Source organism: Paraburkholderia translucens, assembly GCF_020881035.1.
Taxonomy (GTDB): Bacteria; Pseudomonadota; Gammaproteobacteria; order Burkholderiales; family Burkholderiaceae; genus Paraburkholderia; species Paraburkholderia translucens.
On record NZ_JAJITC010000013.1, the window covers coordinates 115,344 to 173,014 of the forward strand.

The following is a 57,671-nucleotide window of genomic DNA, read 5'->3' on the forward strand; positions in this document are numbered from 1 at the left end:
CATCAGTGCATTCGTGGCGGCGGTGGAGGCTGGCAGCTTCGCACAGGCGGCGGCCCGGCTGGGCCAGACACGCTCGGCCGTCGGCAAGGCGATCGGCCGGCTCGAAGCGCGGCTCGGGACGCGGCTGTTCGTGCGCACCGCGCGCCGCCTCGCGCTGACGGACGACGGCCAGGCGTTCTACGAGCGATGCGCACCGGCGCTGGAGGAGCTCGACTCCGCGCAGAACGTGCTGGAAGCAGGCCGCCGCGAAGCCTCCGGGCGCATACGCATCAGCGCGCCGGTCGTATTCGGCCGCCATCATGTGACGCCGCTGCTGCTCGACCTTATGGAGAAGCAACCACGCCTGCGGATCGAAGGTCATTTCACGGACCGCGTAGTCGACTTTGCTGATGAAGGCATCGATATCGCCATACGCAGCGGCGTGCTGCCCGACAGCGACACGCTCATCGCCCGCCCGCTCGGCATGCAGGCGATGGTCGTCTGCGCGTCGCCGGGATATCTGGGCGTGCACGGCGTGCCACGCAGCGCGGGGGATCTCGCCCGCCATCGCTGCATTGTGTACCTGCACGGCGACCGCCCGAGTCCGTGGATGCTGACGGAGCCGGATGGCCGCGTCATGCAGCCGCTGCTGCCGTATCGGCTGGGCTTCAGCGATATCGATAGCCTGATCGCGGCCGCGCTGCACGGCGCCGGACTCGTTCACGTGCCCGAATGGCTCGTGCGCGATGCATTAAGCACCGGCGCGCTGATCCGTGTACTGGATCGCGCGTCTTCCACTGGAACGCCGATGCACGTCGTCTGGCCCGGCACCCGCTTCCTGCCGTACAAGCTGCGAGTGACGATCGACGCGATGCTCGCCGCCATCCCGCCGCTGCTCGCGCCAGCGGTTCAACGTACGCCGGGAGTCGTGTAAGGCCGGTTTCCGGGACGTGCCCAATGACAAATTGATCTCACCCCCTCCGAATCATTGCCCAGCGAGACTTTGCCGGCCTGGACAGGCTCGCGATCGGCGAGGTGATGATCATTGAAACGCCCTTTTACCTCGCAATATTTTGCAGCCCTTGTCCACTCCACCTGCGTCAGAACGTCATTGGATTGAGCGGCGAGTTTGCCGCTCGAACCTGATGCCGCCGGCCTGAGTCCGGCTCATTCGAACGACAGGAGGACACGCCATGTGCCCGATTTGCGCTTCGGCCGCCGTCGCCGTGCTTGGAAAAGCGGCGACGTCCACCGGCGGCAGCCTCGCCGTGCTCGCAGTGAGGAAGTACCTCGCGCGCCGCGGCAAGAAAACCGATCACCCTTTACCGCAGACCAAAGGAGGTCGCCATGGACTACCAGGTGGTGTCACGGACTGAGTGGCTGGCTGCCCGCAAGCAGCTTCTCGCGAAAGAAAAGGAACTCACCCGGCAGCGCGACGACTTGAGCGCCGCGCGCCGGGATCTGCCGGTGGTCAAACTCGCCAAGGTCTACGCGTTCGACGGACCGAACGGCCGCGCGACGTTGCGCGATCTGTTCGGCAGCCACCGTCAGCTCATCGTCTATCACTTCATGTTCGATCCCGAGTGGGACGCGGGCTGTCCGAGCTGTTCGCATTGCGCCGACAATTTCGCCGGTGTCATCGTTCATCTGAATGCGCGCAATACGGCGTTCGCAGTCGTATCGCGTGCGCCGCTCGAGAAAATCGAGGCGTTCAGAAAGCGCATGGGGTGGACGTTTCCGTGGTATTCATCGGCGGACAGCGACTTCAACTACGACTTTCATGTGACTCTGGATGAAGCCGCCGGCAGCGTCGAGCACAACTTCGAGAACGCCGGCGCGCTCGTGAAGGCGGGCAAGCTTTGGGCGGCACAAGGGGAGTTGCCCGGCCTGAGCGTCTTTCTTCGCGACGGCGCCGACGTATTCCATACATACTCGGCATATCAGCGCGGCCTCGACCTGTTGCTCAACACGTACAACTATCTCGACCTGACACCGCTAGGAAGGCAGGACGACGACGGGCCGAATCCGCAAGCCTGGATTCGTCACCATGACCGCTATACCGCGTAGCAAGGCCAGCAATGATGGAATCGCGTCGCACCGTCGGACAGGCGGCGCGCCATCATGTCCGCTTGCTGCCGGATGCGAGTCGCACACACGGCGGAATCCCCAAGCTCGCAAACGCAGTACGCGCCGCTAGCTGCTCGCCGATGCAAGCTCCATTCGCTTGCGTTGCAGGAACCGGCGCACGGCCGGGTCGCGTTCCAGGCCGATCGCCAGATCGTACGCGTCGAGTGCTTGCGCCGTTGCCCCGGCACGCGCGAGCAGATTGGCGCGCGCGGCCCAGTATGGCTGGTAGTCGGCCAGCCGCGGATCGTCCGCGTACGGTGCTAGCGCGTCGAGCGCCGCCTGCGGGCCGTCACGTTCGGCCAACGCGAGCACGCGGTTCACCGCGACCACCGGCGACGCGGCAATGGCGAGCAAGCCGTCGTAGAGTTGCACGATCTCGTCCCAGTTCGGGCACCCCGTCCGGCAACGATGCACATGCGCCGACTGCAGCGCGGCCTCGAGCTGAAAACGCCCGATTGCGTTGAACGCGTTCGCGCGCCTCAGCAGCGCGTTGGCTGCGTCGAGCATCGGCGCGTTCCATGTTGCCGGGTCCTGAGCCGACAGCGGCACGTAGTCGCCGGCCGCGTCGCGTCGCGCATCGCGCCGCGCCTGCGCGAACAGCATCAGCGCGAGCAGACCCAGCGTCTCGGGTTCCTCGGGAAGCAGATCGACGAGCAGTTGCGCGAGATACAACGCCTCGTCAACGAGGTCGCGCCGCTCGGTGTCGCCACCGACCGGGTCCGTCCAACCTTCCGCATACACCGCATAGACTGCTTCAAGCACCGCGGCGAGCCGACCGGGCAGTTCCTCGCGCTCGGGCACGCTGAACGGAATGCCCGCTTCGCGGATCTTGGTCTTCGCGCGCACGAGGCGTTTGCTCATCGCGGCGGGCGACATGAGAAACGCCGACGCAATCGTCTTCGCTTCCAGTCCCAATACCACTTGGAGCATCAGCGGGGTGCGAATCGCCGCCTCGAGCGCGGGGTGCGTGCATGCGAACAGCAGCGCAAGCCGCCGGTCGGGTAACGCGCCTCCTTCATGCTCGTCGATCTCGTCGGCGAGGATCAGGAGCTGGTTCGCAACCTGGTCACCGGTCTGACGGTGGCGCGCGCCATCGATCGCCCGACGGCGGGCAACCGTCATCAGCCACGCTTCGGGATTCGCGGGGCAGCCGTGCTTCGGCCAGTCGTCGAGCGCCGCCGCGAATGCATCGGCGAGCGCGTCCTCGGCCGCGGCGACGTCGCGCGTGCGCATTGCCAGCAGCGCGACGAGCTTGCCGTAGCTGCGGCGGGCGACCGCCTCGGCCATCGAACGCGCGGCGCCGTCACCGGCGCCGCCGGGCGAACTCATGCTGATTTCGCTTCGTAGGGAGCGGTCCAGACCGGGCGCACTTCCATGATGCCGTGAGCCGCGCCAGGACAACGCGACGCCCACGTCATCGCCGCGTCCAGGTTAGGTACGTCGATCAGGTAGTAGCCGGCGAGCTGCTCCTTCGAATCGGAATACGGTCCGTCGAGCACCTGCGGCTTGCCGTCGACGAGCCGCACCGTGGTGGCCGTGTTCGAGTGCTGCAGCCGGTTGGCGCCCAACAGAGCCCCTGCTTTTTTCAACGATTCGGTGTACGCGTGATAGGCCGCAACGCCTTGCTGCCGCTCGCTGTCGGTCATCTTGTTCCAGCTGTTTTCTTCCGAGTAGATCATCAACAGGTATTCCATTTGAGCCTCCGTCATGGGGTTGAGGCGGATGAATTGAATCGGGCCGCCATCACAATGACGCGCGGGCCGCACGCTGACGGACAGGTGCCGTAAAAAAATGCGGCCGGCCGCCGAAACTGTCTTCACGCAGAGTCGACGGAATCCCGCACCGCGCCGGGCTGCTCCGTCTGCCGTGGCGTCTCGCCGAACTGCAGCGCGGCAAGCTGTGCATAGAGCGGCGACGCCTGAAGGAGATCGGCGTGACGGCCCTGCGCGACGATGCGGCCTTGTTCCAGTACGACGATGCGGTCAGCTTGTTGCACGGTAGCGAGGCGGTGCGCGATGACAAGCGTAGTGCGATTCTGCGCGGCATTGTCTAGCGCCCGTTGCACCAGTCGTTCGCTGGCGGCATCGAGCGCACTGGTGGCCTCGTCGAGCAGCAGGATGGATGGATTCTTCAGGATCGCGCGCGCGATTGCGATGCGCTGACGCTGTCCACCAGAAAGCCGCACCCCGCGCTCGCCGAGAAACGTGTCGTAGCCTTGCGGCAGTTCTTCGATAAACCCGGCTGCGGCCGCCATTTCGGCGGCCTGCTGGACCTGACCGAGCGTGGCCTCGGGTGCGCCGTAGCGGATGTTATCGAGCACGCTGCCGGAGAAGATCACCGACTCCTGCAGTACCACTCCGACTTCCCGGCGCAACTCCGCAAGCGGCACCTGCCGGGTCGGGACCCCGTTGATCAGAATGCCGCCGGCCTGCGGGTCGTAAAAGCGCAGCAGCAGTTGGAACAGGGTGGTCTTGCCGGCGCCGGACGGTCCGACCAATGCGAGATGCTCGCCCGGGCGGATATCGAGCGACAAACCCGAGAGCGCGGCGACGCCGGGGCGCGACGGATACGAAAAGCTGACGTTGTCGAAGCGGATGCCGTCCCCGTGCATCGGCAGCCGGATGGCGGCCTCGGGTTGCGCGACCGGCGAGCGCGCGGCAAGCAGTTGCAGCAGCCGCTCAGTGGCGCCGGCAGCCCGCTGCAGATCGCCCCACACCTCGGCGACCGCCCCCACTGCCCCGGCGGTCACCACTGCGTAGAGGATGAACTGGGACAATTGGCCGGCTGTCATGTGTCCGGCCAGCACTGCCTGCGCCCCTAGCCATAGCACGAACACGATAGCCGCGAACACCAGCACGATGACCGCGGCGGTCAGCCAGGCGCGCGCCCGAATGCGCATGAGTGCCGTCTCGAATGCGGTTTCCACCCTGCCGGCAAACCGCTGCGCCTCGCGGGTCTCCTGCGAAAACGACTGCACGGTCGGCATGGCATTGAGCACCTCCCCCGCCAAAGCGCTAGCGTTCGCCACCTTGTCCTGGCTCGCGCGTGAGAGTTTCCTCATGCGCCGCCCGAAAATAACGATGGGTGCAACCACCACGACCAGCGTGGCCATGATGTAGCCCGACAGCACAGGGCTCGTCACCGCCAGCATCGCCACGCCGCCAGTAAGCAGAAAGAAATTGCGCAAGCCCATCGACAGACTGGTGCCCACTACCGTCTGGATCAACGTGGTGTCGGTGGTCAGTCGCGAGAGCACCTCGCCGCTCTGCGTGGTTTCGAAGAATTGCGGACTCATTCCCAGCACGTGCTCGTAGACCGCCTTGCGCAAGTCCGCCGTCACGCGCTCGCCCAGCCACGACACCAGATAGAAGCGTAGCGCCGTGGCCCCTGCCAGCACCAACGAAACGGCCAATAGTGCGAGGAAATAGCGATCGATGTGCGCCCGGTTGCCGCCGGCGAAGCCCCGGTCGATCAGATACCTGAACGTGACCGGCAACGCCAGCGTCGCGCCCGCCGACGTCACCAGCGCCATGAAGGCAAGCGCCCAGCGCCCGGCATAACGGCGCAGGAACGGCGCCAGGTCAAACAGGGGACTGATACGCGCGGTAGACGGGGCGACATCTGGCATGCGGGCTCCTGAGCGGCCTGAGAATCCCCTCGATTGTGCCAGTCCCGCTGACTCGAAGTGAGTCCGTCCGCAAGACTGCGCACCGCTTGGCCATACACGCCTGCATGCTTGCTGTGACGGCGCATCTGTATCAAGATCAACTCGCATCATGAGGAATAGGCGGCTCCCATGACAGACGATCCCAATCGCAATCCCGATCCTGATTCCGATCCCGACAAGCTGAAAGGCCCCGGCGGCATGACGTTACGGCAGATCCACGAGCAGGTGCAGAAGAGTGCCGAGCGCGACCGCAAAGCGCGGACGGCGCACGACGCCTCCGCGCCGCCGCAGAGCCGGTGGCAACGGTGGGTGCGCTATGTATGGGGCCGCAGCGGGCGTCGCTAACCACGAACAGCGCCGCAGCGCGAGCCTTCCGACCACCAACAGGAGATGGTCCGATGCAAAACCTCGTCCCGATCGCATGCATGGCCTGTCTCGTCATGGCGACCACTGCATCGGCGCAAACCCCCGCCTCTCAGCCCTCTTCCGGTGCGATACCCGACAAGATGCCATTCGACATTCCCTACGGCACGGCAATCGGTCTGGACGCCGCGAAGAAGCTGCTTGCGATGGCAGAAGCAGAAGCGAAGCGGCGCGATTGGAAAATGAATATAGCCGTTGTCGATCCTAATGGCGACCTCCTCGCATTTGAACGAATGGACGGCGCGCAGTACGCCTCGATCGACGTATCGCAGAGGAAAGCCCGTACGGCAGCGCGATTTCGTCGCGAAACCCGGGTTTTCTACAACCAGTTCGAGACCGGACATGCTTACGTGGGCACGCTGGAACCGGGACTGGTCGCCTCGCCTGGAGGATTTCCGCTCGTGGAGGGAGGAAAGGTAGTCGGCGCGATCGGTTGCAGCGGCGGCACGGGTGACCAGGACGCCGTGGTGTGCAAGGTTGCCGCCGACACGATGAAATAGTGCCGAGGACCTTTCAAACCCGAGCACGGCAGATAGCGGCCCTGGAGACAACCACGATTCGTAGCGGCGAGCGAGGGCGGCCTCGTTGGTCGCGAAATTCAGATAAGTTATCGACATGGGTCTTGCCGGACCAAAAAGCCCCACGGCAGCGAGCACTCATCTCGTCTGGCATGGCTGTCTCTCCATTGAGATTGTGTCGATCAGTATTCGATGGGGTGCAGCGGGTGGAACGGCTGACCTGTGGGACGCACGCGCTTGTTTCGGCGATCGGGTGAAAGTCGGCGCGAATTGGCCTCCCGGATCATCCCGACCGCCGCTCATTCGTCAGGCGGAAGTTTCACCGCCCGCATCGCGGCATTCAGACTTCAGACCACCCTGATGACCACATCGATGTTCCCGCGCGTCGCCTTCGAGTACGGACAGGTCTCGTGCGCAGCGCGCGCCAGCGCTTCGGCGACTTCGCGCTCAACACCTGGCAGGCTGACGTTCAGCCGAGCCTGCAGAAAGTAAGCGCCATCGGCGGTGCGCAGATCGACCTCGGCGTCGACGGCCGTATCTGGGGGCAGCGCGACCTTCATCTTCGCGGCCGCCAATCCCATGGCGCCGATGAAACAGGCGGACCAGCCGGCCGCGAACATCTGCTCTGGATTCGTCCCGCTGCCAGTCGAGCCCGGTGACGAGAGCCTGACGTCGAGGCGTCCGTCAGAACTGCGCGATGCGCCGTCGCGTCCGCCCGTGGTGTGGGTCTTGCCCGTGTACAGGACTTTGTCGAGTCGAGTCATGAAGAACTCCTTGCCGTAGCAGCATCAGTGATACGAGTAGGTGGAAAAAGGACCGCGGGCCGCGCCTGCGATCGGGTTGTAGTGCGGGGCCGGACCGTAGCCGCTGCTCGCGAAGGCGGAGCCAGCAGCCGCACTGACTGCGATGAGGAAGGCGGGAATCAGATGCCTATTCATGATGGATGCCCGGATAAGTGTGTAAATGAGCAGATTCAGCTTCCGCGATAGAGCGTGCGGAGACTGGCGAGCTGGCCGTCCTGCTGCGCCTGCACCAACTCGTGCCGCACCTCGGCCCGCGTCTTCTGCGACGCGCCAATGCGGCTCGTACCGGATTGCTCCGTCTGCGTGGCTGCAACGGTTGTCGTGTTGTTGGCGGCCTGGGCCAAGCCCGAAATGGCGAATGCGGCAAAAGCCAAAGCGATGATCGAGGTTTTCATGCAGCTCTCCTTGAAACGATGAATGGTTGGGAAACGCGCGGAGCGCATCGGCTTCATAGCAGCTCGTTGCAATCCGTCGTTGATGAATTTGAGCGCGCCGACGTATCTGGCGTGTGTCGTGAACCGGCCGTTTTGCAAGCCTGTGTATCGGCGGTTTCGTAGATACATTGCGATACGAAAAGCCCGCGTACTCCGCGCTGTTTCTGCGCCAGCAACTACCTGATCGCTGCCTCGATCGGCACATGTTTGCGTTCGCCGAGGTCCGTCCAGGCCACCTGTCGCTGTGTGTCGATAAGGTAGAAGGCGGGGCCAATGCCAGGCGCTTCACGTCGGAAGCGTGCTCAAGTGTGGACTCCTGAATCCGGTTGCTGCCACGCATTCCTACAACAGCAACCGGCAGGATCTCATTGTTGTCAGCGCAGCGGTCTGAACGCTGCGCGGAGTTCCTCGGCGAAGAGCTGCGGTTGTTCCCATGCCGCAAAATGGCCGCCCTTGCTCACCTCATGGAAATAGGTGAGTGCGGTGACGTTCAGGTCGATCATCCGCGTCATGGCGTCGACGTCGCTGTCGAGCAACGGTGTGTGCGCGCCGACCCCCGCGTTGTTCACGAGCAGCGCGATGCTCGCGTCCTCCTTCAGCTTCGCTTCCACCGTGGTGAGTGAAGTCGGGTCATTGAGATCGGCGTCGATGATCTCGAGGGACCTGCCCGTGCCGTTCGTGACGCGTTCGGCGAGACTCACGAGCCGGTCGCGGCTGCGCGCGACGAGAATCAGATCGAAGCCGCGTTGGGCAAGTCGTTCGGCGTAGACCGCGCCAATGCCCGTGGATGCGCCCGTAATGAGCGCCGTACCCTGATGTGCTTGGGTCATGATGTGCTCCGGTTGGAGGTTCATCGGTGATTGCGTGAGGAAATTGTGGTCCGGATTGACGCCGACGCAAATGACGAATATGGTCATCATTAAGGACATCTCTTTACATCGAATGTTTGACCGATGAACATTGGGGGCCAACATGCACCGGATCGGATATTTGTTGAGCGATGGCTTCCAGGTGATGACGCTCGCGACACAGTCGGTTTTCGAATACGCGAACATCGTGGCGGGCGAAGCCTTCTACAGCGTCGAGACCTTTTCGGTGGCCGGCGGCGACGTGCGCTCCTCGCTCGGCGTGTCTGTCGGCACAAGGCCACTTGGCGGTCGCGCCGCGATCGACACGTGGATCGCGGCGGGCGTCAACACGCCGCTTACCTCGCCGCCGCCCGCCGAAGTGCTCGCGTTCCTGCGCAAGGCGGCGACGCGCGCGCGACGCATCGCCGGCATCTGCACAGGCGGTTTTGTACTGGCGGAAGCGGGGCTGCTCGCTAACCGGCGCGCGACCACACATTGGGCCTTTGCCCGCGAGCTGATGATCCGGTTTCCGGACATCCGGGTCGAGGAAGATCGCATCTACATCGTCGATGGGCCAATCTGGACATCGGCGGGCATGACCGCGGGCTTCGACCTCGCGCTCGGAATGGTCGAGAAGGACCTTGGCTCCGATGCGGCGCGCTCAGTCGCGCACAAGCTCGTGATGCATCAGCGGCGCTCGGGCGGCCAGTCGCAGCATTCGGAAATGCTCGATCTCGCGCCAAAGTCCGACCGCATCCAGAATGCGCTGAACTATGCGCGCAAGAACCTGGGCCGTGCGCTCACCGTCGAGGAGCTCGCGAGTACGGCGCATCTGAGCCCGCGGCAGTTCAGCCGGGTGTTCACGCTGGAGACGGGACAGTCGCCCGCGAAGGCGATCGAAGGGCTGCGGCTCGAAGCTGCGCGGCTGATGATCGAGAAGAGCCGGCACTCGCTGGAAGTGATCGCGAAAGAGACGGGGTTTCGCGATCGTCGGCATATGCGCGAAGTGTTCATGCGCGGGTTTGGTCTACCGCCGCAGGAGGTGCGGCGTGAGGCTCGCGCCGGTGATCGGATCGGTGTTTAGGTGGGTGTGAGAAAGCGCCGCTTACGTCCTCAGTGAATTTCGGCATGCGGGCTAACGTGATATGGATGTGCGCGCAGCGTCGTGGCACCGCTCGGGGGCATGGCCGACGGTCGCGTATCGCACCATTGTTGCAACCGCCCTGGTGCCTCAGATGCGTTGGGTGGTTCGAACCGTGGCGTCGTCTTCAACCGCGCGTGTCGACCCATTTGCGTGCCCAATGGGTCGAGTGCTGCAACGCCTGCTCTTCACTCCTGAAGTAATCGAGCGAATAGAACCAGTAGCGGCCTTCGTCTCGTTCGCTATCGATGCGTTCAAGCAGCAGATTGGACGAAAAGCTACCGTCGGGCAAACGATGCACCGAGGGTTGGACGGCGTAGCCGTTGTATTGTTGAATCTGTTTGTTTTGCATTTTAATTTTAATGATATTTGAGTGCGCGCGTGCCTTGCGAAAGGTGCACGGGTGCGCCCATTCAAAGCCATTCGAGCCGAATTCTGAAGCAGTCGAAAAGCGAAAAATGGCGTTGAAGCGTGGGGGAGAATGAGGCGCTACGAGGCATATGGCGCGAGGCAAGCTGCTCAATAAACAGATGCCAACGAAGAGCCATCGCGCCAACTGAGGGAGACAAAGCTCCGCGAGGGTGTCGCTACAACCCGGCATCCGTCACAGGAGGCCGGGCCCTTCAACTTTACAGCGGCGTGATGTTAGCCGCCTGCAGCCCCTTCGGGCCTTGCTTCGTTTCGAAGCTCACCTTCTGGTTTTCAGCCAGCGTCTTGAAGCCGTCGCCCCTGATTTCGGAGAAGTGAGCGAACAGGTCGTCACCGCCCTTGTCCGGGGTGATGAAGCCAAAGCCTTTGCTGTCGTTGAACCACTTAACGGTGCCGGTATCCATGAAGAATCCTTGAGGAAAAATACGAAGATTTGCTCTACTAGAGCGTGTGCGAAGCTTCAAGGAGGGAGAGGACAACGAATACCGCTGAGCAGCGAGCAATTGATGAACAGCAATCGAACTTCTTGAACTTCGAACGGCACAGTACCCGCCGGGTGGACCAGCGTCAACACTTATCTTGTAACTGTTTCCCCAAGCGGCCCGCGCTGCAGACGAAGCGACACGCCCCTGCCCGGCTGCGCCCCCTTGCCTGGCATGGCGCGCAGGTTAGACAGAGGTAGCAGGCAGGCACAAGTCCAGGGCGCCACCGCGCCTATCGCGATGGGATCGAACCGACGGAACTGCGCACCGCACCCCTTAAATTTGTATCAGATCAGCGGACTGACTGGCCGTTTCCAAGGCTGAGTCGACGCCGGAATGACTGGGCTGCGTTCCAGGTGAAGGGGTCTTTCTGGCCGCGTGCTGCCGGACGTGGTTTGCAAACGGGGGTGGACAACGCTAGCAGCCTTCGGGTGGACCCGACCCGTTTCGGACGCTTATCGTGAGGCCACGTCAACGGCAGCTTTCTAGCAGCGGTCATTTTCGCCTACGCGCTGCGCTTCCTATGAAGCGTTCGCAGTCGTTCGTTATGCAGCGTTTAGCGCACTATTCGCATCGCACAATCCTGAATGTGCCTGTCTTTTGTCCGATGTTCACTTGGCATCTGCGGACATCGTGAATTACGCTGGTTTTTGCCATGCGACTTTAAAGCGTGGCCGACTCACGAAGTCACCATTGCGCGGACTTTCGTGCGCCCCTTCTGCACGTGTCTGCCGACACCGAGCGAAAAATGACTGCTTGGTGAAGTGCTACGCCATTGATTACTTTGGCCCACGGCTGGGGTTTCTCGGCTCACCCGCAAAACACCCGGCCGCACTGACGGCCCCCTCGTTCCCTTATCGTTGGTTCCGCAAACTGCGGCAGCCAGGTATCACTGCCGCATTCTTTATTTCATTCATTTGAATTGGGTGCCCGGTCCAGCCAGACAACTAGTCCAGCGCGCTGTGATTTACGGACCTGATTCGGTGACAAGGAGATGAACATGAAGCTCAAGCATTTAAGCATTTTGTTTTCAACGGCTCTTGCACTTCTCTCGCTCAGCGGCGCCGCGCAGGCAGGCGGCTCCGACGGCCACGGCGGCCTTTGCTCGAACGCGACGCTAAAGGGACCATTTGGATTCATCGGTCACGGAGAGATTCTTGGATTGATAGGTGCCGACGGTAAGGTACATCCGTACGCCGCCACGTCGATCCTCGATGACGTCGCCCTGGTGACATTCGACGGTATGGGCCATTTTTCACGCACCGATTTCGGGGTTATCGGCGGGCTGCCGAAAGGCGGTTCGATAACGTTCAATCCGAACCAGACCGGCACCTACACCGTGAATTCCGATTGCACTGGCACCATGAAGATCGTCTATACCGCCGGCGGAGCCGTGCCGGCTGGCGTCGAGACTGATCTGAACATCGTCGTCGCTGCCGACGGGACGCTCGTACAATCCGTTGTCTACCGAGCGGTCACCGTGTCAGGCGCGACCCCGGACGGCGTAACGTGCCCACCGAATTGCGAGCAAGGCGTGCAAGAGAGCTTTGAGGGTAAAAAGGTCGTGGTCTACGGCTTCCGTTAGTCAAGTCCCCGATGGGCTCATGCCCGGCAAGGCGCTTGTCATGAGTGGCGCGGAGTCCGACTTTGGGCGCCGGGATTCGGTCCTCTAATTCTCGCGCCTCTGCCTGACGATTGGGTCGCATCACTGACCTATCACGATACGGGGGCCGCCAGCATCATGAGCGCCGGCGGCCTCCGACGCCACCGACATGATCGCGGGCGTCAGTCCGTTGGTCGGGGCGGAGCGGACGTTCGGACGTGCCCTGAAGCCCTGGTTTAACATCTCTGGCCTGCGGCGTTCAGCGCTACGCAAATGACCAGCGGCCATCGGCACAGCAGGTGCCCACTGTCGACTCTCTCCCGCCTCGCAATCGAAGTCATTTCGCACCATGCGCTCAGCGCAACTCGCAGCCTACGGTGAACTCGCAACGTCTGTCACAATAACAGTCGCAAGGCGCGGAATCTGACCGACGAATGGTACGGGTGAACGCAGGGCGACGGATGTGCTGTAAACGCGGGCGAGCGGGTTGCATCGTCCCAAGACTGTACGATTTCATGGTGCGGCAGGCATGGGAGCCCGCCGGGCGAGGGCATCCGTCATCCGTTTACGCGGGCCTGCCCCGCGTCAACCGCTCGGCGAGCTCGATGGCATCAAGCCAGCACCGCCTCTACGGGACGGCGGAGTGAGAAAGGCAATGTCGACCCGTAGCCGAAGCGCAGGACAATATCCGGCCGCCGACCGGCCTGGCCGACAAGACCTGCCAATTCAGAGCGAAAGCGCGCGACTTCAACGGGTTGATTGACGAAGGCGACTTTGATCCCAAGGTACGTCGCCGTGAGAGCGAAGCGCTGACATGCCTGGCCGACCTTGAACCAATGCGCTCTGTCCGCCCGATCGCCGACGAACACGGCGATGCCGGCTGACGAATCTATCTGGCGGGCGTATTTGTCGTTCTCGGTGCCGGCGGTGAAAAGACGTTCGAACGCGAAGCGGCCAAAAGCGCTCGGCAGCACGGGATTCCCCTTCGCAGCATAGAACAGCCCATCACCCGACCTGATGGCGCTGCGCGGGTTGAAGCGGATCCACTGCTCCAGTTCGTTCAGGAAGGCCAAATCCGCCATCTGAATGCCGTTGGCGGCCACGACCAGATCTTTGACTTTGTTGACCCGCGTCCGGTCGGTGACCAGTACCAAGTGGACGCCAGGCATGGCCGCTGCCTGTTCGAGCAAAGCAAGCTCGGCGGCAGGAACAGGACGCCGGTCATATTCGGTGCGGGTCGATTGCCGCTTGGGAATCGCGGCACAAAGCGGGCTAGTCCTTATTGATCCGCTCACAAATGCATAACGTGCCCAATCGCCGTCCGGATGCATCTCGAGCTCGCCGGGCCGCCCCGACGATGTAGCTGCGATGGCGAGGTTTTCCGCCGCGCATCCCAGGCTCACGAACAAATGATGGTCCTCTGGATCGACAGCCGGGGTCCTTCGCGAGAAGTCCGGCAGAACGTCGATGATCCCTTCGCCGACGCGAAAACGCCAAGGCCGGGTATTGTGACTGTTGGCGGCGAGCGTTGCATAGCGGAGGAGGCCGCGTATGTCCGCCGGCATCGTCAGACCGGCGCGCAGGCCGTTTGCATAGGCCTCGTAGTCGACCATTGATCCTACAGCCGACATCCACGCGATGGCGCCGCTCGCCATCATCAAGGCGCCGCCGCTGGCACCGACGACGAAACTCCGCCTGTTCACGAGAGCGTCGTCGCGGCCTGCATTGATGCAGGCCGCCCACTTCGTTGAATACGAGCACGTAGCGCCGAAATTGCGAGGGTCAACGCTGCGAGAGTTCGTGAGTCCACAAAATCATGGTGAGGAAAAGAATTCATCGTGAGTTTTGCTTGTAACTTGCAGGTTTTCCGAAGTCAATTCATGCGTGGGGACCCATTGCGAACCGCGGGCGAAGGCGGATAAAGCGTGCAGCAACGAAACTCGAATCGATCTGGACGCCCCCTCCGATATCGATCGGGTCAGGTTGGATCAATGCGAAACACAGGATAGTCGCCAGCAATAGACTCAAAAGCGCTCAGCGAAGCGTCAAATGAGACCGGAATGTGACGGCGCCCGCTCGCGGCGATCTGGCACCACGCTTTGAGGATTGGTGCGCGATGGCCCCGTGGGATTTCGACCAGTCTTACTGCGTATTTTCGGCGGCGCTTCAGGAACGCTGTTCCGTTTGCAGCGCGAATATCCCGGACCCATCCTGACTGCTCGCCGAGCATTGATACAAGATATCGTTCACCTTCAAATACAACGGGTACAAGGACATGTGCAACCAGCCTGCTACTTCTACAGTCTTGCGTCTCCAGGCACACAAGGATACGCGGCAGCACGCCAAGTCCAGTCAACCACGCATAAATCCGGGTCCACATCCTGCCATATAGTGTCGGGCGCCAACCGCGATAAAAGTATCGTAAGCGGGAGCCATCATGCTCTGCTGGGTCTTCCTTTCGCATCGCGCGCACTCATTCGATCGCAGTGTTTGGAGAGGCTCTTTCTTCTCTTCACGTGCATATCGTGCTGCACGGCGGGCTGGCGCTCTTGACATGAATCAAGCGAATCGAAGAAGTTTCCGATTGCCGCCGGTTCGAGCGCGGTGTGCAGACGAGACCGATGGCCGGCGGAGCCGGCCAGGGCGTTGGAGGACACGCGCGTTGACGGATCGAATGCCGGTTTGAAGCGGCGGAGCCGACATTCGAATGGCAACCCAACCGCGAGAGAAAATGGCTGGACCTGACCGGACAGTGCCTAGCTACGGTCGGGCCGGCGGTGGGTCAAGCCTCCGTCTGTTCTGCCATGTGAACGGAGAACAAGTTTGCGCCGTCCCTCAACGGGCTCTAGCCGGCCCGTTTCTGCCAGTCGACATTCACGAGCCAACTGGCGCGTTCCCGGACTACAGCCGCCACTAGTTGAATCACAAGCGCGAATCACAACCGCATCAACTTACGCCCTCAAAAGTTGTGCCGCAATCCGACGATCACGGAAAGCTGCTTGTCCGTGTCCGAATTGACGAGATTCGGAATCTGCGCGAGATTCTCCGAGTCGCCAGTCGACGGATTGATGCCGAGCCCTGCCCCCGTCGACTTCTGCCCGATCGCCACCGCGTACAGCGCCGTGCGTTTCGACAGGCTATACACCGCCCCCAGATTCACCTGGTGAATCCGCGTCGACGATGAGCCCGACGGTTTCGCGTCGTTGAAGATATACGCGAAGCCCAGCTGCAGATCCGGCGCGAACGCATATGTCGTGTTCAGTTCGGCGATATCGAACGAAATGTTAGCGCCCTCCGGGCGTGCAGTGCTCGCGAAGTACTGGCTGTCCGACAGCCGCGTATGCGTGTAGCTGAGCGCGACGTTCAGCTTGTCGAATGCGTACGAGCCGCCCGCGCCGAAAATCCGGATCCTGCTCGCATCCTGCAGCTCACAGTATGACGCGCTCGCGTTCGCGCAGCTGAAGTCGCCGATATAGCCGCTCGTCCCGCCGAGCGCCGCCTGCAATGGCTGGTTCAGTTCGAGATAACCCGCCGACAGCGACAGCGGACCGTGCGCGTAAGTCGCCGCGAGCGAGAAGCCCTTGTTCTCGGAGAAATTGCCCGCGACGCCGCCGAGGCTGAACAAACCACCCACCGTCAGACCGCCGAAGCTCGGACTGATGTACTTGATCGAATTGTTGAAGTTGAACGCTTCGTTCAGGTTGTCGACGTCGCCGAAATGCGAGCCGTAGAGCGTCGCCCAGTTATTGCTCGATGCGTACGCGCCGAGGTAATCGGAGAACGGATCGTACTGGCGGCCGAGCGTCAGCGAGCCATACGTGCCGTTGCTCACGCCGACCCACGCGTTGCGATTGAACAGCGTATTTGACTGCAGCAGCGAGCCGCTGCCTATCAGAAAACTGTTTTCCAGTGTGAAGGTGACAGTCGTTCCGCCGCCGATATCGTCGGTGCCCATCAGGCCCCAGCGCGACGGCACGAGATTGCCGCCCGCAAGCTGGTAATTCGCGTGGCCGTCAGTGCTGCCGTTCGTGTGCGTAGTCTGCTGGTTGGACGTGTACACGAGGCCCGCGTCGATGGTGCCGTACAGCGTGACTGAAGATTGCGCGTGTGCGCCGATCGAAAGGCCGAGCGCGGCCAGCGCAAGCGCCGAGCGCTTGACGAATTTGTCTGCCATGGTGTTATGCCGGAAAGTGAGTTTTGGCTGCTTTTATTGCGTACGGGGCGCGTTTTCGGAGGCGCGTTTTTTTAAGCAGGCACGACTGTCCTACTGGCCGAAGCGAACATAAACGTCCGGGCGCTTCTTGCGCAGAATGAGACCGATCACGACACCGATCAGCGCGACGGTAAATACGATCCACGGGAACGACTTGACGATCGGACTATCGGAGCCGCTCAGCGCGTCGAGATTGCGCACCAGAATCACGCCGATATACAGCAACCCGATGCCGCCGACGAGCGGTGCAATCAGCGAATGCCAGACGCGCGTGTCCTTGCGAGTCTTGCGGAAGAATGCGATCACCGCGAAGCTCGTGACGGCCTGCAGCATCACGATGCCAATCGTGCCGAGCGCGGAACTCCAGCTGAACACGATGTTGAACACGTCGCTGCCCGCTGCAATGTAGAGGCCCAACAGCACGCACACCGACAGCGTCTGCAGATAGCTGGCGACATACGGCGAACGGTATTTTTCATGCACGCGGTTCACCACATGCGGCAGGAGGCCTTCCATGCTGAGCGCGTGGATATAGCGCACCAGCGTGTTATGGAACGACAGCAGGCTCGCGAAAATGCTGCTCAGAAGCAGGAAGCTCATCACGGTCGTGACGGCACCGCCAAGGTACTTGCCCGATTGAACGAACCAGAAGTCGCCGGGCTGTTTGGTCGCGACATCGACGACATTCGCGAGGCCGTAAGCGCAGACGATGGTCCACGTGACGAACGCGAAGAACACGAGAATCAGCATCACCGACACGTACGTTGCGCGCGGCACCGTGGCTTTCGGATCACGGCATTCCTTGCCGTAAATCGCCGTCGCTTCGAAGCCAATAAACGACGCGAACGCGAACATCACCGCAATGCCGAGGTGGCCGCTGAAAACGTGCTGCGGCGAGAACGGCGCGAGCGTCAGACCATCGGGTCCGCCGCCGTGAATCAGGATCGCGATCGACAGCAGCAACAGGATGCCCAGTTCGAGGCACATCAGCACGCCGAGCAGACGGCTGTTCAGATCGATGCCGCGAATGCCCGTGAATTGCACGACCGCGACGCAGATCAGCGAATAGCCGTACCACGGCAGCGCCGTGTGCAACAGCGGCGACAGGATCACCGTGCAGAAGAATCCAAACAGGCCGTACAGCGCAATCTGGATGAACGTGTACGACATCAGCGCGACGAGCGCGCCCGCCATGCCGACCGGCCGGCCGAAACCCGCGGTGATATACGCGTAAAAAGCGCCGGCGCGCACGACGTGCCGGCTCATCGATGCAAAACCGACGCTGAAGATCAGCAGAATCACACCGGCAATCACGAAGGCGCCCGGAATGCCTGCGCCATTGCCGAGACTGATCGCGGGCGGCACCGCGCCGAGCATGCCGGTCAACGGCGCCGCCGCGGATATCACGAGAAACACGATCTGCCACAAGCCCAGTGTATTGCCCTTCAACTCCACGGTATTCTCCGCGTCGACCAGCGTGGTCGGCGAATAGGGTTCGTTCATTGCTGCCTCTATGTTATTGGCTAGTCTGAAACTCACCAGAACCCTTCAAAGATTGGGTGATGGCGCTCGCTTGACCGACGTCAAATGCTTCGGGCTGAGCGCATGTTAGGTAGCTAAAAAATAAAACGACTTCGCCGAATGCGCCAAATTTTCGATAAACCGCGCCAATGGCGGAGCGTTGGGCGCAATCGTGGGTTGTCCCTAATCAGTGAAATCGATGCTTAGGAAACCGGAGTTTTTATCTTTTTGAGCCGTTTTTCGACGCAGACTTTCAGCATGAAAGCCGGCATACGTCAGGCCTTTTTCCAGTTGCGCGTCGCGCGCCAAAGTACCGTTGCGTCCGCATAACCGACTGCGCGCGCGATTGCCGCATTCGTCAGTTCATCGCGCTGCTGCAGACTTTCGACACTGCGCTGCCGCTCCTCGCGAAGAATCTGCCGCACGGACGTGCCCTCTTCGGCCAGATGCCGCTGCAACGAGCGATGCGACAGCCCGAGGTCCTTCGCGATACCGGCGACGATCAGCTTTTCATGCGAGAGCCGCCGCGTGATCAGATCGCGCACCTGCTCGACGACGCCGCGCGGCATCGCGTCGTTCGCCATCAGATCGGTCGCGTGACGCTCCATCATTCGCGCCATTTGCGAGTCGGCGCTTTTGAGCGATGCATCGAGATCCTGCGGACGCAGAATCACGCCATTGAAAGGCTGCTGAAAGCGCACCGGTACGCGGAAGATCCGCGCATACGGTTTGAGGTCGGCGGGCGCGCCGTGTTCGAAATGCACTTCGACCGGATTCCACGCCGAACCGCGCACGAGCCGGATCATGTGGCACATCGTCGAGATGCTGTACTCCGCGTCCTGACGGCGCGGCCAGATTTGCGGACTGGCGATCTGGTAGGTCCAGCTCGGCCATTCGTCGTCCCGCAGCACTTCGCAGGTCGTCGTGTTCTGCCATGACGCGAGCGCATGCGTGAACTTGCGCATCGCCGAATTGAGCGTCGGCGACGACAGAAACACGAGGCCCGCCGGCCCCAGTTCCGTCAACTGCAATTCGCTGCCGAGGCGCAAGCCGAGCGCCGCCTCGTCGAGCATTTCGGATGCGCGCTCGAACGCCGCCACGTAGCGCGTGAGCGGCAGAATCTCATACGGATTCGACAGCAGCCGCCGGCTCATGCCGAACGCTTCGAGCAGCCCGTCGCAATCGGCGCCAGCCTGGTCGAGCGCGCGCACGACCGGCCCCATCACCGCCGCGCGGATCATCGGGAAATTGCCGTTGAGCGTGACTTTTTTCATGGTGAGCGTTTTCTCTCAGTCTTCGCTTTCAGGTTGCCAGGGTCATCCCCGCTGGCGCACTTTATCGTCCAATTGGCGCAATAAGCAAGCGCGAAAAAAAAATTGGGTTCCTACGATTCGCCATCGACTCAGCGTTTGCCGCACTTCTTCGAATTCACGAGCGCGCTGTGCGGTCCAGCAAACTTCTTTACGGGAATCCTATGAACACGAATGCCACGAAAGCCGCCCACGTCCCCGTTCATCCGCTCGATCCGTTGAGCGGCGAGGAAATGCAGCTCGCCTGCGATCTCGTGAAAGCTGCCGAAATTTTCGATGACCATGTGCGCTTTCCGATGGTCGAATTGCGCGAGCCGCCTAAAGCGGAAGTCGTCGCATTCAAGACCGGCGAGTACTTTTCGCGCACGGCGTTCGTGCTCGCGATCGATCGCACGAACGGCGCGACGACCGAATTCGACGTGGACCTGAGAGAAAAAAGAATCGCGGCGCGCCGCGTGATGCCGTTCGATCAAGCGCCGTACGGTCAGCCGCCGATCATGATCGACGACTTCATGAACGCCGAGCAGATCGTCAAGAATGACGAAGCGTGGCGTCGCGCGATCATGAAGCGCGGCCTCAGCGAGAAGGATCTCGAACGCGTGCAGGTCGATCCGTTTTCGGCGGGCTGCTTCGATCGTGAAAACGAAAACGGCCGGCGCCTCGTGCGCTGCGTGAGCTACTATCGAGAAACGCTGACCGACAACGGCTACGCTCATCCGATCGAAGGCGTGATGGCGGTCGTCGATCTGCTGGAAAAGAAAGTGATCGAACTCGTCGACGACGGCCGCATCATTCCGGTCCCGCGCGCGAAGCACAACTACGACACGCCGAGCCTCGGCGAAGCGCGCAAGACGCTCAAGCCGCTGTCGATCGATCAGCCGGACGGACCGAGCTTCAAGATCGACGGCTGGCATGTGAGCTGGCAGAACTGGACCTTCCGCGTCGGCTTCACGCCGCGCGAAGGGCTCGTGCTGCATCAGCTCTCGTGGGACGACGGCAAGAACGCGCGCCCGATCATCTACCGCGCGAGTGTCACCGAAATGTGTGTGCCCTACTCGGACCCGACGACGAATCACTACTGGAAAAGCGCGTTCGATGCAGGCGAGTACGGCCTCGGCAAACTCGCGAACCAGCTCGAACTCGGCTGCGACTGTCTCGGCACGATCCGCTATTTCGACATTCCGTCCGCCGACGATTTCGGTAATGCGTTCACAATGAAGAACGCGGTCTGCATGCATGAAGAAGATTACGGAACGCTGTGGAAGCACTATGAATTCCGCACCGGCGTGTTTGAAATGCGCCGCTCGCGACGCCTCGTGATTTCGTTCTTTGCGACTGTCGGCAATTACGACTACGGCTTCTACTGGTACCTGTACCAGGACGGCACGATCCAGCTCGAATGCAAGCTGACCGGAATCGTGCAAACGTCGGCGGTGGCCGACGGCGACACGTATCCGTGGGGCGGCATGATCACGCCGAATCTCGGCGGCCCGACGCATCAGCACTTTTTTAATGCGCGGATGCACATGATGGTCGACGGCGAACGCAATACCGTCACCGAACACGAATTCGTGCCGCGTCCAATCGGCGAATCGAATCCGTACGGCAACGTATTCGACACGACCAAAACCACGCTGAAGACCGAAAGCGAAGCCGCGCGGGTTGCGAACGGCAGAACCGGCCGCTACTGGAAAGTTTCGAACCCGAACGTGAAGAATGGGGTCGGCGCGAATCCGGGCTACAAGCTGATCGTCAACGACTCGCCGCTGATGCTCGCCGACGAGCAGTCGAAGGTGCGGCAACGCGGCGGCTTCGCGACGCGTCACGTGTGGGTCACGCCGTTCGATCCGGCCGAGCGTTATGCGAGCGGCGACTATCCGAACCAGCATTCAGGCGGCGACGGCCTGCCGCGCTATATCGAGGCGAATCGCAACATCGAGAACGAAGACATCGTGCTGTGGCACAGCTTCGGCCACACGCATGTGTGCAAGCCGGAAGACTTCCCGGTGATGCCGGTCGAATACGCCGGTTTCATGCTGAAGCCGAACAACTTCTTCTCGGCGAATCCGACGATGGACCTGCCGGCCGAGCGCGACATGAACAGCGTCGAAGACGGCAAGCCTGCGGATCATGGCTGCTGCAAGCCCTAAACAGCGTGCCGCGATGCGCGGCGGCCGCGATGCAGCCGGCAGTCATGCACTGCGCACTGCCGACGCTGCCGCCGCTGCCGCCGCTGCGGCCGCCGCGGCGTGCGTGCTGATCGCGAGCGGCGCGACGACGTTGCTGTCGATGCTGCCGGTGCAGAGCGGCTTCGGTTTCCGCCAGCACGCCGTCGCACTCGGCATGAGCGCCGTCGCGCTGGCGACGATGATGGCCGCGCCGTTTCTGATCGCACGCGTGTCGCAAAGCTTCACGACGCTGAAGACCGCTGCGACGTTGATCGCCGCGATGTGCGCGATGAACGGCGCTCCCGCCTATTTGCGCGACATCGCGCACGGCGGTTTGACGGCCGCGGCGATGCTCGCGTCGGGTGCGTTGCTGCTGGCGTATTGGCGCCGTGTCGCGCGTTGCATTGGGCGTCGCGTTGCTGCTGATGATGTGCCGCATCACGCCGAGCCGTCCGGCGCGCATTCCAGTGCAACCCGTTCGGCTTTACCGCTCGCGCTGCTCGCATCGCTCGCGGGCTTGTCGAGCGGCACCCTCGCGCGCTTCCAGCTTTTCACGCTGTGCGGCGCGGGCGCTGAGCAACCGCTGTGGCAAATGGCATTGTTGTTCGCGGCCGTGTGCGTGCTGGCCTATTTTGCAGACCGTTCGCGCGGCAGCGGCAATGGCCTGCTGACGGCGCTGTACGTCGCGCGCGCCGTGCTGATCGCGACGCTCGCCCTCTCCGACGACACCATGCTGATTCCGCTCGCACCCCTTGGCGCGCGGATCTTTTTGCTGCTCGACTGCCTGACGGTTCCGGCGCTCGCGACACTGCGCGGCAATCCGCAGCGGGCATCGACGAGCACCTGCCCAGGCGCCGCGCATCACGCCGGCATGGTGGCGGGCGCCGCGCTATCGACATCCCCTTATTTTTTCGGCGACGGATTCGCCGTGCTGTTTGTGCTCGGCGCAGCGGCGAATCTGCTGTGCGCCGCCACCTTCCTCCGCAACCGAACGACGTACTCAACGGAGACACCGGACCATGAGCGAAAACAAGCTTGCCGTGTACCTGCCGGACACGATGTTTAACAACGGCGAAAAAACCTGCAGCACTTCAGGCAACACTTTTCCGGTCTTTAATCCGGCGACCTCGGCGAAAATCGCGCAGATTCCCGATGCGTCCGAATTCGATATCGATCGCGTAACAGAGGGGCCGTACTTGCCGTCTTGAATTTTCCCGGATGCAACTGCCCGGGCGACGTCCCACCACATCAAGCCGCCGAGGAATGCGCATACCGCCGTCAGTATTCCAAAGAAGGTAGCGTTCCCCGCGCGTATCGCCTGTCCGCCGTCAAATAGCTATTTTTGTCGACGACTACTCCATCGTCTCGACTGTCTCAAGGTGGCCGAACGCAGATCTTCGGCAGCCGACCGAGTCCGCTCGCCCGGCCCTCAGCCTCGAACTTCGGTAGTCAGCCCTTACCGCAGCTTCGCCCCGCGAGAATTCACCCGCTAGCGGGACACGCTTGCCACCCCGAACCCCCAGTCGGCACGTGAACGCTGTTCCACCTCGCGAACCATCTGAAAGCGCTGCTCGGGCGGGACGCCAACGCGTTTGCCTGTTTTGGAAACGCCAACAGCTCAACCTTTTCCGCACCTCGCCGATATACCGCTCGAACGCAGCGTTGAGTTAGACGGACGCGACGACACTTGCCGGAGCGGCGAGTGGACAAGGACAGTTTCCTGCTAAACGCCGCTCGCCCAACAGGCGAGCGGCGCCCGACGCGCTCCGAAGACGGCTCCTTTCAATCGAAGAATCTTCCAGCCCATAGCGCGCACGCCAGCACGACACGTAAGGCAGCCACAGGAACCATCATTCGGTTCCCGTGCAAAACCCATGATGCTGCTTTGGCAGCGAGCATGGGCCAAACCGCAATCCCCCGAATCAGCTGCCTCAGGAGGGCATGCTTCACGATGATGAAACGAATCTATGCCATGTTCCTCGCCGCACTGCTTATCGCTACGCTTGCTCCAGAGTGCCAGGGACAGTACACCACCGACTGGGTGGCGAACACATTTGGGAGCAACGCTACTCGCGTGGGTAGCGTCGCGCGCTCCATGTGGATAGCGCCCGAGGGCGTCATCTACACGGCTTCCATGTGGGACGAAAACGAAGGTGGTGTCGCGATATACCAGAACGGTCAAAGCCTGGGGTCCATAGGAGGTCACGGCGAGTTTCAGGGCAGCGCCATCACCGGTAATGCAGCTTCGATCTTCGCCGCTCTGCAATTTAATTCGACTTACGGCAGCGGCGCGGTCGGGCGATACAACCGAACTACTCAAAGTCGCGACTTTCTTATTTCGGTCAGCGCGACAACGACCGAGCCGCGGGCTGACGTAATCACGGGACTTGCGACGTCGGGCCCGCTCCTCTATGCAAGCGACTCTCCTGGAAATCGCATCCGCGTCTACACCACCGAAGGCGTCTGGCGGCAGGATATCGCGGTCTCAGGCCCTGGCGCGCTCGCGGCGGACAGCGCAGGAAACGTCTGGGTCGCGCAGAAGAGCGCGGGCGCGATCCTCGAATTCAATCCGGCCGGCGTGCTCGTGAACACCATCCAGATGTCCGGCGCTTCTCGACCGTCCTCGCTGTATCTCGATTCGTCGACCGGGGTGCTCATGATCGGCGACGCGGGCCCCGACATGAACATCAAGATCTATAACACTTTGGGCATTCCATCCTTGATCAGTACATTTGGCATTCAGGGGGGATATCTCGATACGACAACGGGAATCAAAGGCCAGGTCGGCGACAAGCGCTTTACCCGCGTCACCGGCATCGGAAAAGACGCCGCCGGCAATCTGTACGTGCTCAACAACCCGTGGGGCGGAAGCTGGGACCTCGGCCGCGACGGCGGCACCGACATTCACGCCTACGACAGTTCTGGCCACCTGCAATGGAAGCTTCAATCGCTGAACTTCGAGGGGGTCGCCGCTCCGGACCCGGCTACTGACGGCGCGTACTTCTATGGAGCCACGAACATCTACACCGGCACCGCTGGGGGAACCTTCGTAGCGAACACTGTCGATCCGATCGACTATCCATCCGATCCACGCATCAACATCAACGATCGCACACGCGGTGAGCACTTCGGCCAACTTGCCACCATCGGCGCCAACCGGATCCTCGTGGCCTCCAGCCAGAATCCCGATACCTTCTATTTCTTCCACTTCAATGCTGCGCATGGCTACATCGCAATACCGGACGCCACGCTTCCGGGGACGGCGTTCAATACGACCGCACCGGTCAGGGACGGATTTTGCATCGACAGCAAAGGGGACGTCTGGGCCGGTTTGGACAAGACGAATGCCATCTGGCACTATCCGCTGACCGGCTTCGATGCCAACGGTCAGCCGAGTTGGGGAGCAGGCATTGCAACGCCCATTCCGGGCACGATCACGCCATTGACACGGATCATCTACGTGCCGGAAAGCGACACGATGATCCTGGCCCAAGGAATTGTCGGGAGCGCGGACTGGACGTCGATCGGAACGCGAATTGAGGTGTATCACGGCTGGCTCGCAGGCAACACGACCGTTCCCAATCCCATAATCAACCTCACCAGCGCCAATCCCAAGTCGATCACGGCGGCCGGCAACTATCTGTTCGTCGGATACGTACACACCGTACCCAACATCGATGCCTTCAATCTGACTACCGGCAGTCTGGACACCACGTTGATCAACGGCAACCCCAATACCGTTTACGTCGGCAATGACGTGGATTCCATGTACGGTCTGAGATCATACCGTCGCTCGACCGGGGAGTACGTGATCACGAAGGACAACTACAACGGAACCAGCGTCATCATCTATCGCTGGACACCCTGATCGGCGATGCCCGTCGCAGTTACGCCCCCGCGCGCACCCCACGTCATGTCGAGTTATCGAGCGCGGTCGGGTTTTCGTAGTCCGCCAGCGCGATCAGCGTGGCCTCGGTATCGGCCGCGCACCGGTTGCCCGCGCTGCGCGTCTCCGGGCCGACCAGAAACCCCTCGGGCGAGTCAAACTGCACGTCATGGGTGCGCGCGAGCGCAAGCGCGAACAGGTGCACCTGGTTGCACGCCATCTCCGACCTCATGCTCGCCGGCTGGTCGCCGAAACGCGCGCGCCACGAAGTGAGGACATGCTGGTTGCGTTCGAGCTTCAGCGTATTCACGTAGCTCGCCGACACGATATGGCTCGCGCATAGCTCGTCGATGTCGCGAACTTCGCACACCGGCTACGTCCACATTCCGAAACGCATGTTGCGTGCGCGCGCCGCAGCCAATCAGCGTCGCGAACGCTACGCGTCCGGCTGCGCCATGAAAGCGATCTTTAACTGTCGAACCTCAATGCTAATCGCGCGATCATGGAACCGCTGGTCGATGCGGGATGCACCACGCCGGCGTTGCGGCTTGCGCCGCTCGAACGACTTTTGCGTGAACGGAAAAGTCGTTCTCTCTGCGCCTCTCTAATCATCCGTCTGATTTGAAACGACAATAGGCGCCGTGCAGTTCAACTTCCCGGAGAGAAATCATGTCCACCAGAATCGTCGTCATTACCGGTGCTTCCAGCGGAATCGGCGAAGCCACCGCGAGGCTTCTCGCGTCGAAAGGCGCCACCGTCGCCCTCGCCGCTCGCAGGCTCGACAAGCTCCAGCGCATCGGCGCGGACATTCAGGAAAAGGGCGGCACGGTGTCCGTTCACCAGGTCGACGTGACCGACCAGAAACAGGTCGATCGCCTGATCAGCGATGTCGTCTCGCAACACGGCCGCCTCGACGTAATGGTCAACAATGCAGGCCTGATGGCGATTGCTCCGATCTCGCTGCGCAAGACGGACGAATGGGACCGGATGATCGACATAAACATCAAGGGCCTGCTGTACGGTGTCGCGGCGGCGTTGCCGGTGTTCGAAAAGCAGCAATCAGGTCATTTCGTCAACATCGCGTCTGTCGCAGCCCTCAAGGTCTTCAGCCCCGGAGGCACAGTCTATTCGGGCACCAAGTTCGCCGTCCGCGCCATTTCGGAAGGTCTGCGTCACGAGGTCGGCGGCAACATTCGCACGACCGTGATTTCTCCAGGGGCGATCGACACAGATCTGAAATACGGTTCCGCCCATGACGAAAGCCGCAACTTCGTCGTCGACTTCTACAAGATGGCCATTCCGGCTGACGCGATCGCACAAGCCATCGCGTATGCGATCGAGCAGCCTCGCTCGGTCGACGTTAACGAAATCGTGATTCGCCCTACCGTTCAGGATTTCTGAGGATCGCACAACGGTCTTCACTCGCCCAGGAACCGAAGGGGCCGTGGCGCGCGCGACCGTGCCCGTTCATCCGCTCGCACGAACGCGGCGCGAACCCATTGACTTCATCGAGGAGTGCTTCATGCCTGCAGCAGTGTTTTCTCTCGCGTTCGCCGCTTTCGCGATCGGAACGACAGAGTTCGTCATCGTCGGGTTATTGCCGGACATTGCGACGGCATTCGGCATCACGGTACCGACGGCCGGATTGCTGGTGAGCTTTTACGCGCTGGCAATCACGGTCGGCACGCCGCTGGTTTCCGCCGTGACCGCGCGGTTGCCTCGCAGGGCATTGCTGCTCGCGTTGATGGCGATCTTCACGCTTTGCAATCTCGCCGCCGGACTCTCAGGCGCATTTCCGGCGCTGCTTGCCATCCGGATCGTCATGGCCGTCGCACACGGCGTCTTTTTCGGGCTCGGGACGACCGTTGCAATGTCGGTCGTGCCGACGGAGAAATCGGGGCGGGCTGTCGCCATCATGGTCAGCGGGCTGACTGTCGCCATGGTGACCGGCGTGCCAGGCGGCACGTGGCTGGGCGATTTGATGGGCTGGCGACTGCCCTTTCTCGTCGTCGCTGCAATGGGCTCGCTTGCGACGGCGGGACTCTGGTGGCTCCTGCCGCCTCTCCCGTCGCAGCGCAGTTCCGGCACAATCCTCTCTCAACTCGCCCTATTCAAAAGCCGCGCGTTGATGCCGCTATACGCTTTGGCCGCGCTCGGCATGGGCGCGACGTTTGCCGTATTCACCTACCTGTCGCCGTTGTTGACCCATACCACCGGCCTGAGCAATGAAGGCGTAACGCAGGGCCTGATGGTCTTTGGGCTCGGGTCGGTCGTCGGAACCATCGGCGGAGGCCGGCTTTCCGATCGTTATGGGCCGAGGCTCAGCATGAACGTCACGTTGACGGGACTCGCCGCGTCCGTGGCCGCTCTTTGGGCCAGCGCGCATCAGCCGGTCCTGGTCATGGTCAACCTGTTCGTCTGGGGCGCGTTCGCATTCGCTGTTCCTCCGATCATGCAGGCCACCGTCGTTCTGATTTCGCGGCGCGTGGCGCCGCAAGCGGTCGGGACGGCTGCCGGGCTCAACGTGGCGGCGTTCAACCTCGGCATATCGGGCGGCTCCTTTCTTGGCGGACTGGCTCTCGTGGGCGAGAACGTTTTGACGACTGTCTACGTCGGGCTGGCTCTGGCGGTGCTAGGGCTCGTCGTCGTTGCGACGTACCGTTGGTCGGCGCGCCGGTCCACGCCATCTGCGCGCGCGGCGAGTGCTGAACTTCGGCACCCGGCGCGATGAAGACAACCGCGCAGGAGAAACATCGTGAACCCAACCGGCCTCCCACGTCATCCGCCCGGAAGACGACGTTTCGTGCAACTGCTCGCTTCGCTTCCTTTCGCCCTTTCGACCGCACGCTCCAGCACGTTGTCTCGTTCGCCGGAAGATGGAGCGCGGCGGCGCACGACGCTATCGTCCAAATCGCGTCCCGCCGCAAGCCGTGGCAACCCAATGACGCCGTGTATGCGGATACATTGCCCTCGTTGCTGTCGCGCTACCCGGGCGGCGATCCGCTTTCCGACGACGACAAAAGCCGTCTGCTCGCCCCGCAACGGAGGTGGACACCGCTTCTGAACCATTCATCGATGTCATCGCTTCCGATTTACCGAGACTCGCGTTGCGGCCGACTCTTCTCTGAGCGCGGGAAAGCCGGGCAAAATGCCCGCGAGTCTCGATGAACGTGCTCCCCTTCAAACAGGCCAGGGTTATCCCGGCCTGTCGTCGGCGTCGTTACTGCCTGCATCACGCTCACTTGTCGAACACAACGGCCTGATAGCGGGAACAGAGTCTTCAAGCCGGGAAATCAGTGGACCGCGACACGGTCGCCCACGTCTGCGTTTCGTTCGTCACGAACGCGTTCTTGTCTGCGATCGCTTTCAGCGTGTCCGTGCCGAGTGGCAGGCGCAGCGGCGGCGTTGGCGCATCCACCAGCGCAATGACAGCCGTTGCCAGCTTTTTCGGATCACCCGGCTGGTTGTGATTCAGCTCGATTGCCGCGTGACGCAGCTTTCCCGACGTCTCAGCGTAGTCGTCGATGATTTCCTTGCCGACAGCGAGCGACGACGCATCGAGAAAGTCGGTGCGGAAGAAGCCCGGTTCGATCAGGCTCGCGTGAATGCCGAGCGGCTTCAGTTCGGCGTGCAGGGCTTCGGTAATGCCTTCGACGGCGAACTTCGTCGCGCTGTACACGCCAACGCCTGCGAACGCCTGGTACCCGACTATCGACGAAATGTTGATCACGTGACCCGAGCGCTGTTTGCGCATGACGGGCAGCACGGCCCGGGTCACACTCAGCAGCCCGAAGACATTGGTATCGAAGATGCGGCGCACGTCGGCGTCGCCCGATTCCTCGACGGCGGCGAGCAAGCCGTAACCGGCGTTGTTGATCAGCACATCGATGCGGCCGAACCTTTCGACCGCGGCCTCGACGGCCGCTTTGGCTTGAGCCTCGTTGGTGACGTCGAGCGCAACGGTCAGCAAAGCGGGCGACGCGCCGAGCCGCTCGGCTATCGCGGCGGCATTGCGGCCTGTCGCGACGACGGCGTTGCCATCGGCGATAGCGGCTGCTGCGATCAGCGCGCCAAAGCCGCGCGAAGCGCCCGTGATGAACCAGACGCGCTTAAAGGGTTGTTGAGTAGCATTGCTCATGTTCCTGCTCCTGAGTGCGAGGTGAATGCGAAAACGGATCGCGGAGGAGGAGTGTCGCCCTGGAATACATTTTTGATTAGACTGGAATCCCTGAAATCTATTTTTCATCTACGCAAAGGTCGAGCATGACCGATTGGGCCGACTTGAACGACATCGCCATTTTTGTCCGGGTGGCGCAATTCAGGAGCTTCAGTCGTGCGGCGCAAGCGCTTGGCATGCCCGTCTCTACCGTGAGCCGAAAAGTGAACGCGCTCGAGGAACGCCTCGGCGTAATTCTTCTGCAACGCACGACCCGCAAGCTCGGCCTGACAGCACAGGGACATGCCTATTTCGAGCAATGCAGCGAGCCGCTTAGCCTGCTGTACGACGCGCAGCGGGTAATCACCCAGACGCAAAAGAGGCCGGAGGGTTTGTTGCGCATCTCCGCGCCCGTGATGCTGGAACAAGAGCCGTTTTATGCATTTCTGTCGTCGTTTTTGAAGGACTATCCGGGCATCCGGGTGGACCTGTACTTCACCAACCTGTTCCTCGACCTTATCGCCGAAAACGTCGACGTGGCGATTCGCTTCGGCAACCTGCAGGACTCGAATCTGATCGCCCAACGCGTCGGAAGAAGTGTCCGGCATCTTGTCGTTTCCGCGGAGTACGCGCGCAATCATTCTCTTCCGACCCGGCCGGAAGACATCAGCGAACATCCGTGCGTGCTGATCAATGCCAGAAACAACGAGACGCAATGGCATCTGGTTCGTGGCGGCGAGTCGGTCAGCGTGCCCGTGACAGGTCCCGTCGCCGCGCGTGACTTTCACATCGTCAGCGCGTTTGCGCGCCGCGGACACGGCATTGCACTGCTTCCTTCGAGCTATTCCGACGCGCTGATCGCCAGCGGAGAACTGGTTCGCGTTTTGCCGGACTGGTCGTCACCGGAGATATTCGTGCACGCTGTCTATCCGACGCGTCGCTTTACGCCATCGAAATTGAAAGCCTTTCTCGAAGCGCTCAAGAAGTGGGAAAGCCCTCTTTGGCTGCCAGTGCAATGAAGCGCTCGACAAGATGCAGCCACGCTGCGTGCACGACGGCATCAACCGTCGTTCGTCCCGTTCGCGTTCATTGCGGCTTTCGCCGTGACTTTTTCGTGTATCACTATCCTGTCTCCATGACAAAGCCGTAATCTCACCGCGATAAATAAGCAGCGGACTGGCCTGAAAGGGCACTACCGAGCCCGAATTGATTTGTTCAACGAACGTGCCGCGCCGCTCGCCGACGTGGCGCGAAAAAAACCGTTTTGCATGTAGTACGAGAGCGACGCATCTTGCTTTGGCTACTACGGCGAGTTACACGCATTTCGATCGGCAACGTATCGATGTAAATCAGTCGGTGGTTGATAGTCCGCGCTCCGTTCGATGTCACGGTTTTGCTGCGCTTGAAGAAATTCATTGAAATCCCAGCGTTCGCACCGGTCTCGTTTTATTGATGCAGTTTCCCAAAACATCATACGGGCAGTGTATGCCGTGGCCGATCGGCCTGTCGCTAGTACTATGGTATTGGTCGCTATTTGATTTCGCGAGAAACAATATTTCCAATGTGCAACGCTCAAGCGTCACGCTTCATGGGCTGGCACGGCGCCGCGAGCCGTGACACAATCCAGTCCACGTTCAACTCCGCATGCGGGAAACATCGTCCGTACAGGCGGACATATGGCGTACCAGCGGAAAAATTCGCGGTGTAACTTGCAGAGATTTACCGGCTTGTTCCGATCGAATGTCGTACTGATGTTCTCATTCAACATAGGAGCTTTGCCATGCATTCCACCCGTGGCACGATTCGCTACGCGACGTTGCAGATTGACGGTCTGAACATCTTTTACCGCGAAGCCGGGCATTCTGATGCACCCGCGGTGGTGCTACTGCATGGCTTTCCTTCGTCGTCGCGCATGTACGAGACACTGATCCCGCTGCTGGCTGATCGCTATCACGTGCTTGCTCCCGATTTCCCTGGCTTCGGACATAGCAGCGCTCCCGCTCCGCAGAGCTTTGCCTACACGTTCGATCATCTGGCCGAGGTCATCGAACGTTGGCTCGACGCATTGCAACTCGAACGCTACGCATTGTTCATGCAGGATTACGGTGGGCCGGTCGGTTTCCGTTTGGCGCAAGCGCGCCCGGCAGCGATTTCGGCGCTTGTCGTGCAAAACGCGGTTGCGCATGAAGAAGGACTCGGGCCGTTGTGGGACACAAGAAAGGCCTTTTGGCGCGACCGTGCGGCGCACGAAGCGGCGCTTCGCGAGAATCTGATTTCATTTGAAGCGACGCGACTGCGGCATGTCGGCCACAGCCCGAACCCGCAACGCTACGACCCCGACGCCTGGTGCGATGAATACGCCTTTCTCTGTCGCCCGGGACAGGTCGATATTCAGACCGAGCTCTTTTATGACTACCGCAACAACGTAGCCGCCTATCCACGCTGGCAGGCCTGGCTGCGAGCGCGGCGTCCGCCGTTATTGGTGGTATGGGGGCGCCATGATCCGTCATTCGCCGTTGAAGGCGCCCATGCGTATCAGCGCGACGTCCCCGATGCGGAAGTTCATCTGATCGATGCCGGTCACTTTGCGCTGGACGAGGCCACCGACGAGGTCGCGCACTTGACGCGAGAATTCCTCGAACGCACGCTTTTGTCGGCACGCTAACTGCCAGCCACACCCTCGTTGTGCAGATGTCCCGCGCTGCCTTGCGCTTCTATCGAACCGGCGTCGCCGGTATGCGAGCGACGAGCGCCTGGGCCTACGCGGGAGTGCCGCGCCTAAAGCCGGTCGACGTCGATCACCGCTTGAGCGAATGCTTGCGGTGCTTCCTGAGGAAGGTTATGGCCCACGCCGCCCGTGACCGTGCGGTGCTCGTACTTTCCTGTGAACCTTGTCGCGTACACACCGGGGTCTGGATGAGGCGCGCCGTTGGCATCGCCCTCCAGCGAGATGGTCGGGACTCGAATAACCGGAGCCGCAGCAAGTTGTTGCTCGAGCGCATCGTATTTGGTTTCACCGCTCACGAGCCCCAGCCGCCACCGGTAATTGTGAATCGTTATGGCAACATGGTCGGGATTGTCGAATGCTGACGCACTGCGCTCGAAGACGGAGTCGTCGAACTTCCATTTTGGCGAAGCCAGTTTCCAGATCAGTTTCGCGAACTCGTGCGTATGCTGCTGGTAGCCCGCCTGACCACGATCCGTGGCGAAATAGAACTGGTACCACCACTGGAACTCTGCCTCCGGCGGCAATGGTGCAATGCCGCTCTTCTGACTACCGATCAGGTATCCGCTCACCGAGACCAGCGCCTTGCAGCGCTGCGGCCACAGTGCGGCGACGATATCGGCCGAACGCGCGCCCCAGTCGAAGCCGGCGAGAATGGCCTGACGAACGTCGAGCGCATCCATGAGTGCAACCACATCGGCCGCGAGCGCGGCCGGTTGTCCGTTCCGCATCGTTTCGTCGGACAGGAAGCGCGTCGTGCCGTAGCCGCGCAAATACGGCACCACCACGCGATATCCGGCCGACGCGAGCAACGGTGCAACATCGACGAAACTATGAATATCGTAAGGCCAGCCATGCAGCAGAACCACAGCCGGACCGTTGGCCGGTCCCACGTCGGCGTAGGCGACGTTGAGTAGTCCCGCATCGATTCCCTTGAGTGGCCCGAGGGTTGTGTGACTTTCTGCCTTCACGGGCGGCGCTGTCGAAGTCGAAGCATGAGGCTGCGCGTTCGCGGACTCCAGCGCACCGAACTGCCCGGCCGCCAACAGCATGGCCCCCGCGCCAATGACGTTGCGACGACGTGAATCGATCTTCTCCGCCATTTCTCTCTCCTTTCGCAAAAGGGTCCCAAATCGCAACAGGGAGCATAGTGCCGCGACCGCACACCCCGATGGTAGCGTCGCGGATCGCTGCTATTTGTTCTAACGAAGCAACGCTATTTTTCCAGCGGCCGCGGCCCAGAGGGGCAAATCACCGCTCTTTGAATGGCATTGGCGTAGAGGCACACAGGACTGCGCCCGCCGCGGAAAGAAAAGCTACTGAACCCGGGTGAGCCGTTGCTGCGCCGGATTCTGCGGGGGCTGCGCCAACTGCTCGAGCAGAAAATCCACGAATACCCTCACCCGAGACGAAAGGTGACGCGCATGCGGATACAGCAGAATGAATGGGCGCGAACGTCCGCCGTACTTGCGCAATACCTCGACAAGGCGCCCCTCGCGCAAATCCTCCTCGACAAGAAAGCGATACGTTTGAAACAATCCCGCGCCGCTGCGTGCGAGCGTGATGCCGGCGAGCGCATCGCCCGATGTTCTGTAGCTGCCGTTGGTCGACACGTCGAATTCGCCAGACTCATCGGCGAAGGTCCACGTGAGGTTGCGCCCGCTGCTCGGCAATTCGAATTGGATACATTCGTGTGAGCGAAGGTCATCGACCGATTCCGGTACACCGGCCCGTTTCAGGTAGCTCGGCGTCGCCACGACGACCAGTTCCGCGTCCTCGAGCTTGCGCGCGATGAGGCTCGAGTCCTCGGGCGCGCGGCCGCGAATCGCCAGATCAAAACCCTCGTCCGCGAAATCGATATTGCGGTTGCTCAGGTGGGTCTCCACCTGCACACGCGGGAAACGCTCGCGAAATGCCGCAAGAAGCGGTAGCACACGGTAGTGCCCGTACGGCGTCGGCATGCTGATCCGGAGCACGCCGGCCGGCGTCGTTTGTTGGCCAGTCACTTCGCGTTGGGCATCGACGAGTTGCGACAGCGCCTGTCGGCATTGCTCGAAGTAGCGCTGCCCCGCGTCGGTGAGCCGGATTTGCCGGGTTGTGCGCACGAACAGCCGCACGCCGAGGCGCTCCTCCAATCTGCCGACGGAGCGACTTACCGCCGCCGGCGTGACACTCGCTGCATTCGCCGCAAGCGTGAAGCTGCCGAGCTCGGCCGCGAGGCAGAACAGCTCGATGCTGCCAAGCAGCAGGTCGTCGAAATTGCGTTGCATGTGTCGTTGTCCGCCGTTTCTCGTGCGTACCAATGAGACGAAAGCACGAAATGTCATGTTGCCTTCAGTGCCACAAATAGATCCACCGCCTGAGCGACAATCAGCGCGGCCGCACCGATCGCGAACAGCACAACGTAGTCTCCACCGGTCGCCGAGAAGACAAACGAGAGACCGTACGCGGCAAGCGCCTGCATCACGGCGAAGGCAGTCGTCGCGCGACTCCATGTTTCTTTCACTGCGCCCGGGTGATGAGCGAGCAGCTCGTTCACACGGCCGAGAGCGAGCGGGACGATTCCGGGCGTGAACGCGCCGACCACGACACTGGATATCATTAGTCCAATCGAACCAAGCCCGAACACCGGAATTGCAACAGCCACGATCTGAATGATCCGCGCGACGCGCAGCGCGGGGCCAAATCCGGTGCGATCGGCGAGATGGCCGCACAGAAGCGGCCCGACGATCGCACCAAGTCCATACAGCACCCAGTACTGTGCGCCCGCGTCAAGCCCCTTTCCGAGTCCGCGCGCGACGAAATCCACCAGAAAAATCATGTGCGGAACGAGGGCCACCGCGTTGAGTGCGTACTCCACGTATAAAGCCCGCACGCCGAGCACGGGGAAGTTCCGCGTGTGTGCGTGCGCATGGGCCGCCGGCGCCGTGTGAACCGCCGGGGGCTCGTCCGGCCAGCCGTTCCAGGCCGCGATCGTCAGCAACAGCGACACAATCGCGAGGCCTAGCCAGGCAGCGGTCACGCCGTAGCGCAGCAAGATCGGTACGATCGTCCCCGACGCAGCAATCCCTAGTCCAATTCCCGTGAAGATTCCTCCGCTTACAAAACCTCGCCGGGACGGCGGCACATGGGAAAGTATCGTCGGCGCGACCAGCACCATCAACGCGCCGCCCGAAACGCCCGACGCAAGCCGCCACACGAAAAACCACAGGAATGAGACGGGCGCCGCGCATGCAACGAACGCGACAGTCGCGATGAGCATCAATGCGCGCAGCACAAACGACGCCTTCGCCCTTCGGGCAAGCGACCCGGCGATAAGCGCGCCGATGAGATAGCCGCCGAGGTTCGCCGCGCCGAGGTACGCCGCCGTTGACGCCGGAAACCAGTGCGCGCCGATTATCGCGGGCAGCAGTGGCGTGTAGGCGAATCGCGCAAGCCCAATACCGATCAAGCTGGCCGCGGCGCCAGAAAAGGTCGCCCGCCAGAGGCTAAACGATGCCGTTGCGGAACGATTGACTGCTACCGATTGCATTTCGCTCTCCATTCGTAAGCGCGGTTTGCCGCCCTTCTTTTCGATGGAGGTCAGTCTAGATGAGCGCGTGACTGGCGAGAATGCACGGCGCGCGAAAGCCAATCTTCCGAAAACCGGATCAATCGTAATCCGTAATGCGTTGCAATCGGGTGAAGTGCTCGCGCAGACGCGGCGTGGCGAAATCGACGAACGCGCGCACCTTCGGCACGGAAAGACGACCTTGCGGCGTCAACAGATGAATGGGCAAAGGCGAACGCTCGTTGTCGCGCAGAACGATCTTGAGCGCACCCGACTTCACGTATTCAGCGACGTGATAGGAGAAGACGCGGGTGAGCCCGTGTCCGGCCAGCGCTGACGCCACGGCACTCCGGATCGTATTGACGATCAAACGGGGTTCGAACTGCACCACCTGCGGAACGGCCGCCCGGTTGTCGGAACGGAAACTCCACGAATCCAGCCCGAAATGGGTCATGGAAATGATCCTGTGCTGGGCGAGATCGGCCGGATCATGAATGGGCGGATGCGCGGCCAGGTAATCCGGCGATGCGACCACCACGCGCCGCACTTCACCGATCGGTACGGCCACTAGCGTCGAATCGGGGAGATGGGCGAAACGCAGCGCTATGTCGATGCCCTCGTCGATCAGGCTCACTGGGCGATCAAGCAATTGAAGGCGGATCGACACGTGAGGATGACGGTCGACAAATTCATCGAGCAACGGGCGCAGTGCGTCTTCACCCGCAGCTACCGGCGCGGACACGGTGAGAAGGCCGCGCGGTGCGGATTGCTCATCGGCCACCAGCATGTCGGCTGCTTCGAGGTCGGCGAGGATGCGCCGGCAGGCCTGCGCATAGCGCTCGCCCGCCTCGCTCAGCTTGAGCGTGCGCGTGGTGCGGTACAAAAGCGGCGTGCCGGTGTGCGCCTCGAGAAACGCGATGGCCCGGCTCACCGCCGCCGGCGAGCGTCCAAGTTTTCGGCCCGCGCCCGCGAGGCTGTTTTCGTCCAGTGCGGCGATGAACACTTTCATCGCGTCGATCCGATCCATTGGCCCTCCTATTGATTAAAACGGATGGCGGGTCCTCGTACCAAGCCAGTCCTCGATTGCAAATGCGCAACAGAGGCCGCTCTGACTCGCCCTTTGTTTGTCACAGCGAGCGTGGCGACTGACGCGAATTGTGTATTGAGCTTCGCTGCATCTCGCTGAATGGCTGTCGACATTAGTTACCTCGCGTTTTAAATCATTTGCGTCGATGTCAATTATCGTCAGTTTGACTGCGGCTATAGTTCGACCATGGTTTTATTGGCAGTCATGTCGCGTCACAAGGCTTACACAGGAAAAAGATCGTGTCCGTCGAACGAAAGTTGGCCGAACTCGGCCTTACGCTCCCCGAAGCACCTCGCCCGTTGGGCAGTTACACCGCGGTCAGTGAAGCGGGCAATTTGCTGTTCATCTCCGGTCAGGTGCCGATCGCAAACGGCAAGATCGTGTATACCGGCCGCGTTGGCAAGGAACTGACGATCGACGAGGGCAAGCGTGCGGCGGAGCTAGCCGCACTCAATGTGCTCGCGCAGATTTCCCGGCACCTCGGCGGTTTTGAACGGCTGCATCACATCGTCCGACTTGAAGGACATGTGAGTTCCGTTGACGGCTTTCATAACCAGCCGGCCGTCCTCGACGGGGCCTCGAATCTTTTATCAGCAGTGCTCGGCGAAAAGGCCGGCCATGCGCGCACGGCGTTCTCGCATAACCAGTTGCCCGGCAACGCGGCTGTCATTGTAGCCGTCATAGCAGAGATTCCGCCCGGCTAAAGGTTCGTCAAACGCACCGGCACCCGGGTCACCGCATCCGCTTGCGACAACGGTCCGCAATTTTCGGCTCGGTTTCAGCTGAATCACCACAAGCCGGGCGATTTGTTCCTTCTGTTCACTACAGTTAGTCCACGCCATGTGTTCGAAATGCCCGGCGACATCGCTATAGTCGGTTCATCGGAAACTGAATTTCCGACGCTTCTCAACACATGACAGGACAACCGGATAACATCATGAGCAATACGCAAAAAGTCGTCGTCGTCACGGGCGCATCGCAAGGCATCGGCGCCGAAATCGTCAAGTCGTTTCGGGCGCTTGGACATCGTGTCGTTGCCACGTCCCGCTCGATCAAGACGTCGAATGATTCCAACCTCGTCGCCGTCGCCGGTGACATCGCATCGCGCGAGACCGCCGAGCGCGTGATTGCAACGGCCATCGAGCGCTTCGGCCGTGTCGATACGCTCGTCAACAACGCGGGCATCTTTATCGCGAAGCCGTTTACGCAATACACCGCCGAGGATTACGCAACCGCTACCGCTGTGAACCTTGCAGGCTTTTACCACGTCACCCAACTCGCGATCGCGCAGATGGAGAAACAAGGCAGCGGCCACGTGGTCACGATCACCACGAGCCTCGTCGATCAGGCCAACAGTAACGTGCCGTCCGTGTTGGCCTCCCTGACCAAGGGCGGTCTGAACGCAGCCACGAAGTCCCTCGCGATCGAGTACGCAAAGCGTGGTATTCGTGTCAACGCCGTTTCCCCCGGCATCATCAAGTCGCCGATGCACCGAGAGGAAACGCACACGGCGCTCGGTGCCCTGCATCCGATTGGACATATGGGAGAAATGAGCGACGTAGCGAACGCGGTGTTGTTCCTGGATGGCGCACCGTTCGTGACCGGCGAAATCTTGCACGTGGACGGCGGCCAGAGCGCGGGCCACTGAGCCGGGCGGCACCGTATTGCACGGTGCCGCGCACCACCTCGACCCCGAACTGATCGCACAAGAGCATGAGGCCGGCACGAGCATCACACGTCATTCGATCGGGCGGAGATTACGCACATCCGGTGCGGCGGACCAGCGGCCACAACCAGCGCATATCAATCAGGCTGCGGAAATGAAAAACGGGACGACTGTGACGGCCCGGGCGGACGGAGTAAAGCAACGGCACCGGCAATTCGACAACCTGCTGCTCGGCAGCATCGAGCTTTTCTGCCTGGCCGCCGAGGCAGGCAGCTTCACTGCGGCGGCCCATATCGCCGGCGTGACGCCCGCAGCGGTCAGTCGCTCGATCTCGCGTCTGGAAAAACGTCTGGGTGTGCGGCTATTCGTGCGTTCCACGCGCAATGTCCGCCTGAGCGAAGGCGGTCGAGTCTATTTCGATGAATGCCGCACCGCACTCAACCAGCTTATCGATGCAGAACGAAAGGTTGCCGGCGAGCAGGAGCAGCCATCGGGAACCATCCGCGTCAGTGTGTCGACGACCTACGGGCACTACCGGTTGCTGCCGCTGCTCCCGGTTTTTCGCGCGGCATACCCGAAGATTCAGGTCAATTTGCACGTCAGCAACCGCAATATAGATTTCCACGAAGAGAACTTCGACGTAGCGATCCGCTTTCGCGCCCAGTCCGATTCGATGATGATATCGAGGCATCTGGAGGATGCGGCACTGGTCGTCATCGCGAGCCCCGATTATTTACGGCGCGCGGGATTACCGCGGACCCTCGCGGACCTTGCCCTGCACGACTGCATCCAGTTCGATTTGCCGAGCAGCGGAAGACCGATTCCTTGGCTATTCAACGAGGCTGGCCAGCCGAAGGAAATATTTTCGACCGGCAACTATCACTGCGCGGATGACATTCTCGCCGGAGTCACGCTGGCAAAGGCTGGCGCGGGACTGTTTCAGACCTATCAGTTCATCGTTGAAAAGGACCTGGCTGAGGGCAAGCTAGTCGAGGTGCTTCATGCGTTTGGAGGACGCTCGCGCCCGGTGAGCCTGATCTATCCGCACAGCCGCCTGTTGCCGTCACGCGTGCGCGCGTTCGTCGATTTCCTCACGAAGGAGGCTCGCCCGATACGGACGCCAACCACGAAAGCCAGCCGTGAACGACGCAAGGGTGTACCAACGAGCAAGTGACGGGATCCGGCGTTCGCTCTCTCCAACCGGTGGTCCCTATCGCCCCGATAGCGGGCCCGTTCAAGTCAACTGCCCGCGCGACAGCCGCAATTCAGGAAATTCCCGGGGACGCCGGGAATTTCCCGATCGTTCATTAAGCGATGCGCCCTGCGGCAGCGGCCACTCGTTCGCCAAACAGCTTCGCCGTGTCGAGGTCGCCTTGCGGTACTTCGTCCGCGCTGGCATCGGACGGGGATGCCGTCGCAAGGCCTGCGAATGAAGACAGATAGTTGATGTCGTTTCGCTTTGCCACCTTCGAATTACTCGGCATCAAGCCCGTCCCAACCCACAGCATCCCGTGCTGCTGCGCGAGGGTGAACAGCGTATAAAGCGTGGTCTGCTTATCGCCATTCACCGACGCCGAATTCGTGAACGCCGCGCCGAGCTTGTTCTTCCATCCTTGGCTCGCCCACACTTTGGACGACTGATCGGCGAACTTCTTGAACTGCCAACTCACATTTCCCATATAGGTCGGGCTCCCGAACACGATGGCACGGGCCTTGTCCAGGGCTTCCCAACCGCCTTCTGGCAGATTGCCTTCGCCATCGATAGGCAGCAGCTGCCCGCCGCTTCCGTCGGCAACCGCTTGCGCGACTTTTTGAGTATGGCCATAACCACTGTGATAAACGATGACAATGTTCGAGCTCATTTGCAAATCTCCTCTCATACTGCGGGGTTGTGGGTAAAAGTCTTATTGACGATCTTCCAGCCGTCGGCACGTTGGGCGAACGTCAAATACAGGTAGTAGTCGAAGCCCAGCATCGGAGAATGCAGGCGAACATTGGCGATCGGACCTAGCACATCGACGGCCAGGGTTCGCATTCGATACGGTTCGCCCAAAGACGCTGGGCTTTGCCGCTTACCCACTCCATTAATGTAGTCGGCAGCCGTCTTGTGATACGGCTCGCCGGAAACCACACCGTACACCTGGGCCGATGAATCGAATAGCGATGTGAGCAATTCCACATTGCCGTGATAGACACCCTGAAAGTACCGGTCGGTCAGACTGAGAATCTCGTCGTATTGGGACATTCCGTTCTCCTTGCTCTACGGACTCGCTGGATAGCACTCTAAAGAGGCTCCCAGGACAGATAAAGGGCATTCGGATTACATGAGTTCATACACGGTGAAACAAGTGCGATGCTTTCTGCAGATGCACGCACAATTTCAGAGATCGAGCATGAGGGCTTTCGTGAGGTCTGTCGCATCCGTATCTGGATGGGCGATGCAAATCAGCGCGCGCATCGCGATGCCACGTTCCGTCGAGCGGATCGCCTGTCAACGCAGTGCCAGCGATCCGCAGCGTTTTGGCTTCCGGCGAACACACGAATCCTGGCCGCCCGACTCGCACAGTGGCCCACGGCTGCCCTGTTCCATCGACCCCGCCAACGATCATCAACGGCAGCTGCGCATAGAACTCCCTGTGCCGGTCCGGCATGTAATTCCGAACGCTGCGGCGACCGGATGCGTCTGCTGCGTCCTGAAAGCCCGCTCGCAACTGAGCGGCAAGCTCGCCAGCATGGAAGGGCGACTCCGGAAATGGCCAACCCGGCGAAGAAGAAGTCTGCTCGATCATTTGCCTGTTCGCGTTTGCGAATGCCGTGGACGAAGGTTTGCGGTGGGCCCGCTCAGGTGCGGTACCGGTGTTTATTTTCCGGAATCTTTAGCGTGTTTGTAGCCGGGAATCAGGCAACTCAGTTTTTCCGCGGCGGCGGCAAGCTGCCGGAAACCGACGCAGATCGTGGCACGCGAAAGATCAGTCCTCGCAACCGGCAACGTCGATGGATTGCCGCACCGCACGTTCTGTGCGAACGAGTGTGAAGCGTGGGGGCCGATCGCGACCACAGTCGCGACCAGATCGCCGGAACCCGCCGGTTCTTTGGCATGGTGCGCCACTGTTTCTACTGCTTTTGGCGCGTGGGAATGGGGCCGGGCGACCCAGCTACCCGCTTGTGGCGAATCTCTCTGGCGTACCGGGAATCCAGAACGAAAAGGTTGCTCCCGGACCGTCGTCGTTCGCCCTTGCCCATAACCGACCTCCGTGACCCTCGATAATGGACCGGCTGATAGCGAGGCCAACTCCCATGCCGTTGGTCTTGGTGGTGAAAAAAGCGTGGAAAAGCTTTTCGACCGTACGCTCGTCGACACCGATACCCGAATCCCGCACCGACAGCGTGACACCTCCGTCGTCCGCGGGTTGGGTCTGCAGCCGAAGTGTCCTCGGCCGATCATCGACTTCGGCCATTGCATCCGCCGCATTCAGCAGCAAATTCACGACCACCTGCTGCAACTGGACGCGATCTCCGCGGACGATGGGCACATTCCCGTCCAGATCGGTTTGGACAGCCACGCGTGCACGACGAAGCTCGTTGGACGACCATGCGATTACGTCACGGGCGACGTCGTTGAGGTCGACGGGCTCAACCGTCGGCGCTCTCCTCGCAAATAGCTCGCGCAAGCGTTTGATCACTTCTGTCGCCCGGTTAGTGTCCCGGATCGTACGCCGTGCGGTCATCACGGCTCCGGCGAGATCGGGCGGTTCCGCGGCGAGCATGCGCAGGCACGTATTCGCGTTAGTGAGAATGCCGGCCAGGGGCTGACTGACTTCATGGGCGATCGACGCCGTCAGTGCGCTGAATGCCGTGATTCGTGCCGCGTGAGCAAGCTCCGCCCGAGCCTGCGTCAGCGCCTCCTCGGCGACTTTGATCTCTGTTACGTCCTGAAGTGCGCCCAGAAACACTGGCCGATCCGCGATGTGCTCGAGCTTGTGAGCGACGATATGGACATGCCGCGTTTCGCCCGCTGGCGTGACGATGCGGAACAGAAGGTCAAAGTTACAGCCGTGCGGCGCGTCAGCAAACAATTTCTCGACCTCGGGCCGGTCGTCCGGATGGACTGCCGACGTGACGACCGAGGTAGTGACACTCGCGCCCAACTCATAACCGAAGACGCGGTAGATTTCTTCTGACCACTCGTGCCGGTCGGCCAAAACGTCCCACGTGAAGCAGCCCGTTTTGCCGAGGCGCTGGGCCTCGGACAGTTGGGCGAGCGTCTCTCGCAGCTCCTTGTCGCGCCGGTACAAAGCCTCGTCCGCGTGAGCGCGGTCTATTGCGATGCTCGCAATATAGGCGAGCCGATCGATGAGCCTGCGCTCCTCCGGCGTCGGGCTCACGGGTTCCCGTCGATAGACGGCAAAGATGCCGGATACGTCTCCCGATGCCGACATAGTCGGCGTCGACCAGCACGACGCGTAACCGTGGGTCTGCATCAGCGAAGGCCATACTGAATCTTTCCACCGCGGATCATTCGCGAGATCCGATGTGACTATCGGTGTCTTGTTCAACATCGCCAGCGAACATGGATCGAAGGCACCGTCGATCGTCATGCCGTTGAGGACCTGGTTGTATTCCATCGGCAGGCTCGGGCCGACCGCCGCGCCGAATCGCGCGCGGTCGGGTCCGACTATCAGGATGCTGCAAAAGCAGTCCGCGACGAGTGTTTCGACGAGGCGGCAGAGCGCGCCGAGAACTTCGAGCAGCGGCTCGCCGCGGGCGACCATTTCCAGCACCCGCACTTCGCCGGCTAGCAGCGCCTCGGCTTGTTTCAGATCTTCGATGTCGAGCGGCGTCCCGTACCACTTGACGACTTTCCCGCTCTCGTCGCGCTGGGAATTGTAGGGGAACACGAACCACCGATAAGTACCGTCAAACCGGCGTAGGCGCGCTGTCGCACCCCCGCCGCCAACACCGAGTTCCAGTGCTTCTCGCCATGCTTGAGCCATGCCCGCCACATCGTCTGGGTGGACCGCCGCGAGCCACCCGTGGCCCATTGCCTGTTCCGCGGTGAAGCCCGTGTACTCCAGCCAGCGCTTGTTGAGAAAGTCGGTCCACCCATCCGCGCGTGCCGACCATGCGAGGCAGGGAATCGTGTCGATGACCTCCCTTAACGCGCGCTCACTCGCACGCAGGGATTCCTCGGCGCGCTTGGTTTCCGTGACGTCCTGCACCGTACCTATGTAAATCGGCCGTCCATCAACGTAATCGACGACTCTCGCGAGGCAGTGCAGATACTTGAGGCCAGCCTTGGGTACCTCAATGCGAAAGGTAAAGTCACTCTCGTTGCCGTCGAGCGCGCGTCGTATCTCCCGGTCGTAGAAATCCAGATCGTCCGGATGCACTCGGTCGCGAATCAGTTTGACGCTTGGCCGTTCACACGGATCGATCTCGAGAATGCGGAAAAACTCGTCCGACCAAATGTTCTGGTCCAGACGGAGGTCCGAAGTAAAGGTTGCCGTTTTGCTGATGCGCTGCCCTTCGGAGAATTGTGCGAGGACGTCCGAGTAGCTCGCGGACACACACCATCGGAGCGCTCCCGTCCCCGCCTCCGTCGAGTCCGGCGCAACGCGCAGCGCGAACCACCGATACTGACCGTCGAAACGGCGCAGGCACGCCTGCATCTCGCCGGGCATGTCTGAACGCGTCACACGCGCCCAGCCCTCGAGGAACTCGTCGAGATGGTCCGGATGGATCGCCGCGCGCCAGCCATATCCCAAAGCCCGCTCAAATCCCTGGCCCGTATACTCACACCAGCGCCGGTTGACGAAGTCGCTAGTACCATCGGTATGGACGGCCCAGACGAGATCCGGAAGCGCATCCAGAATCCGTCTCAGCTCCATTGCCAGTCCGGCAGTTTCTCCGCCGCCGCCCGTCATCGCGCACCCGTCTCTCTGCGCGTCCACGATGCGGTCGAGGGCCGCAGGTGTGCGCATGCACTTGGGTACGATGCGCCAGCACCGTCGCAAACCGTCACGACGGGTCGGTCGCCTGAAGCGACGGCCATTGAGCGATTGATTGTTTTATCGGCCATATTCGAGTACGCCACGCATAGTCTCGTTCTTCATTGTTTTTGCCGAGCATCCGTCTCTGCGCGCACATCGCGATAGCGCTTATTCAGGAACTGCTTAACCAACCCTGACCAAAAGGACTCTTGCCTTTCATGTCCTGGAGGAGATCAGCCCCGCCGACCGCGCGATGAATCACAGTATCATGCAGAAATCATACGCGGGCTTATGCGTCGCAAATCGCGCCGATAAACCCAAATAATAAACGCAATTTCGCCCTTTGCGCATCCTTCAGAGCTCGGGACAACAAATAGACACTCTGGTCGGTTCGTCTAGCCGGTAGTCGCGTCGATCCGGCCTCGTTCGTCCGGTTCCATATCCAAACCGACTCCTCGAGAATGAAAGGGACTTCCCCGTCCCGAAGCTGCAGCGGAAGCCGCGATTCGGCATCAGTGTGCCAGGATGAAATTGCAGACGTTCATCGACACCAGCGAGAGGGAAAGTAGATCGAATGCGATAGTGACAATAGGCATGGATCGCATGTCTGGCAAGCACGGCAAGAACGACGCGACCGATGCTGCTGCGATCTGTGAAGCGGTGACGCGCCCGAGCATGCGTTTCGCGCCACTGAAGGACGAACATCCGCAGGCAACACTTGCATCAGCGACCTGCTTAAGCATGCCGGCCATATCGAGGATCGCCTGCTCGAACACGACCGTACGATCACCGAGATCGCACGTGAGGATGTGCGCAGCAAGAGGCTGATGCAGTTGCGCGGAATTCGCCCAACCACCGCCGGTGCGTTGCTTGCCAGTATCGGTGCCGGGCACTGCTTCAGTAACGGCCAACGGGTCGCAACGTGGATCCGAATTACGTTAGGCCAATATAGCAGCCGCGGTAAGGCGCGGCTGGGCAGCATCAGGAAGCGGGTGACGCCAATCTGCGCGGTTTGCTGGTCAATAGTGTCCGTGCTGTCATTGCAAATCTCGGCGAGGAGCAGGACCGCGTGAGCCTATGGGTCCGAACCGCGTGATCATATATAGACGCTCGTTTTTCACCGCCCGCGGTGATGTCAAGCGGGTTGGACCCGCGTGAGGCGTACCTGGCCGACACGGCGGTAAGACCCACTCTGGCCGGAGAAGGAGGACCCCGCGCGCGTTTTTCTTCACGGTCCGAGCCGTAGGCCCAATATGACCGGTCGTAGAACCGCCGCCCTTCGCGTACTCACATGCACCAGCGCGGCCTTCAGCGTATGTGACCAGCGAACGCGGATGTATCGGATGAAGAATAGTGCGCGGCACATCCCGTTGAACAAGTTGCCGTTCCGGGGCGTCCAATGCGTTCGGCCTTTGGCTTGGAGCCGAACTCAACCGCCCCCACCCGGATAACGGATCGACAGCGCGTTTTTCACCGAACTTACTCCCGAAACCGTTTTGGCCACTTCACTAGCGCGATCGATCTGGTCGGCCCCCGGCACACTACCTTGCAGCGTCACCGCACCGTCGACGGCGCGAACGGTGATGTTACTCGCTCCGATATGGCCATCGTGCACAAGCGCGACACGAACCTGATGCGCAAGCTTTCGGTTATCCGCACGCGCCGCGCGGTATCGCGCGTGCAACTCGTTGGTCTGCTGTTGTTTCGCTGCCGACCTCGCATTTTCTGGACCCGCGGTCTCTGCATACGCATTTAACGAAGCCACGGTGACCACTAGCATCGCGGCACCGGTCATTTTCAGTGCTTCTCGTCCATTCATTCTGCTTCTCCTTTTATCTACCTATTACCGGTATTCAAGATGGAGGACTAAAGATACAACGACAGTTACGAAACGCGCGCGCTTTCTATCACGACCTATTCTTACGTGAGAGACATCTAATAAGCATCTATGGAAGAAGCCGTACCGCGCTTTGCGCGATTTGCTCTTCCCCCACCCTGCCGACAACAAACTTTAGCTTCTTTCACGGCAGAAATTATGGTGCACGTAGGAAGTGTACGTTTCCCCCTGCCACATAAAGGACGTGTAATCCCCGCGACGCACCTCAATTGCCTTCGTAGAAAGTCAATTATTCCCGTGCGTTGGTTCTTACCGCGCCGATTGATCTTAGACTTCTCGGAAATGGCCATCGGTGTGCATGAAGATTTTTTTTAACAGTCGTCTGCACGTAGGCGCTCGCGGCCGGCGCTATGAGGTACCAGCGACAACCACAATGGAAAATACCGTCCACGCCGCCTCTCATGAGCGCAAGCACACGGCCGAAAAGCTCACGTATGCCGCACGCAACGCACAGTATTGGCAAAGAAATCTCGCGATTTGTGTATTCGGCTCATTTACGACGCTCGTCAGCCTCAGCATGTTGTTGCCGTACCTGCCCCTTTACGTGCAGCAACTCGGCGTGAGGACGACCGCCGCAATTGTGCAGTGGTCCGGTATCGCGTTCGGCGCGACGTTTTTGGGTACCGCAGTGACCGCGCCACTCTGGGGCCAGCTCGCTGACCGGTACGGGCGTAAGCCGATGCTGGTGCGAGCGGCAGTCGGCATGGCAGTGGTGATGTCGATGATAGGACTTGCCCACAACGTATATGAGCTCGTCGGTTTGCGATTCGCGGCTGGACTGATTGGCGGCTATGCGTCCGCGTCGATCGTTATGATCGGGACGCAAGCTCCCCCGGAGCGTTCAGGATGGGCGCTTGGCGTGCTATCGACCGGCGTGTTGTCGGGCAACCTGGTAGGGCCGCTTATCGGCGGAGCGCTGCCGAATCTTATTGGCATTCGAGGCACGTTTTTCGCTGGCGGAGCCATGATTGCAATCACTGCGATTTTGACGATCGTTTTGGTCCGCGAAGAGTTCAGTGCCCGACCAACAACGAAGATCCGCGAAGTGTCAGAAAGCCAATCTGCTTCCACTCCTGCAGGAAATGACTTGAAGCTTGCGGCACTGCTTGTCACTGCAATGATGGTGTTGCTCTCGAACATGTCGATCGAGCCGATCATCACGGTGTATATCGCACAGTTGGGCGTTGCGCGTGATCGCCTATCGACGGTCGCAGGTATCGTGATGGCCTCCTCGGCATTCGGAAGCATGCTAATGGCCTCAAGGCTGGGCGCACTTGCGGACCGCATCGGCGGCTGGAACGTAATCATCGGCTGCCTCGTGGCTACCGGCTGTGTGATGATTCCTCAGGCTTTCGTTGCGCAGTGGTGGCAGCTTGCGCTTCTTCGCGGCGTGATGGGAATGACTTTGGCCGGCCTGCTTCCATCGATCGCGAAACTCGTGCGCCAGGCAGTGCACGAACGCGAATCCGGCAAGATGCTGGGCTACCTCCAATCGTCTCAGTACGTGGGACAGGTGATTGGACCTCTAATCGGTGGCGCAATCGGCGTGCATCTGGGCTTGCGCTATGTGTTCTTCGGTACCGGCGCACTGCTAATAGGCTGTGCCCTGCTGGATTGGAGGGCAAAGGACAAACAGACTCCTTCGCAGCAAGTTAACGCATCGACCTCTTAACGTGGAGTGCCAGCATGAGAAACGGTAATCGGCTTTATCTGATCACGGGCGCCAGTGGTGGCCTTGGGCGGGCGTTTGCCGAGGCGGCCTTGTGTGCGGGAGAAAGAGTAGTCGGTACAGTACGCAGCGAAACGGACCGCGTCAGGTTCGAGTCGTTACACGCTACCGCAGCAAAAGCCGTGATTCTGGACGTGCGCAACTTCGATTCGATCGAGAGTGTGGTACGCCAGATCGAAGACGACCTTGGTCCGATTGACGTGTTGGTCAACAATGCCGGGTATGGTCACGAAGGTGTTCTCGAGGAGTCGCCACTTGACGAACTGATTCGCCAGTTCGAAGTCAACGTCTTCGGTGCGGTGGCTATGATCAAGGCCGTACTGCCGGGCATGCGCAGTCGACGCAGCGGACATATCATCAATATCACGTCGATGGCGGGCCACACGGGGCTTCCGGGCATTGCCTATTACTGCGGTAGTAAATTTGCGTTGGAAGGAATCAGCGATTCGTTGTCGAAGGAGGTACGTGCTCTCGGAATTCGTGTGACAGCGGTTGCACCGGGTTCCTTCCGCACGGAATGGGCGGGACGTTCGATGGTTCGCTCGGAACGCTCGATTGCAGACTACGATCCCATATTTGATCCTGTACGTCAGCGTCGGCAAGAGTATAGCGGCCACCAGGCGGGTGACCCGACCAAAGCTGCCCAGGCCATCCTCCGGATAGTCGATGCCCCCGAACCCCCGACACACCTATTGCTTGGAAGCGATGCGCGCCGCCTCGTAGAGGAGCACCGCAAGACGCTGGAACGCGAATTCGAAAAGTGGCAATCGGTGACTCGTTCGACCAGTTTCGAGCAGCAGCCACAGGCAACCGAACCGACGCTGACGGCGGATTGCAACTGTCGCGAACGAGCATCCAACTAGCCGCGGAACGGGATCCGCTTCGCGGATTGGTTTCCGGCGACGCCTGGCGGTTCGGTATCGTAGTGGATTGCATTCGGTGGCCAGGCAATCGTCGCCCTAAACGATTCGTCGGTAGCCGTCGTCTGCCTGGGTTTGCACGTCGAATCGGCACCGCAAGGAAGCCACGCCGCATCCATCATGATCACTGTCGTGCGCAACACGCTCACAGTGAAGCCGTACACCCGCGCATACGCTAGCGTAGTGATTTGGAAACGGTTTTAGAAAGACTGCTGAACGCGCTGAAGAGTGTTCCAGCAGATCAAGCAACAAGCGGGTTTGAGGAACGCTTCGTGAATGTCTGCGCGACTTTCGAAGCGAATACATAGACGGCGGGGAGGATGCAGCCCGGCCTGTGTACGCTCGACAACCCAACGGACTTTTCCAAGGCCACTGGCGTGCGGATGGCCACGCCGCGCGATGCTAGTGGGAATACTGCGCTCGTGAAGCGCGCGTCGGTATTTGTTGTGGTCGTAACGGCGGTCAGCGTAGACGCGCCCTGGACGGCTCACAGGCCGCCCGCGCCTGCCGCCGATCGGCACGATGGCCTCGATCAGCGGAACGAGTTGGGTGACGTGGTTACGATTGGCGCCGGTCCGGATTGCCGCAACGGGCATTCCGTTGGCGTCGGTGGCGAGGTGGTGCCTGGATCCGGGTCGCGCCCGATCGGTCGGTTCGGACCGGTTTTTCGCCCGCCCCAACTGCGCGAATCGAGGACGAATCCACGACCACGCGCGAGAAGTCGATCTTGTCCATCGTTTGCAACCTCGCCAGCAGCACCGCGTGCAATCGATCCCATACGCCGGCCTGTTGCCAATTGCGTAGCCTTCGCCAGCAGCTGACGCCGAAGCCGCATTTCGGCAGTCGCAAACCCAGATGGGTTGACTACGGTAAAGCGTTGAGGAAGGTCGCTGCTCATCGACCTCCCGTGCCGTACTGGCCCGGGCGCCAATCGGCAGCGGCAAAGTCCGGCCGCACAGATACTGTGCTGCATCACGGGTTAACAGCCCCTACGAACCCCTTTTTTGAAACCCTTCTAAGCGAAACCCCGAGCCGGATGAGCTCACTGTTTCCTCGCGAGCGCCCGTCACGCCGCCACCGGCAATTCAACGCGAGGCCAATTCTGGCTCGTACGCGCCACTGCCGTCCCGCAGGACTTGCCAGAGAACTCGGTTCGAAAGAAATCGATGCAAAAATCGACGAATACTCGCATGCGCAGCGGCAACATGTCTCGATATGGGTAGAAAAGAGATATTTCCATATCCCCTTCCAGTACTGAGCAATTCATCAAAATCTGAACCAATTCTCCGGTACGAATCGCATTTCGCATCGCCGCATCGGGCAACAAGGCGACGCCAGCGCCAGCGAGCGCCGCGGCGTGTACTACTGTTACTTCGCTAGCCAGCGTGGGACCGGTCGCTACCGTCACCGCCTTACCGTCTTCGAGTAACTCGATCGTACCCGACCCGGACTGCATCTGCTGCGGGAGCAAAAGCGGATGTTGCGACAGTTCATTGGCCCGCTCGGGCTTGCCGTGAAGCCGGAGATACTCTGGACTGGCGACAAAAACGTTGGACGTGGATGTCAAAGACCTACGAATCATGGTCGACAGCTCAACGCTGTCGGTTGGGAGAATGGCCAGGTCCACACTTCCATTCGACAGACCGATTGCTCGCTCCTCCACGGACACCGTTAAATTCACGTTAGGTGCTTTTGAACGATACTCCGACAGGAATTGTGCAAGCCAATCACTCGCGAGCGTCGGATGCACGGCAATCCGAATGGGACCGCCGTCTGCCTCCCGCTCACACCTGAGCCGATACGTCGCTTCCGTAAGTTCCGCCAATATCCGGGTACAAGTCTCGAAGTATGTTTCCGCTTCGTCGGTCAATGTGACCGACCTCGTCGTCCGGTGGAAAAGCCTGGTTTGGATTTCCGACTCCAGTTGCGAAATCGCTTTGGAAATAACGCCCGGCGTCACGCCAAGTACTTCTGATGCGCGCGTAAAGCTACGATGCCTCGCAGTTTCAATGAACGCTCGCAACATGTAAAGCTGGTCCATCGACGTTCTCCTGAGTACAAGTAAATCTGACTCACTGCTTGAGTTCAGGCGACTGTGGATCGAGTATCCAGACAATTTCCACTGAGCGGCCACGCCGCGATAACAACACTCGAAGTGGCCCATCATTGCTTGTATGAAATTACCGTCGAATTGTTCTTGTCGCTTCAAAATGACATATTCTCTAGACCAATGCGTTACGCCGATACGCTTTACACGCTTTCTGCCGTGCGTGCGGATCATTCGCCGAACGTCGTTCAAGACAGCATCTGCACGCACCTCAAGAATCGCACCGCGTGATCGACTTGAGATCGAAGTCTATATCCAGGAATCGAATATTCCAGCTCCCTGCTTTACGTGACGCACTTTTTGATACCAAAGCACTAGATACCAAGGCAGGAGATACCAAGGTACTAGTGACCAGAACACACGTTTCTCCTAGAGTCCATCACGAGCAGAGATCGAATGACTACTACAAGCGAGCCACGATGAATTAGCTCGCCGCTCGATCTCCAAATATGTTTCTTATCAACCATCGAAAGGGAACTGGACATGAGCAGCAAATCCGCTACTACCGAATCCACCGGCATCATCGCCCATGACATGAGCCTCGAGCTCATCGTCATTCCCGTGTCGGACGTGGATCGCGCCAAACGCTTCTATAAAAATCTCGGTTGGAGACTCGATCTTGACTTCTTTGAGGACGCAAACGATTACCGCGTGATTCAATTCACTCCGCCTGGCTCCAGTTGCTCTGTAATCTTCGGCACCAACGTCACGACAGCGAAGCCCGGCACCGCCCGTGATCTCTACCTCGTGGTATCCGACATCGAGGCCGTGCGGAACCAGCTTATTCAGCTCGGCGTACCGGTTAGCGAGCCGTTTCACGATACGAGCGGCGTATTTCACCACGCCGACGGCCGGTTTATTTCGACCGGCTTCAATCCCCAGAGGAAAAGCTACGCGTCCTACGCGTCGTTTAGCGACCCTGACGGCAACAACTGGATACTGCAGGAGATAACTGCTCGGCTTTCGGGTGACGTAAAGAACGGCGATCCGCGCTTCACGGAGGGGATAGTGAACGCCATTCGCAACTCGAACCACCTGTAATCTCCGATCACGCCATCGCGCGAGCGCGTTACCTTGAAGCGACGATAGCGTTTCCGTCGGAAATTGCGCTTTTGAACGTCGCCAATGCTCGCGACCTGCGAGAGGAAATACCATGCACATGCTCAAAATAGCGATTTTTGCGATCTGCTGTGCTTTTTTCATCAGCAGTAATGTAATGGCACAGGCAGAACGGCAAAGCACCTCGAAGAGTCAGGAAGGCGCCGCGACATCGTCGCGCCGGCAGGAATTCAACATTACTCAGGTCACTCCGGCCTACTGGCGCGTCACAATAGACAACCCGCCGTTCAATATCTTCGGCCCTGAGTCGATACCTCAGTTAAATAGCGTCATCACGCAAATCGAAAGTGATCCAAATCTCAAGGTGGTTGTATTCGACAGCGCCGTTAACGGATTCTTTCTTACCCATTACGATTTTGAACCACCACTTGAAGTTACGACCGCAATGCCGCCTGGCAGAACAGGGATGGCGCCATTGCCCGACATGCTAACCAGACTGAGCCGGGCCCCGGTTGTTTCGATCGTGTCGATTCGTGGAAGAGCGACCGGGGTCGGTAGTGAACTGGCGCTTGCTAGCGACATGCGCTTTGCGAGCCAAAAAGCGGTTCTTTCGCAATTCGAAATCGGAGCGGGATTTGTTCCCGGCGGAGGCCCCATGGCTCGCTTACCCCGGCTCACCGGCCGGGGCCGCGCGCTCGAAGTCTTGTTGAGCGGCAATGACATCAGTGGTGAACTAGCCGAGCGCTATGGATATGTGAACAGGGCATTTCCAGACGATCAACTTGATCCGTTCGTCGACGGTCTAGCGCGGAGGATTGCATCGTTCGATAAGCAATCGATTGCGGAAATCAAACACCTTGTAGACGTCGCAAGCCTTCCTCCGGATAGCGAGATAGGCCCGGAGTGGGATGCGTTCATCTCATCCGTACAACGGCCTGCGGCACAACAGAGTATCAAGAATTTGATGGATCTCGGATTGCAACACAACCCCGACGTGGAGAGACATCTCGCCAAATACACGGGGAAAGTGAGCGAGGATCGCTAAAACCGCGTGGCATTGGGCGATCGAATGAACTCGGTGGATATACCAGTCGCAGCAGCCTCGCTCATGATTCGACAAGCTTCGCGCGTCTTTTCAGTGGATCGCCTTTCCTGTGGGGGGGTTGCTGTTACCTGTGCACGACTCGTTGATCCCTTTCTCCTTGGGGGGCCTGTTCTCCGCAGATCGTGCGGAGATGGATTAGACCATCATTTTCGCTCGGGAACCGCTGTTTCGGCGTTTGACGTTGCGTCGGCAATGTGACACGCCTGTACAAACAGAATAGTGCCCATCCGGAGCCCGCATGAGTCCTTTAGCGTCTTCCCCCTTATTTCCCGCCCGACTACCGGCCTCGCCGCTTTCGGAGCGGAAGCCGATGACTGCCTTACGCACGCACCGCAGACGTGGTTGCCCTCGAAGCATCCGTATCACGAAACCGGATCAGCATTGTTCGAGGTGGTTACCACTTTGCCCGAGAGCGCCGTGACGCGCGCCGAAAAACCACTGCTCACGCGCTACGTCACCGAAGTCGTCGATGTACCTCGCGCCGGCGTCATCGTCGCCTGGCTATGAGCGCGACTATTTCGCGCGCCTCGGCGACGTCAGCCGTGAGCCCGCGTCCAGCGCGCAGGTGTTCGTGCATCTTCTCGGCAGCAGAATCGGCAATTTCGCGTGGATTGCAACCACGCGCTTTGTTGCGGGATTCCCAAACCGAGCTCGGACCCGTTGACGCGCTGCTGACCGGCACCGACCTAATGAAGCCCCTGATATCGCTCTTTGCCACTTACGACGACACGATCGGTGCAACGGCGGCCTTCAATCTGAACCTGCTCGCGCGCGTCAACCGCGAGCTCGGCGGCAACTTTCATCTATCCGTCTTCGAGCACGTCGCCCGATTCAGCGCTGGCGCGCGCAGCGTCGAGATGCGTCTACGCGCAAAAGAGCGAGTCGAGGCGCGCGTAGACGCAGCAAACGTCGCAGCCAGGCCGCCGCGGACGCGGGCTTCGCCTTTGTGCAGAAATCGATCGAAAAAAATGGAAACTAGCGGAGAGCCCCGCTCATCATGAAATAAAAACCGGCACGTCTGATGATGTTTGAAGCGTTTCGGTTTCTATGGCTTCTGCCGCCTGAGCAAGAGTGTTCTTCCTGTCGGCGTATTTACGGAAAAAGCGATGCGCGAAATAATTGCCCCGTCAGGATGAACATTTATTCGATTGCACGTTGGCATCGATGTGGCCGCAGTTATGTTCTTGAAAAGCGAAACTCTATTAGCAATCGCTGTGCGACTGCCTCATCACTTTTATGTCACGACGACGGATGGCCTTTCTATCTGACTTTCAACGAGGAGCTATCATGGAAAAATATTTCAAGTGTCATTGTGAATCCCGCCGGTATTTTCTAGAGGCTGCGGCGGTAGCAGTGACATCAGGAGCGATTAGCCGGTTAGCCTTTGCAGACGTCAATCGTCAGGCTGATTTAATTGTGCAATCGACAGGCCGAGAGGGATCCGATATTCGCTCCCTCCGCATTCACGCAACCGAGTCCCAGCTTGCGGACCTTCGAATGCGCATCAAGGCCACCAAGTGGCCGGACCGGGAGACCGTTCAGGATGCTTCGCAAGGCGTTCAGCTTGAAACAATGCAAAGTCTCGCAACTTACTGGTCAACAGACTACGACTGGCGAAAGGTCGAAGCGCGCCTCAATGCGTTGCCGCAGTTTTCCACGGAAATCGACGGGACCACTATCCATTTCATACATGCACGTTCGAAACACGCCAACGCTCTCCCTATCATTGTCACGCATGGATGGCCCGGTTCAGTCATAGAACAATTGAAAATTGTCGCCCCATTGACCGATCCCACGTCTCACGGCGGGACAGCACTGGATGCATTTGACGTCGTAATTCCGTCGCTTCCCGGGTACGGGTTTTCAGGCAAGCCGACCGAGATCGGTTGGGATCCCGCGCGAATCGCGCGAGCGTGGGTCGTGCTGATGAAACGGCTCGGCTATACGCGATACGTAGCCCAAGGCGGAGATTGGGGAAATGCCGTCACAGAGCAAATGGCGCTCATTGCGCCGCCCGAGCTGGTCGCCATTCACACGAACATGCCTGCCACGGTTCCCGACGATGTCGCGAACGCGCTTAAATTCGGGAATCCCGCCCCTACGAGTCTTTCGGTCGAAGAAAGGCATGCGTTCGACCAACTCGATTACTTCTACAAGCATGGTCTCGGCTACGCTCAAGAGATGGCAAATCGCCCACAGACGCTATACGGAATTCAAGATTCGCCGATCGGACTGGCGGCATGGATGCTTGATCATGACGCCAGCAGTCAAGCGCTGATTACCCGCGTTTTTCGAGGACAAACCGAAGGCCTGAGTCGGGATGATATTCTCGATAACATTACGCTTTACTGGCTGACGAACACCGGCGTTTCTTCAGCGAGGCTTTATTGGGAAAACAAATTCAACTTCTTTGCACCCAAGCACGTCTCGCTACCGGTGGCTGTCAGTGTGTTTCCGGATGAAATATATGCGGCCCCGAAAAGCTGGTCGGAACAGGCCTATCCGAAGCTGATTCACTATAACCGGCTGCCTAAGGGCGGTCACTTTGCTGCATGGGAACAACCTCAAGCATTCACTGAGGAGATCCGTGTGAGCTTCCGCCAGTTCCGAACTCCAGCGTCACCTACGTAAAAGGTTGCTGTCGTCTTGGCAAAAGCGGGCGCCATCCGCGGCCGCTTACACGAACAGTCTTTTAATTGTGACATTCGGTCCCAGTCAGCCCCGGCCTCGTTGCGTTTGTGTCGAGCCTGTGTGAAAACGCATCAGTTGTTGCCAGGGAGGGTTCGCCAGTCTAGCTAACGTCGCCGATGGCGAATCGAAGTGAGGCGGTTGATTCACATGACGTGAGGAGCGCACGGACCTGCTCGGCCGCGTCCGGAGAAAGCCCCGGATGTTCGTTCCGTAGATACTCGATGGTTTGTTCAGGTGACCAAGGTCCCAAGGAGGCCATGTAGTCGTCAACGTCGTCCTGAATTTGTCGCCACGAAGCGTATTGCCGTCGTGACAACACTATCAGGTTACTTCGTGTATAGATCACATAGAGGTTCAAGAGCTTCTCGCGGTTGGCTTTCGATTCAGCATTCTCGCACCTGACCGCCTAAACTGAATCAACGCACTGAGAGCGGGTGACTCATGAAGCGATTCGTAGAAGGTGATGACCGCAAGCAGGTCGCACTGCTTCCCGAATGCGTCGATGACTACATCGGTCAGGACAATCCGGTCAGGGTCATAGACGCTTTTGTCGACGAGCTGGGCCTTGACGATCTCGGTTTCGACGGAACCACACCGGCGCTCACGGGCCGTCCGTCCTATCATCCCGGCGTGATGCTCAAGATCTATATCTATGGGTATCTGAACCGGATACCCTCCAGCCGGCGTCTTGAGCGCGAGTGCCAGCGCAACGTCGAGATGATGTGGCTAACGGGGCGTCTGGCTCCCGACTTCAAGACGATCGCCGACTTTCGCCGCGACAACGGGCCAGCCATTCGTAACGTATGCCGCCGTTTCGTCGAACTGTGTCGCGGACTGAAACTGCTGTCCGGTGACATGGTGGCTATCGACGGCAGCAAGTTCAAGGCTTCGAACAGCCGCGACAGAAACTACACGACGGGCAAAATCGACAAGCGCCAGCAGCAGATTGAAGAAAGCGTTCAGCGATATCTCGACCTGATTGAAAGTGCTGACCGCACCAGTCCGACAGGGTTCGATGTGAAGACCGTGCGCCTGTACGAGAAGATCGCCAGCTTGCGCCAGCAGATGCGTGAGCTCGACCAGGTCAGGAAGCAGTTGAAGAAGCAACCAGACAAACAGCTGTCCATGACGGATCCCGATGCGCGGTCCATGGCAACAAGCGGAAGAGGCTCCGGAATAGTGGGCTACAACGTTCAGACCGCCGTGGACACGAAACATCATCTGATCGTCGCACACGAAGTGACTAACGTCGGAAACGATCACGGTCAACTCAGCGGGATGGCAACGTCTGCGAAGAACGCGATGGGCAAAGCGAGGCTGAAGGTGCTGGCCGATCGTGGCTACTACAGCGGCCCGGAGATACGTGCATGCGATCTGGACAACATTAGCACTTACGTTCCCAAGCCACTTACCTCCGCATCAAGGAAGAAAGGTCTC

Annotated in this window: 49 protein-coding genes and 5 pseudogenes (2 of these 54 cut by a window edge); 26 read left to right on the forward strand and 28 right to left on the reverse strand. The window is 60.3% G+C overall.

The genetic code is table 11. The features are described from left to right. Both LJ655_RS22435 and LJ655_RS22440 read left to right on the forward strand, forming a co-directional pair. Positions 1-913, forward strand: the 3' portion of a protein-coding gene (locus LJ655_RS22435) for a LysR family transcriptional regulator (RefSeq protein ID WP_230563414.1). 32 nt of this gene lie to the left of the window's left edge; 913 of the gene's 945 nt are visible here — the last part of the coding sequence; its start codon lies off the left edge, out of view; its stop codon occupies positions 911-913. A 413-nt stretch (positions 914-1,326) separates the two neighbouring features. Next, positions 1,327-2,046 (forward strand): DUF899 domain-containing protein, encoded by a 720-nt coding sequence (locus LJ655_RS22440; RefSeq protein ID WP_230563415.1) that lies wholly within the window; start codon positions 1,327-1,329, stop codon positions 2,044-2,046. 126 nt (positions 2,047-2,172) lie between these two features. On the opposite strand, the gene LJ655_RS22445 is transcribed toward LJ655_RS22440, so the two are convergent. The 3 genes from LJ655_RS22445 to LJ655_RS22455 all read right to left on the reverse strand — a co-directional run bounded on the left by LJ655_RS22445 (position 2,173) and on the right by LJ655_RS22455 (position 5,734). Then, positions 2,173-3,435, reverse strand: a complete 1,263-nt coding sequence (locus tag LJ655_RS22445; RefSeq protein ID WP_230563416.1) for an RNA polymerase sigma factor — start codon at positions 3,433-3,435, stop codon at positions 2,173-2,175. Further along, on the reverse strand, positions 3,432-3,800 hold the full coding sequence (locus LJ655_RS22450) for a YciI family protein (RefSeq protein WP_230563417.1): 369 nt from the start codon (positions 3,798-3,800) through the stop codon (positions 3,432-3,434). Before LJ655_RS22450 ends, LJ655_RS22445 begins: the two co-directional genes overlap by 4 nt. A 122-nt stretch (positions 3,801-3,922) precedes the next feature. Beyond that, positions 3,923-5,734: an ABC transporter transmembrane domain-containing protein gene (locus LJ655_RS22455; protein WP_230563418.1), complete on the reverse strand. Its 1,812-nt coding sequence runs from the start codon at positions 5,732-5,734 to the stop codon at positions 3,923-3,925. A 168-nt stretch (positions 5,735-5,902) separates the two neighbouring features. Here LJ655_RS22455 and LJ655_RS22460 point away from each other — a divergent pair, with 168 nt between their 5' ends. Further along, positions 5,903-6,118, forward strand: coding sequence for a hypothetical protein (locus LJ655_RS22460; protein WP_230563419.1), 216 nt, complete (start codon positions 5,903-5,905; stop codon positions 6,116-6,118). Positions 6,119-6,171: 53 nt separating this feature from the next. Next, positions 6,172-6,696, forward strand: coding sequence for a GlcG/HbpS family heme-binding protein (locus tag LJ655_RS22465; RefSeq protein WP_230563420.1), 525 nt, complete (start codon positions 6,172-6,174; stop codon positions 6,694-6,696). Positions 6,697-7,061: 365 nt separating this feature from the next. Here LJ655_RS22465 and LJ655_RS22470 read toward each other — a convergent pair whose 3' ends face one another. The 4 genes from LJ655_RS22470 to LJ655_RS22485 all read right to left on the reverse strand — a co-directional run bounded on the left by LJ655_RS22470 (position 7,062) and on the right by LJ655_RS22485 (position 8,781). Continuing rightward, positions 7,062-7,478, reverse strand: coding sequence for an organic hydroperoxide resistance protein (locus LJ655_RS22470; protein ID WP_230563421.1), 417 nt, complete (start codon positions 7,476-7,478; stop codon positions 7,062-7,064). A gap of 24 nt (positions 7,479-7,502) precedes the next feature. Then, on the reverse strand, positions 7,503-7,652 hold the full coding sequence (locus LJ655_RS22475; RefSeq protein ID WP_230563422.1) for a hypothetical protein: 150 nt from the start codon (positions 7,650-7,652) through the stop codon (positions 7,503-7,505). Between the two features lie 35 nt (positions 7,653-7,687). Further along, the gene (locus LJ655_RS22480; RefSeq protein WP_230563423.1) at positions 7,688-7,912 is read right to left on the reverse strand and encodes a DUF4148 domain-containing protein; all 225 of its coding nucleotides are present in this window, start codon (positions 7,910-7,912) and stop codon (positions 7,688-7,690) included. A gap of 413 nt (positions 7,913-8,325) precedes the next feature. Beyond that, positions 8,326-8,781 carry an SDR family NAD(P)-dependent oxidoreductase gene (locus tag LJ655_RS22485; RefSeq protein WP_268991645.1) on the reverse strand — a complete coding sequence of 152 codons (456 nt, stop codon included), beginning with the start codon at positions 8,779-8,781 and terminating at the stop codon, positions 8,326-8,328. A 142-nt stretch (positions 8,782-8,923) separates the two neighbouring features. Between LJ655_RS22485 and LJ655_RS22490 the strand changes: the two genes are divergently transcribed. Continuing rightward, positions 8,924-9,883: a GlxA family transcriptional regulator gene (locus LJ655_RS22490; protein ID WP_230563424.1), complete on the forward strand. Its 960-nt coding sequence runs from the start codon at positions 8,924-8,926 to the stop codon at positions 9,881-9,883. A gap of 184 nt (positions 9,884-10,067) precedes the next feature. Here LJ655_RS22490 and LJ655_RS22495 read toward each other — a convergent pair whose 3' ends face one another. Together LJ655_RS22495 and LJ655_RS22500 are read right to left on the reverse strand one after the other, a co-directional pair. Next, complete coding sequence (locus tag LJ655_RS22495) at positions 10,068-10,292, reverse strand: hypothetical protein (RefSeq protein ID WP_230563425.1); 225 nt, start codon at positions 10,290-10,292, stop codon at positions 10,068-10,070. Positions 10,293-10,569: 277 nt separating this feature from the next. Beyond that, on the reverse strand, positions 10,570-10,773 hold the full coding sequence (locus tag LJ655_RS22500; RefSeq protein WP_230563426.1) for a cold-shock protein: 204 nt from the start codon (positions 10,771-10,773) through the stop codon (positions 10,570-10,572). Between the two features lie 1,078 nt (positions 10,774-11,851). Here LJ655_RS22500 and LJ655_RS22505 point away from each other — a divergent pair. Next, positions 11,852-12,436 (forward strand): hypothetical protein, encoded by a 585-nt coding sequence (locus LJ655_RS22505; protein ID WP_230563427.1) that lies wholly within the window; start codon positions 11,852-11,854, stop codon positions 12,434-12,436. Between the two features lie 629 nt (positions 12,437-13,065). On the opposite strand, the gene LJ655_RS22510 is transcribed toward LJ655_RS22505, so the two are convergent. The 4 genes from LJ655_RS22510 to LJ655_RS22525 all read right to left on the reverse strand — a co-directional run bounded on the left by LJ655_RS22510 (position 13,066) and on the right by LJ655_RS22525 (position 19,462). Then, entirely contained in the window at positions 13,066-14,157 is a 1,092-nt protein-coding gene (locus LJ655_RS22510; RefSeq protein ID WP_230563428.1) for an Acg family FMN-binding oxidoreductase, read from the reverse strand. A 1,256-nt stretch (positions 14,158-15,413) separates the two neighbouring features. Next, a complete protein-coding gene (locus LJ655_RS22515; protein ID WP_230563429.1) occupies positions 15,414-16,628 on the reverse strand; it encodes a porin in 1,215 nt (404 codons plus the stop codon). A gap of 90 nt (positions 16,629-16,718) precedes the next feature. After that, positions 16,719-18,170, reverse strand: coding sequence for an APC family permease (locus LJ655_RS22520; RefSeq protein ID WP_230563430.1), 1,452 nt, complete (start codon positions 18,168-18,170; stop codon positions 16,719-16,721). A 293-nt stretch (positions 18,171-18,463) separates the two neighbouring features. Then, positions 18,464-19,462 (reverse strand): AraC family transcriptional regulator, encoded by a 999-nt coding sequence (locus tag LJ655_RS22525; RefSeq protein ID WP_230563431.1) that lies wholly within the window; start codon positions 19,460-19,462, stop codon positions 18,464-18,466. Between the two features lie 200 nt (positions 19,463-19,662). On the opposite strand from LJ655_RS22525, the gene LJ655_RS22530 reads away from it, so the two are divergent. The 4 genes from LJ655_RS22530 (at position 19,663) to LJ655_RS22545 (ending at position 25,534) form a co-directional block, all read left to right on the forward strand. Then, a complete protein-coding gene (locus LJ655_RS22530) occupies positions 19,663-21,648 on the forward strand; it encodes a primary-amine oxidase (RefSeq protein WP_230563432.1) in 1,986 nt (661 codons plus the stop codon). Further along, positions 21,629-22,732 (forward strand): hypothetical protein, encoded by a 1,104-nt coding sequence (locus LJ655_RS22535; protein WP_230563433.1) that lies wholly within the window; start codon positions 21,629-21,631, stop codon positions 22,730-22,732. Before LJ655_RS22530 ends, LJ655_RS22535 begins: the two co-directional genes overlap by 20 nt. Continuing rightward, entirely contained in the window at positions 22,686-22,874 is a 189-nt protein-coding gene (locus tag LJ655_RS22540) for a hypothetical protein (protein WP_230563434.1), read from the forward strand. Before LJ655_RS22535 ends, LJ655_RS22540 begins: the two co-directional genes overlap by 47 nt. A gap of 743 nt (positions 22,875-23,617) precedes the next feature. Continuing rightward, positions 23,618-25,534 (forward strand): SMP-30/gluconolactonase/LRE family protein, encoded by a 1,917-nt coding sequence (locus LJ655_RS22545; protein ID WP_230563435.1) that lies wholly within the window; start codon positions 23,618-23,620, stop codon positions 25,532-25,534. 58 nt (positions 25,535-25,592) lie between these two features. Here LJ655_RS22545 and LJ655_RS22550 read toward each other — a convergent pair. Together LJ655_RS22550 and LJ655_RS30395 are read right to left on the reverse strand one after the other, a co-directional pair. After that, positions 25,593-25,694 (reverse strand): annotated as a pseudogene (locus LJ655_RS22550) (ANTAR domain-containing response regulator); the annotation flags it as partial. Beyond that, positions 25,689-25,898 (reverse strand): annotated as a pseudogene (locus LJ655_RS30395) (amino acid ABC transporter substrate-binding protein); the annotation flags it as partial. The pseudogenes LJ655_RS30395 and LJ655_RS22550, both read right to left, overlap by 6 nt. Before the next feature lie 323 nt (positions 25,899-26,221). Here LJ655_RS30395 and LJ655_RS22560 point away from each other — a divergent pair. Further along, positions 26,222-26,953: an SDR family oxidoreductase gene (locus LJ655_RS22560; RefSeq protein ID WP_230563436.1), complete on the forward strand. Its 732-nt coding sequence runs from the start codon at positions 26,222-26,224 to the stop codon at positions 26,951-26,953. Between the two features lie 43 nt (positions 26,954-26,996). Further along, positions 26,997-28,283: an MFS transporter gene (locus tag LJ655_RS22565; RefSeq protein WP_230563437.1), complete on the forward strand. Its 1,287-nt coding sequence runs from the start codon at positions 26,997-26,999 to the stop codon at positions 28,281-28,283. A 549-nt stretch (positions 28,284-28,832) separates the two neighbouring features. On the opposite strand, the gene LJ655_RS22570 is transcribed toward LJ655_RS22565, so the two are convergent. After that, positions 28,833-29,690: an oxidoreductase gene (locus tag LJ655_RS22570; RefSeq protein ID WP_230563438.1), complete on the reverse strand. Its 858-nt coding sequence runs from the start codon at positions 29,688-29,690 to the stop codon at positions 28,833-28,835. A 125-nt stretch (positions 29,691-29,815) separates the two neighbouring features. Here LJ655_RS22570 and LJ655_RS22575 point away from each other — a divergent pair, with 125 nt between their 5' ends. Then, a complete protein-coding gene (locus LJ655_RS22575) occupies positions 29,816-30,727 on the forward strand; it encodes a LysR family transcriptional regulator (protein WP_230563439.1) in 912 nt (303 codons plus the stop codon). A gap of 761 nt (positions 30,728-31,488) precedes the next feature. Continuing rightward, the gene (locus tag LJ655_RS22580) at positions 31,489-32,373 is read left to right on the forward strand and encodes an alpha/beta fold hydrolase (RefSeq protein ID WP_230563440.1); all 885 of its coding nucleotides are present in this window, start codon (positions 31,489-31,491) and stop codon (positions 32,371-32,373) included. A 113-nt stretch (positions 32,374-32,486) separates the two neighbouring features. Here LJ655_RS22580 and LJ655_RS22585 read toward each other — a convergent pair whose 3' ends face one another. From LJ655_RS22585 to LJ655_RS22600, 4 genes are all read right to left on the reverse strand, one after another. Next, a complete protein-coding gene (locus LJ655_RS22585) occupies positions 32,487-33,536 on the reverse strand; it encodes an alpha/beta fold hydrolase (protein ID WP_230563441.1) in 1,050 nt (349 codons plus the stop codon). Between the two features lie 213 nt (positions 33,537-33,749). Then, entirely contained in the window at positions 33,750-34,703 is a 954-nt protein-coding gene (locus tag LJ655_RS22590; protein WP_230563442.1) for a LysR family transcriptional regulator, read from the reverse strand. Positions 34,704-34,756: 53 nt separating this feature from the next. Further along, positions 34,757-35,965, reverse strand: coding sequence for a YbfB/YjiJ family MFS transporter (locus tag LJ655_RS22595; protein ID WP_230563443.1), 1,209 nt, complete (start codon positions 35,963-35,965; stop codon positions 34,757-34,759). Positions 35,966-36,083: 118 nt separating this feature from the next. After that, a complete protein-coding gene (locus tag LJ655_RS22600; RefSeq protein WP_230563444.1) occupies positions 36,084-37,010 on the reverse strand; it encodes a LysR family transcriptional regulator in 927 nt (308 codons plus the stop codon). Positions 37,011-37,309: 299 nt separating this feature from the next. Here LJ655_RS22600 and LJ655_RS22605 point away from each other — a divergent pair, with 299 nt between their 5' ends. The 3 genes from LJ655_RS22605 (at position 37,310) to LJ655_RS22615 (ending at position 39,910) form a co-directional block, all read left to right on the forward strand. Next, entirely contained in the window at positions 37,310-37,774 is a 465-nt protein-coding gene (locus LJ655_RS22605; protein ID WP_230563445.1) for a RidA family protein, read from the forward strand. Positions 37,775-38,007: 233 nt separating this feature from the next. Beyond that, on the forward strand, positions 38,008-38,718 hold the full coding sequence (locus LJ655_RS22610; RefSeq protein WP_230563446.1) for an SDR family NAD(P)-dependent oxidoreductase: 711 nt from the start codon (positions 38,008-38,010) through the stop codon (positions 38,716-38,718). Between the two features lie 172 nt (positions 38,719-38,890). After that, positions 38,891-39,910 (forward strand): LysR family transcriptional regulator, encoded by a 1,020-nt coding sequence (locus tag LJ655_RS22615; RefSeq protein WP_230563479.1) that lies wholly within the window; start codon positions 38,891-38,893, stop codon positions 39,908-39,910. A 133-nt stretch (positions 39,911-40,043) separates the two neighbouring features. Here LJ655_RS22615 and LJ655_RS22620 read toward each other — a convergent pair whose 3' ends face one another. From LJ655_RS22620 to LJ655_RS22640, 5 genes and pseudogenes are all read right to left on the reverse strand, one after another. Then, a complete protein-coding gene (locus tag LJ655_RS22620) occupies positions 40,044-40,598 on the reverse strand; it encodes a flavodoxin family protein (protein WP_230563447.1) in 555 nt (184 codons plus the stop codon). A 14-nt stretch (positions 40,599-40,612) separates the two neighbouring features. Then, entirely contained in the window at positions 40,613-40,981 is a 369-nt protein-coding gene (locus LJ655_RS22625; RefSeq protein WP_230563448.1) for a nuclear transport factor 2 family protein, read from the reverse strand. 220 nt (positions 40,982-41,201) lie between these two features. Continuing rightward, positions 41,202-41,525: pseudogene (locus tag LJ655_RS22630) on the reverse strand (pyridoxamine 5'-phosphate oxidase family protein); the annotation flags it as partial. A 71-nt stretch (positions 41,526-41,596) separates the two neighbouring features. Beyond that, positions 41,597-41,845, reverse strand: a complete 249-nt coding sequence (locus tag LJ655_RS22635; protein ID WP_230563449.1) for a hypothetical protein — start codon at positions 41,843-41,845, stop codon at positions 41,597-41,599. Between the two features lie 46 nt (positions 41,846-41,891). Next, complete coding sequence (locus LJ655_RS22640; protein ID WP_230563450.1) at positions 41,892-44,717, reverse strand: PAS domain-containing protein; 2,826 nt, start codon at positions 44,715-44,717, stop codon at positions 41,892-41,894. A 609-nt stretch (positions 44,718-45,326) separates the two neighbouring features. Between LJ655_RS22640 and LJ655_RS22645 the strand changes: the two are divergent. Next, positions 45,327-45,816 (forward strand): annotated as a pseudogene (locus LJ655_RS22645) (transposase); the annotation flags it as partial. Positions 45,817-46,155: 339 nt separating this feature from the next. Here LJ655_RS22645 and LJ655_RS22650 read toward each other — a convergent pair. After that, on the reverse strand, positions 46,156-46,545 hold the full coding sequence (locus LJ655_RS22650; protein ID WP_230563451.1) for a BON domain-containing protein: 390 nt from the start codon (positions 46,543-46,545) through the stop codon (positions 46,156-46,158). 451 nt (positions 46,546-46,996) lie between these two features. Between LJ655_RS22650 and LJ655_RS22655 the strand changes: the two genes are divergently transcribed. Further along, positions 46,997-48,295, forward strand: a complete 1,299-nt coding sequence (locus LJ655_RS22655; RefSeq protein ID WP_230563452.1) for an MFS transporter — start codon at positions 46,997-46,999, stop codon at positions 48,293-48,295. A gap of 14 nt (positions 48,296-48,309) precedes the next feature. After that, positions 48,310-49,215: an oxidoreductase gene (locus tag LJ655_RS22660; protein ID WP_230563453.1), complete on the forward strand. Its 906-nt coding sequence runs from the start codon at positions 48,310-48,312 to the stop codon at positions 49,213-49,215. Positions 49,216-49,472: 257 nt separating this feature from the next. Here LJ655_RS22660 and LJ655_RS22665 read toward each other — a convergent pair. Together LJ655_RS22665 and LJ655_RS22670 are read right to left on the reverse strand one after the other, a co-directional pair. Then, positions 49,473-50,106, reverse strand: a pseudogene (locus tag LJ655_RS22665) (IS5 family transposase); the annotation flags it as partial. A gap of 232 nt (positions 50,107-50,338) precedes the next feature. After that, positions 50,339-51,313, reverse strand: a complete 975-nt coding sequence (locus LJ655_RS22670; protein ID WP_230563454.1) for a LysR family transcriptional regulator — start codon at positions 51,311-51,313, stop codon at positions 50,339-50,341. A 549-nt stretch (positions 51,314-51,862) separates the two neighbouring features. Here LJ655_RS22670 and LJ655_RS22675 point away from each other — a divergent pair. The 6 genes from LJ655_RS22675 to LJ655_RS22700 form a co-directional block, all read left to right on the forward strand. After that, on the forward strand, positions 51,863-52,420 hold the full coding sequence (locus tag LJ655_RS22675) for a VOC family protein (RefSeq protein ID WP_230563455.1): 558 nt from the start codon (positions 51,863-51,865) through the stop codon (positions 52,418-52,420). A gap of 175 nt (positions 52,421-52,595) precedes the next feature. Continuing rightward, on the forward strand, positions 52,596-53,483 hold the full coding sequence (locus tag LJ655_RS22680; RefSeq protein ID WP_425605832.1) for an enoyl-CoA hydratase/isomerase family protein: 888 nt from the start codon (positions 52,596-52,598) through the stop codon (positions 53,481-53,483). Between the two features lie 279 nt (positions 53,484-53,762). Then, the gene (locus LJ655_RS22685; RefSeq protein WP_230563456.1) at positions 53,763-54,050 is read left to right on the forward strand and encodes an L-histidine N(alpha)-methyltransferase; all 288 of its coding nucleotides are present in this window, start codon (positions 53,763-53,765) and stop codon (positions 54,048-54,050) included. 122 nt (positions 54,051-54,172) lie between these two features. After that, positions 54,173-54,544, forward strand: coding sequence for an L-histidine N(alpha)-methyltransferase (locus tag LJ655_RS22690; protein ID WP_230563457.1), 372 nt, complete (start codon positions 54,173-54,175; stop codon positions 54,542-54,544). A 286-nt stretch (positions 54,545-54,830) separates the two neighbouring features. Beyond that, entirely contained in the window at positions 54,831-56,174 is a 1,344-nt protein-coding gene (locus LJ655_RS22695; protein ID WP_230563458.1) for an epoxide hydrolase family protein, read from the forward strand. Positions 56,175-56,675: 501 nt separating this feature from the next. Then, a protein-coding gene (locus tag LJ655_RS22700; protein ID WP_230563459.1) for an IS1182 family transposase crosses the window boundary here: on the forward strand, positions 56,676-57,671 show its 5' portion. It continues 450 nt past the right edge of the window; 996 of the gene's 1,446 nt are visible here — the first part of the coding sequence; its start codon is at positions 56,676-56,678; the stop codon falls past the right edge of the window.

Coding starts and splice junctions, on each gene's coding strand:
- LJ655_RS22455 (WP_230563418.1), bottom strand. CDS start 5,734: ATGCCAGATGTCGCCCCGTCTACCGCGCGTATCAGTCCCCTGTTTGAC.
- LJ655_RS22660 (WP_230563453.1), top strand. CDS start 48,310: ATGAGAAACGGTAATCGGCTTTATCTGATCACGGGCGCCAGTGGTGGC.
- LJ655_RS22600 (WP_230563444.1), bottom strand. CDS start 37,010: ATGGATCGGATCGACGCGATGAAAGTGTTCATCGCCGCACTGGACGAA.
- LJ655_RS22535 (WP_230563433.1), top strand. CDS start 21,629: ATGGCTGCTGCAAGCCCTAAACAGCGTGCCGCGATGCGCGGCGGCCGC.
- LJ655_RS22670 (WP_230563454.1), bottom strand. CDS start 51,313: ATGGACCAGCTTTACATGTTGCGAGCGTTCATTGAAACTGCGAGGCAT.
- LJ655_RS22445 (WP_230563416.1), bottom strand. CDS start 3,435: ATGAGTTCGCCCGGCGGCGCCGGTGACGGCGCCGCGCGTTCGATGGCC.
- LJ655_RS22460 (WP_230563419.1), top strand. CDS start 5,903: ATGACAGACGATCCCAATCGCAATCCCGATCCTGATTCCGATCCCGAC.
- LJ655_RS22580 (WP_230563440.1), top strand. CDS start 31,489: ATGCATTCCACCCGTGGCACGATTCGCTACGCGACGTTGCAGATTGAC.
- LJ655_RS22625 (WP_230563448.1), bottom strand. CDS start 40,981: ATGTCCCAATACGACGAGATTCTCAGTCTGACCGACCGGTACTTTCAG.
- LJ655_RS22490 (WP_230563424.1), top strand. CDS start 8,924: ATGCACCGGATCGGATATTTGTTGAGCGATGGCTTCCAGGTGATGACG.
- LJ655_RS22675 (WP_230563455.1), top strand. CDS start 51,863: ATGAGCAGCAAATCCGCTACTACCGAATCCACCGGCATCATCGCCCAT.
- LJ655_RS22620 (WP_230563447.1), bottom strand. CDS start 40,598: ATGAGCTCGAACATTGTCATCGTTTATCACAGTGGTTATGGCCATACT.
- LJ655_RS22515 (WP_230563429.1), bottom strand. CDS start 16,628: ATGGCAGACAAATTCGTCAAGCGCTCGGCGCTTGCGCTGGCCGCGCTC.
- LJ655_RS22680 (WP_425605832.1), top strand. CDS start 52,596: ATGGCACAGGCAGAACGGCAAAGCACCTCGAAGAGTCAGGAAGGCGCC.
- LJ655_RS22475 (WP_230563422.1), bottom strand. CDS start 7,652: ATGAATAGGCATCTGATTCCCGCCTTCCTCATCGCAGTCAGTGCGGCT.
- LJ655_RS22695 (WP_230563458.1), top strand. CDS start 54,831: ATGGAAAAATATTTCAAGTGTCATTGTGAATCCCGCCGGTATTTTCTA.
- LJ655_RS22575 (WP_230563439.1), top strand. CDS start 29,816: ATGACCGATTGGGCCGACTTGAACGACATCGCCATTTTTGTCCGGGTG.
- LJ655_RS22495 (WP_230563425.1), bottom strand. CDS start 10,292: ATGCAAAACAAACAGATTCAACAATACAACGGCTACGCCGTCCAACCC.
- LJ655_RS22525 (WP_230563431.1), bottom strand. CDS start 19,462: ATGAAAAAAGTCACGCTCAACGGCAATTTCCCGATGATCCGCGCGGCG.
- LJ655_RS22640 (WP_230563450.1), bottom strand. CDS start 44,717: ATGCGCACACCTGCGGCCCTCGACCGCATCGTGGACGCGCAGAGAGAC.
- LJ655_RS22560 (WP_230563436.1), top strand. CDS start 26,222: ATGTCCACCAGAATCGTCGTCATTACCGGTGCTTCCAGCGGAATCGGC.
- LJ655_RS22530 (WP_230563432.1), top strand. CDS start 19,663: ATGAACACGAATGCCACGAAAGCCGCCCACGTCCCCGTTCATCCGCTC.
- LJ655_RS22485 (WP_268991645.1), bottom strand. CDS start 8,781: ATGACCCAAGCACATCAGGGTACGGCGCTCATTACGGGCGCATCCACG.
- LJ655_RS22570 (WP_230563438.1), bottom strand. CDS start 29,690: ATGAGCAATGCTACTCAACAACCCTTTAAGCGCGTCTGGTTCATCACG.
- LJ655_RS22480 (WP_230563423.1), bottom strand. CDS start 7,912: ATGAAAACCTCGATCATCGCTTTGGCTTTTGCCGCATTCGCCATTTCG.
- LJ655_RS22585 (WP_230563441.1), bottom strand. CDS start 33,536: ATGGCGGAGAAGATCGATTCACGTCGTCGCAACGTCATTGGCGCGGGG.
- LJ655_RS22540 (WP_230563434.1), top strand. CDS start 22,686: ATGAGCGAAAACAAGCTTGCCGTGTACCTGCCGGACACGATGTTTAAC.
- LJ655_RS22440 (WP_230563415.1), top strand. CDS start 1,327: ATGGACTACCAGGTGGTGTCACGGACTGAGTGGCTGGCTGCCCGCAAG.
- LJ655_RS22465 (WP_230563420.1), top strand. CDS start 6,172: ATGCAAAACCTCGTCCCGATCGCATGCATGGCCTGTCTCGTCATGGCG.
- LJ655_RS22595 (WP_230563443.1), bottom strand. CDS start 35,965: ATGCAATCGGTAGCAGTCAATCGTTCCGCAACGGCATCGTTTAGCCTC.
- LJ655_RS22545 (WP_230563435.1), top strand. CDS start 23,618: ATGATGAAACGAATCTATGCCATGTTCCTCGCCGCACTGCTTATCGCT.
- LJ655_RS22520 (WP_230563430.1), bottom strand. CDS start 18,170: ATGAACGAACCCTATTCGCCGACCACGCTGGTCGACGCGGAGAATACC.
- LJ655_RS22450 (WP_230563417.1), bottom strand. CDS start 3,800: ATGGAATACCTGTTGATGATCTACTCGGAAGAAAACAGCTGGAACAAG.
- LJ655_RS22505 (WP_230563427.1), top strand. CDS start 11,852: ATGAAGCTCAAGCATTTAAGCATTTTGTTTTCAACGGCTCTTGCACTT.
- LJ655_RS22470 (WP_230563421.1), bottom strand. CDS start 7,478: ATGACTCGACTCGACAAAGTCCTGTACACGGGCAAGACCCACACCACG.
- LJ655_RS22590 (WP_230563442.1), bottom strand. CDS start 34,703: ATGCAACGCAATTTCGACGACCTGCTGCTTGGCAGCATCGAGCTGTTC.
- LJ655_RS22610 (WP_230563446.1), top strand. CDS start 38,008: ATGAGCAATACGCAAAAAGTCGTCGTCGTCACGGGCGCATCGCAAGGC.
- LJ655_RS22615 (WP_230563479.1), top strand. CDS start 38,891: ATGAAAAACGGGACGACTGTGACGGCCCGGGCGGACGGAGTAAAGCAA.
- LJ655_RS22650 (WP_230563451.1), bottom strand. CDS start 46,545: ATGAATGGACGAGAAGCACTGAAAATGACCGGTGCCGCGATGCTAGTG.
- LJ655_RS22655 (WP_230563452.1), top strand. CDS start 46,997: ATGGAAAATACCGTCCACGCCGCCTCTCATGAGCGCAAGCACACGGCC.
- LJ655_RS22500 (WP_230563426.1), bottom strand. CDS start 10,773: ATGGATACCGGCACCGTTAAGTGGTTCAACGACAGCAAAGGCTTTGGC.